The sequence below is a fragment of the Klebsiella michiganensis genome (genome assembly GCF_002925905.1).
Classification (GTDB): Bacteria; Pseudomonadota; Gammaproteobacteria; order Enterobacterales; family Enterobacteriaceae; genus Klebsiella; species Klebsiella michiganensis.
Genome location: NZ_PRDB01000022.1, coordinates 1 through 57,671 on the forward strand (window position 1 = coordinate 1; position 57,671 = coordinate 57,671).

Sequence of the window (57,671 nt, forward strand, 5' to 3'; positions counted from 1 at the left end):
CGCCGCCTGTCACCGGCGGCGCATCCGTTTTGCTATGTAACCGCGTGGGTGCCATATGATTAGCGTTTTCGATATTTTCAAAATCAGCATCGGGCCGTCCAGCTCACATACCGTTGGGCCGATGAAAGCGGGAAAACAGTTTGTTGATACCCTGCAGGAAAAAGGCCTGCTGCATAAAGTGACTCGGCTGGTGGTGGATGTGTATGGTTCCCTCTCATTGACGGGTAAAGGTCACCATACCGATATCGCCATTATTCTTGGTCTGTCAGGGTATCTACCGGATACCGTTGATATCGACGCCATTCCGGGCATTATTCGCGATGTCAACACCATGCATCGTCTGTTTATTGAAGAAGGCCAGCGCGAGATACAGTTCCCGGTGGCGGAATGCATGCGCTTTCACAATGAGTTTCTGCCGCTGCACGAAAACGGGATGAGCATTACGGCGTTTTGCGATGGCAAAATCGTCCACTTCCAGACTTACTATTCCATCGGCGGCGGTTTTATCGTTACGGAAGAAAACTTTGGTAAGAACCTGGAGGCGGAGGTTGATATTCCGTTCCCGTTCTATTCTGCCCGCAACCTGCTGGCGCACTGCCAGAACAACTGCCTGTCGATTTCCGCCGTGATGATGAAAAACGAGACCGCCCGCCACGGCCGGGAGAACGTTGAGCAAAATATGGCGAAAATCTGGGAGACCATGAGAAACGCCATTAACCGGGGGATGAATACGGAAGGTATTTTACCGGGGCCGCTGAAAGTGCCGCGCCGTGCTTCTGCGCTGCACCGCGTGCTGGCGCCGCAGAGCCAGTCGATTACGCCACTGAGCGCGATGGATTGGGTCAATATGTTCGCCATGGCGGTGGGGGAAGAGAACGCGTCGGGCGGGCGAGTGGTAACCGCGCCGACCAACGGCGCCTGCGGCATTGTCCCGGCGGTACTGGCCTATTACGATCGTTTTATCAAAGAGGTGACGCCGGAAATCTATATGCGCTATTTCCTGACGGCGGGCGCAATAGGCATTCTGTACAAGATGAACGCCTCCATTTCCGGGGCAGAGGTCGGTTGCCAGGGCGAAGTGGGCGTGGCCTGCTCGATGGCGTCTGCCGGACTGGCCGAGCTGCTGGGTGGCAGTCCGGAGAAGGTGTGCATCGCCGCGGAGATCGGCATGGAGCATAACCTCGGCCTGACCTGCGATCCGGTGGCCGGCCAGGTGCAGGTGCCGTGCATCGAGCGTAACGCGATTGCGGCAGTGAAGGCGATAAACTCGGCCAGTATGGCGATGTACCGTACCAGCGATCCGAAAGTCTCACTGGATAAAGTTATCGAAACGATGTTTGAGACGGGCAAAGATATGAACGCCAAGTACCGTGAAACCGCCCGGGGCGGTCTGGCGATTAAAGTCGCGGTGTGTGAATCCTGAGCCCCCTAAAAACCGCCTGCCTGAGCCGCAGGCGGTTTTCTCTTCCCAGGTCTTTAAAATCACCTGAATCCTGTTATTTTTTCTCGCCGTCGGACGGCGTAAAAGACCACACCACGCTGTTAGAAGCCGATGAGGTGTACCATTCGTTAATCGTGGCGTCAGCCTCGTTGGTCTGGGCAGCGGCGGGCAATTTCTCTTTTGGCTGATGCGTTTTTTTCCGAATACGGATACGGGAAGGGGTTCCGGCATTGAGCTGCGCCTTAAATGTACGCATGTGCGAGTCAAATAAAATCGACTCCAGCTGGTGCAGCCGATCGAGACCGCGCAAAATACCAATCAGCGTACTGAGGGTAACGGATTCGCCTAATTCAACGCGTTTAATGGTTGCCGCGCCGACCTGAGCGCGTTCGGCCAGCTCAATCTGTGACAGGCCCAGCTGTATACGCGTTTCTTTAATTCTTCGGCACAGTTCAGAAATAATTTCACTGTCGGGCATGGTACTGAAACGCATCTTAATTCCTCTACTGCGTAATAAAACCTGACTAATTATTTAGCAAGCCAATTTATAAATAAAGCGAATAATTTCTCTTTTGCGATAGCGGCGACAATGTTTTTTGCCAATGCCATCAAAGAGTTGGGTAGACGCTCGTTCCTGCAAATCCCGCGGTTTCAGGCGCCGAATAAAGAGACTTCGAATCAATAGCCTGGGGCGATACTCCGTGGCGCAGGGATGAGCCTCCGTCTCTGCCATAATGCAATTACGGCGAATTATGGTTATATATATCCTTTTCTGCGGCCCAGTTTCGCCGCAGCCACTCTTACGGATGATAACGATACGCCATGAATCTTCGTGAAAATATTGTGAGCCAATTCAGCCTGCTGTCGCCCGAACTCCAGCGCGCGGCGGAATTTTCCCTGCAAAATGCCAACCAACTGGTGGTGCAATCAATGCGCGCCTTCGCCGCGGAAGCCGGCGTTAAGCCTGCCACGCTGCTACGCCTGGCGCAGCGTCTGGGCTATAACGGTTGGCGGGAACTGAAAAGCGCATTTATCGACGATCTCGGCTTAGGAAATGATACATATGTATCTAAGGCTGAAAAATTGATCGCCAAAGGAACGCAGCCCGCGCTGTACGAAGAGGTGTTCCTCGCGCATCAGGCCAATCTGGCATTCACTCAGGCAGAGAATCAACACGCTATGCAGCAAGCGGTGACGTTGCTGGATGAAGCGAAGCAGGTTTATATTTGCGGTTTCCGCGCCAGCTTTCCTATCGCCTGGTCGTTGTTTTATGTCTATCGATTGTTCAATCGCCAGGTATCGCTGATTGACGGGCTGGCCAGTAATATCGAAGTCTTCACCCGTGAGATCAACGCGGAAGACTGCCTGCTATTGACCAGCTTTTCTCCCTATTCCCGCGAATCTCTCGACGTTCTCAATGCAGCCAGGCAGGCCGGGGCACGGATTATCGCCATCACCGACTCTCCGGTTTCGCCGCTGGCGCAAACGGCGGACTGCACGTTGCTTTTCTCCCTCAGCAGCCCCTCTTTTTTCCCTTCGATAGTGTCCGGTATGGGCGTCGCCGAGTGTTTGCTGGCGATGCTGGTTGCCCGCCACGGTAGGGAGGCGGTGAATAAAATTGAGAGCGCAGAACGTTATCTGCAACGCTCCGGGGCGTATGTGATGCCCGATAAATCCTGATAAATGATTCATTTGCTTTTATCATAAGAAAATTAAATACATTTGAATCATTATTGAATTGACGAGATTCAAATGGATCCTGCAAGATGCTTTCAACTTACGCGAAAGCGATTTCTAAAGCAGGATAAAAGCATGAGTCAAATCATTCACCGCAGCCTCCGTACCACCCCGGCAGTGGCAGTCAGTGCCCAGGGCGCTTACATCACCGATGCCAGTGGTCAACGCTATCTGGACGCCTGCGGCGGGGCGGCGGTTTCTTGTCTGGGTCATGCCCACCCGGATGTGCTGGCGGCGATGCACCGGCAGATCGATCGGTTGGCCTATGCCCACACCAGCTTTTTCACCAGCGATACGGTGGAACAACTGGCAGAGCAGCTTGTCCGCACCGCGCCCGGTTCCCTGAACTATGCCTATTTCGTCTCCGGCGGATCGGAAGCGGTTGAAACGGCGCTGAAGCTGGCGCGCCAGTATTTTGTGGAGATCGGGCAGCCGGATCGCACGCTATTTATTGCCCGTAAACAAAGCTACCACGGCAATACGCTGGGTGCGCTGGCCGTTGGCGGTAACGAGTGGCGCCGCCGCCAGTTCGCGCCGCTGCTGATGGATGTGGTGCGCGTGTCGGCCTGTAATGAGTACCGTGACCGTGAGGCGGGTGAAAGCCAGCAGCAATATACCGAGCGCTTACTTGGCGAACTCGAAGCGGCAATTCTGGACGCCGGGCCGGAAAAAATTATCGGTTTTATCGCCGAAACGGTGGTTGGCGCAACCACCGGCGCAATGCCGCCTACGCCGGGTTATCTGCAAGGCGTTCGTCGGCTGTGTGATAAATACGGCATTCTGTATATCGCCGATGAGGTGATGTGCGGCATGGGCCGTACCGGCACGTTGCACGCCTTTGAACAGGATGGCGTTGTCCCTGACATCGTGACCATCGCAAAAGGTTTAGGCGGGGGTTATCAGCCCATTGGCGCAGTGCTGGCCAGTGAGCAAATCGTCGCCGCGCTGCAAGCCGGTAGCGGAATGTTCCAGCATGGTCACACCTACATCTGCCACCCGACCGCCGCAGCGGCTGCGCTGGCCGTGCAGCAGGTTATCGAGCGAGATCGTTTGCTCGAGCAGGTGCAGCAGCAGGGCGCGTATTTGCAGCAGGCTCTGCATGATGTGCTCGGCGGATTACCGTATGTCGGTGATACGCGCGGTCGCGGTTTGTTCGCCGGCGTGGAGCTGGTATGCGATAAAGAGCGCAAAACGGCATTCGATCCGCTGCTGAAGCTGCACGCCGCTATCAAAGCGCAGTGTATGGCCCACGGGCTGCTGGTCTATCCGATGGGCGGAACCATTGATGGCCAGCGGGGCGATCATATTCTGATTGCGCCGCCGTTTATTGTCAGCCGGTCAGAACTCGATTTCGTGGTGGATACCCTGCACAAGGTCATCAGCGAAGAGACGCATAAACTGATGAGACGTCAGCCATGAATCGTTTACCTGCGCTGTCAGAACAGCAGTGGAGCGATGAACAACGCCAGCTTGCGGAGGAGATTATCAACGGGCCGCGCGGCGCGCTGCTGCCGCCGTTTGAACCGTTGTTGCGCAGCCCGGAACTGATGGCCCATGCGCAGCGAATGGGGGAGTATCTGCGCTACCGTAGCGCGCTGGGGCAGCGGTTGTCGGAACTGGCCATCCTGCTGACCGCGCGTCACTGGTCGCAGCCGGTTGAGTGGGCCATTCATGCGCCAATAGCGAGGGAAAAAGGGATCCCGGCGCAGGCGGTGCAGGCAATCAATGAATGGCGTCAACCAGAGACGCTGGCGGCTGATGAATGGGTGGTTTACCATTTTTGCCAGCAGCTGCATCAGCATAAAAAAGTCAGCGATGATATCTGGCAACAGGCAATCGGTCTCTGGGGGAAAAGGGCGTTGTCGATCTGATTGGCATCAACGGTTATTACAGCTTTCTTTCAATGATCATGAACGGCGCGCAGACGCCAGTACCCGACACCAGGGATTTTATTCTTCCCGCATAAATAATTCGCACGCCTTCATTTTTGTATCGCGTGCGAATGTAGGGATACTGTTTTTATTCTCAACGCCAATATCAGTTTTAGGGTATTGCGCGAAAACTCCTGTCTGCTGTCTTAATTACGCTGAGGATTATTATGTCTGCATTATTGAAAAAATTAAAGATTACCCTGGCACTGGTTGCCTGTTCGGCGAGTTTTGCCGTCATGGCACAAGATAAATTATTAGTCGGTGTGGATACCGCCTTCGTTCCCTTTGAATTTAAGCAAGGTAATAAATATGTTGGTTTTGATATCGATTTATGGGAAGCCATTGCAAAGAAAATGAATGTCAGCTACGAATTACGCCCTATGGATTTCGGCGGTTTAATTCCTGGGCTGCAATCGCGTAATTTAGATGTGGCAATGGCCGGGATCACCATTACCGATGCCCGCAAACAGGTCGTTGATTTCAGCGACGGTTACTACGATGCGGATCTCTTAATGGCGGTGAAGAGCGGTGATAATTCCATCACCAAATTCAGCGAGCTGGCCGGTAAAAAAGTGGGGCTGAAGCAGGGCACCGCCGCGGCCAGTTTTATGAAATCCAAATATAAAGCCAACTATGTCGAATTCCCCAATATTGATAACGCCTATCTCGACCTGCAGGCAGGCAACCTGGACGCGGTGGTTCACGACTCCCCGAACGTGCTCTACTACGTGAAAACCGCAGGTGGCGGTAAGGTAAAATCGACCGGGGAAACGGACAGCATTCTGCCGCAGAAATACGGTTTTGCCCTGCAGAAAAACAGCAGCCTGACGCCGAAGGTCGATGCCGCGTTAAACGCATTACGCGCGGATGGCACCTACGACAAGATTTATTTCAAATGGTTTAACAAGCAACCTAAATAATCCCCGCCGGGCCGGGTAACCCCGGCCAGAACCGAGAGTAATAGACCGCATTATGAATTTCGAAACGAAATATATATGGGAATCGCTGCCGCTATTATTACAGGGGCTGCAGCTGACAATATTGATCTCTATGGTCGGTTTGGCGGGCGGCTTTATCATCGGTCTGCTGGCAGGAATCTGTCGCGCACTGGGAGGCGGCATCGCGAAAACGTTATCATTAATTTTTGTCGAGCTGATTCGCGGTACGCCAATTATGGTACAGGTGATGTTTATCTATTTTGCCTTGCCAATGATTCTGCCTGTTCGTATCGACCCCATCACGGCCGCGATGGTCACCATTATTATTAACTCCGGCGCGTATATTGCGGAAATTACGCGCGGCGCAATTTTGTCCATCAATAGAGGATTTAAAGAAGCCAGTCTGGCGATGGGATTATCGCAGCGCGCAACGCTATGGCACGTGATTATGCCGCTGGCCCTGCGCCGCATGATCCCGGCGTTGGGCAACCAGTGGATTATCAGCATTAAAGACACCTCGCTGTTCATTGTTATAGGCGTCGCGGAATTAACGCGCCAGGGGCAGGAGATCATCGCCGGGAACTTCCGTGCCCTTGAGGTCTGGACAGCGGTAGCCCTGATTTATCTTGTCGTCACCCTGTGCCTGAGCTTCCTGCTGAAGCAACTGGAGAAAAGGATCCATATTTTATGAGCATGGTTGAATTTAGCGCGGTCGCTAAACATTTCGGTACCACCCAGGTGCTGCACGATATCAATCTGAAAATTGATGCCGGTGAAGTGGTCGTGATTATCGGTCCTTCAGGTTCAGGTAAATCGACGCTGCTGCGTTGTATCAACAAGCTGGAAGAGATCTCCTCCGGCACCTTGCTGGTTGCCGGAATGCACCTGACCGATCCTCACGTCAACGAGTGCGAAATCCGCCGCGAAGCGGGGATGGTATTCCAGCAGTTTCATCTGTTTCCGCATCTGACGGCGCTGGAAAATGTGATGTTTGGGCCTATCCGCGTACGCAAAATGAGTCAAGCGGCAGCCCGTGAACAGGCGCTGGCGCTGCTGGAACGTGTCGGCCTGGGCGAACGGGCCGAGCACTATCCGTCGGAGCTTTCAGGCGGCCAGCAGCAGCGCGTGGCTATCGCCCGCGCGCTGGCGGTGAAACCGAAAATGATGCTGTTTGATGAGCCAACCTCTGCGCTCGATCCGGAGTTGCGCCATGAAGTATTAAAAGTGATGCGTTCACTGGCGGATGAAGGGATGACCATGATTATAGTGACGCACGAGATTGGCTTTGCACGCGATGTGGCCTCTCGATTGATTTTTATCGATGGTGGAACCATTGCTGAAGATGGCCCACCTGATATCCTGCTGAATGCCAGTAGCAATCCGCGCCTGAAAGAATTTTTACAGCACGTTTCCTGAACATAAGTGAATCCATCACATGAAGAAAATCGACATCAGTGGTTCCCCGTTTGAGATTGGCCTGCGCCTTGGCGAGCTTGGCCGTGAAGCATGGCATCAGAAACTGATGCTCACGTCATTGTGGCAAACGGTGATGACCCTGCAGGCATCCCCTGAGACCCGGTTAATGCGCACCGAGGTGCAGCGGCATTATCCGCTCATCTGGCAGGAGCTGGAGGGGTTGGCGCAGGGGCTGGAGGCTACTGTTGATCAGGTCTTTGCCTGGAACTGCCGTGGCGATCTGGTGCGCTCAACGTCGGATGGCTGTACGACGGTGGCCGGGGTAAACGCCGCTGGCGAGCGGATTATCGCGCACAATGAAGACGGTTTTCCTCAGTTACGGGATGAATGCTTGCTGGCTACCATTACCCCGAGTCGCGGACTGAGCTTTACGAGTTTTGCCTATCCGGGGTCGATTTGCGGCCACACCTTTGCGGTAAATGAAAAAGGTATCGTTAACACGGTGAATAACATCCGTGCAGTGCATCGTCCGCAGGGATTACCGCGTCAGATCCTGGCTCGCGCCTCGCTGAATGCGAACACCCTCGACGAGGCCATCACTATACTTACCGGCCAGCCGCGATCCGGGGCGTTTCACCATACGCTCGGGCAGCTGGGCGATGCGCGGCTGTTCAGCGTTGAGGCCACCGGTCAAGGCTGTTCCGTTCTACCCCTGACGACGGTAACCGGGCATGCCAACCATCTGGTGCATGCGGCACTGGCTGGCGTTGAGCAGATCGTTACCGACAGTTCAGCGTCGCGGCAGTTACGCCTCGTGCAGTGGCGGGAAACGCAACCTCCGTTTGACGCCGCGGCGGCAAAAACCATTCTCTCAGATACCCATGACGCAGAACTGCCAATTTACCGGCTGGCTGCCGACGATCCGGATGAGGAGAACACCCTCGCAACGGTAGTTTTCACCCTCGATGCCAACCACGTCAGGTGGCAAATTTTCGACATTAACCGCGACGATGCTAAATTTCAGGGAGAAGTGCGTGGGTGAGATAGCAGGTCGTCAGTCATAAAGGGCAGGGTAGTACCGTTGGCCCGGCGTTCGATAGTACCGTCCGGATACTGCCAGATATCTGCGTCCAGGGAGATGTCCTGAAGCGCGGTGTCCGGAATATTCAGGTTTGCGTCTCTATACGATTCGGGCCATCGCCGTTTCTCATCTGCCTCGTGCGCGCCGAAGCATACTCTCACGGACATACTACGAAAAACAAAATGTCTTGTTCAGTTAAGTATGGCTTTCAGGACATCGCCTGTTAATTAGCCCTTATACCTTAGTTGATGATTTCAAGGTTACTGCTGTTTCTGCTTTTTTATCCTTTCGTATGTCGCCTGCATCTCACTAAAAAATTTATACAACTTTGTCAGAGTTACACATTTTTACGTATTAACTTTTTTTTTGCTGAGCTTAAAAACGCTTGACAAAATCAACGCCAAAGTTAAATTTGAGCGAGTGCTCTAATTTTATGTCATGTATTTAGAATGGTAAAAATGGTTCTTAATGATTTACAAAACACTCTATAACAAGGGGAATAGCGTAATGCCACTTTTTTTCCAGGAAACTCAGTTGAAGAGAGCAAATATGATTACCCTTGCTCTGGCTTTTACTTTCTCTATTTTTTCCGCACCAACCTCAGCAAATGCCTCACCATCAAAAACTTATCGTATCGCTATTTATAGGGGAGATGCCGGGTGCGCGGGGTGTTCAGAAATGGTGGTGAAATCGCTCGTCGGTACTGGCCTGCCGCTGAACATCGCTTATGTGGGTGAAAAAGAAACGCTGAAAGTGAATGAGCAAACGCTTAAAAAATTCGATATCTACATTCAACCCGGCGGCGGTCAGGATATAGCCGGTTCTTATGACGTCATTGGTGATGATGGCGCTGAGGCTATCCGTCAATTTGTGAAAAGCGGCAAAGATTTTAATGGCATTTGCATGGGGGCGTATCTTGCCGATAAAGACTGGATTGGGCTCATTGATGCTCCCCTTGAGTCAGAAGTGGGAAGACCTGGTTCACGCGCCTATGATGAGGGGGATTACACCTTGCAAGTGAAATGGAATAATAAACAGGAACCTTTTTACTATCAGGATGGCCCCTATCTGAATAACACAACCTCAAATGCTGGGTTCCAGGCGATAGCGTATTACGACAATGGGGATGTCGCTATCGCCAGATATAAATATGGGGAAGGGCATGTCATATTATCAGGCCCTCACCCTGAAGCCGATGAAACATGGATAGATGCCCGAGTTGCGGGTAACACCACCGCGGAAAGTAAAATGAAACGCATTTTAAGCTATCTGGGCATAAACAAGCGCTAATTTCTACTGCGGGTTTTTCATGCGCTTCAGAAGGATTTACCAAGGATTTTAAAAGAAATCTCATATATTTCATTAAGAAAAGCGGTTCTTTTTTCTTTTGAATAATCGAGGATCAGCATACTCGAGTATCCATCTATTAATGCATTTATTTGTCTGGCGGATACCGAAGCGTTTATCGAGGAAAACTCGCCCTCATTAATTCCGGAGTCGATGATTTCTTCGAGTATATTGATCCATTGGAGTGATTGATTATGGACCAAATTAGCATAATCACCGTCGCGCGCGGCCATCGGCCAGAGTTCAAGGTAGAGCAGCCAGTGCGCTGATGGCGCATCAGGTAACAGCGTTTTGATATACAGCCTGACCCTGTCAGTTGGGCTCATACTTTCCGAGGCATTAAACGTTGCATGACATTCCTCGATGTCATTATCAAACATATATTTTATGGCCGATTTTTTTAATGCTTCCCAGTTACTATAATAATGATAGATGTGGCTCCTTGAAATATTAAGCTTTTGTGTAAGATCGCGGGTGGAGACATTGTTGAATCCTTTTTCTCTAAAAAGCTGCAGAGCGGCTATCTTTATTAGTTCCGAAAAATTTGTTGCTTTCAAAATTTAACCTTCATAGTGCGTAAAATTATCGTGTCGCAGAAAACGCTCTATCATTGCTCTGCACCTAATCAACAGCCAAATTTACTACACAGTCATGGCCAGAGGCAATGACTGGGTTTTACACAGGACGGTGAACGTTACCATCATGGCGTGGCGGTTTCTTACATCTGCGATTGCTCCCTGAACGATTTCCGAGAGGCGTTCGTAGGTAGAGCAGGGAAGCCAGCCGGGTCAGCGCGGCACAAACCGGCGCACCGTTATGCCATTATACTATCTGTAGCGCTCGTAGGTCACACGCCAGCCTTCACCTTTATCGACAGGCGACAGTTCAAGTTTATTTCCTGTTAAATGAAAAGCGCGCTCCATTTTTTGACCAATTAATCCACTGGCAAGTGCAGAATTCACCGTTAAGATGAAACGCCCGGCAACATCGTCAATTTTAATATCACCATAAAGTGCTTCATAACCGTTTACCGTATAGGCGGAGTCAGGTACTGTTTTGTCCGGATTGCTTGCTTGCGCAGACAAGGTTCCGGCATCGGTGATAATAAGTTGTCCGGTGTAAGGTATCTCTTTCAATTCTTCACCAGTCCCGGTTTCAAATTTGACCATTTTCCACGCGCCAATCAGGGCGGACTGGTTGCTGTCTTTCCCTGATAAGGCACCTTTCTCTGTACAAACCGGCTGGACATTATTGCCATTGGCCATGACGGGTATAACCCGGGTGGCCATAAAAAGAATGACCGCAACCTTGATGTAAAAACGCATATATATTCTCCATTGTTTTATGATTAGAAATCTGAACGGCTGATTATAGGATTTTGATTCCTGTGACCTTTTGAAGATAGCTGAATAGCTTATCCTGATAAGCGATATGACTAATTCTCCTTGTAGCTGATGCGATCATTCGGCTTCGTCCCGAATGGGGTGTGGGAATGCATATTCACTGTTGATTTTTACAATCAGAAAACTGACCAGGGCCAGTATCAGAATGACCCAAGGCAAACCATTGACGCCGGGTCCCTGAAGGATAATTCCTCCGGTAATCCCCCCCAGGGCAATCGCCGCATTCCAGCTCACCACCGTCATGGAGATCGCTACATCAGCACCATCTTCCGCCGCATCGGCAAGTGCGGTATTCAACAGCGTTGCAGCACCACCAAATGTCACACCCCATACAGCGCTACCTACAATAAGAATGGCGGGTGTATAAGAGAACAGCCCCAGGAATAATGAGACGATAGAAAATATAGCCAGCGATGCCAGTACCATTTTACGTAACTGGCTATCAATTATTTTTCCGGTAAAGATAAGACCCGCGAGAGCGGACAGGCCAAAAATTAATAAAATACCGTCAACATGGGCCCCCATACCTGATAATGACGAAAACGGTGCGATATAGGTGTAAAGGATATTGTGTGCAAGCATCCAGGTCAGTACGACCGCGAGGACCGGCCTGACCCCGGGGGTCGCCAGTACTTTCCTGAACGGTATTTTTTGATGTTTTTGCTGCCCCGCAGAGTCCGGAACGCTGATACGGATCCATATCATTAGTAACAGCGAAAGTACTGACATAATACCGAACGTCAGGCGCCAGCCAAGATAATGCCCAAGCCAGGTTCCCAGCGGAACGCCTAGTGAGAGCGCCAGCGGTGTCCCAGCCATGGCTATCGCCATAGCCCGACCCTGATGAAGCGGGTCAACAATTCGGCGTGAAAACCCCGCCAGCAGGCTCCACGCCAGTCCCGCAGCCGCCCCGGCCCCCAAACGCGCTAACAGGGTCAGGTAAACATTTGATGAAAGTGCGGTAATGGTATTAAAAATGAAGCATCCCGCTACGGTCATTAATAAGACATATTTCCGATTCCACGACCGGGTAACGATAGTTAACGGAATAGCGGCAAATAATGACCCGAGGGCGTAGACGGTGACCCACTGGCCTGCGCTAGCCAGCGAAATATTCATTCCCTTACTGATTTCTGGCAATAATCCTGCTGGAATAGTTTCCGTCATGATGCAAATAAATCCGGTCATCGCAAAAGCCATTAATGGCATATAGGGAAATGTGTCTTTCATTTTCTGCATTCTGCAATACCGTTAATGATTAATTAAGCCTGCCAGGTGCGCAGGCTTAGCGCCTAATGGAGTAGGTTGTTAGGCAATTAAAGTGCCATATTCAGTATTGTTTCCGCCACTTCAGCAGTAATTTTTCCATGTTCACCTAATGCGATATGCCCATGTTCTTTTAACTTGCCGATAACGGCTGAAATATCTTCCGCGCCCAGACCATAATCAGAAAGTCGGGTTTTAACGCCCATCAGTTCAAAAAATTCCACGGTGGCATTGATAGCCTCATCGGCCATTTTTTCGCTATCAGACTCAGGAATATTCCAGACACGCGCACCGTACTGAGCCAGCTTTTCTGCTTTTTCCTTTTTGCACAAGCGCCATAGTGCAGGCATAACGATAGCGAGGGTACGGGCGTGGTCGATTCCGTATAATGCAGTAATTTCCTGGCCAATCATGTGAGAGGCCCAGTCAGTTGGGACACCTGCGCTCAACATTCCATTCAGGGCCATCGTCGCAGCCCACATGATGTTAGCTCTGGCGTCGTAGTTTTGGGGATTTTTAAGGGCTACTGGTCCTTCTTCTTTCAGCGTGCTCAGCAGTCCTTCCGCCAGGCGATCCTGCACCTTAGCGTTAACCGGGTAAGTGATGTATTGCTCAAGAACGTGGACAAAGGCATCAACAACCCCGTTTGCGGTTTGTTGTTCAGGCAGCGTGTAAGTCATTTCCGGTTCGAGCACTGAAAATTTCGGCATAACGTAAGGGGAGGTGAAAAAGAGTTTATCCTGGGTGGTCACCCGATTAATCACCGCCGTGTTATTCATCTCTGAACCCGTGGCCGCCAGGGTCAGCACGCATCCAAAAGGGAGAGCTTGTTTCACCACGCCGCCATAACTCTTGACGATCTCCCATGGATCATTTTCGTAGAGGGCTGCGGCGGCAATAAATTTAGTCCCGTCGATCACTGAACCGCCGCCCACGGCCAGAAGAAAATCAATTTTTTCTGCTCTGACAATCTCAACGGCTTTCATCAGGGTTTCATAATGTGGGTTTGCTTCTACACCGCCAAACTCATAAACCAGGGTGTTTGTCAGGGACTCTTTTACGCGTTTCAATATACCGTGTTTTATAACGCTGCCCCCGCCATAGACAATCATGACCTTTTTACCCTGCGGGACTTCTTGTGCTAACGCAGAAATTTGATCGCGACCAAAAAGAATTTTTACCGGATTATGATAGATAAAATCTTGCATAATGATTACCTCATTTTCAGAATTAAAAGCCGTCACTACAACGAGGACATATTCACGTCGTGGAATATAAAGTACCATTTTGAATTTTATTTATTAATCAACATAAATTTCACTTACTTGTGAAATTTATTTGATAATTAATGACAGGCTGGTACGCTGACGTCTCCAGTAGGGACCGAGGAGGAGGAATCGTGTGGATGAATTAAAGGTTTTTTTAACAGTGGCCAGGCTGAAAAGCTTTACCAAAGCCGCAGCTGAAATAGGTGTGACACCCTCAGCCATCAGCCACACGGTGAAATCTCTTGAGGAAAGGCTTGGGATCCGCCTGCTGGCCAGAACCACCCGCAGTATCTCCACTACGGAAGCAGGTGAAAGGCTCATTAACGAAGTTGGCCCGTTAATGGAACAGGTTGATGATGCTATTAGTCGGTTGAGTGAGCTTAGGGAAAAACCCACTGGCGTCATACGCCTCACGGCGGCAGATGATGTTATCCAGTATTTGATCCGTCCTGTATTACCGGACTTTCTGAGTCGCTACCCAGATATTCAGATTGAAATCGGCATTGACTATGGATTTACAGATATTGTTGATCAGCGTTTTGATGCCGGGATTCGTCCGGGCGATGTTCTGAATAATGATATGATTGCCGCAAAAATAAGCCAGAACTGGCGCCAGCTTGTTGTTGCTGCACCAGATTATTTTAAGCGTTATGCTAAGCCCAGGAAGCCGCAGGATCTTTTGAACCACAACTGCATTAACGTCCGCTATTCTGATACGAGTGGATTGTACGCCTGGGAATTCGAGAAAGATGCTCAGAAATTCAGTCTGAAAGTCAAAGGGCAATATATTGCGAACAGCACGATTCATCAGCTCGATGCAGCATTAGACGGGCTGGGGATTGCCTATATTCCCGAGTATGTTGCAGATGGATATATCAAAAGCGGCAAGCTGATTGCTGTTCTGACCGAGTGGTGTCCATATTTTGACGGCTACCATATTTATTATCCTCACCGCCGACAGGATTCTCCTGCGTTTATGGCTTTTCTGCAAGTTTTGCGTGACAGGTACAATAATGGAATAAGATAAATTTATGAGTAAAGGATTATGTCCACGATAAGCACCTGGGTCGATTCCTGGGAGGCGGCCATGAGGGTAGGGAAGCGCCGTCCCGTCAAGTCAGCGTAATGCTCTGCCAGTGTTACAACCAATTAACCAATTCTGATTAGAAAAACTCATCGAGCATCAGAGATTTTGAGACACAACGTGGTTCCCGCCATGTGAAAATCCGGCCAGACCAACATCATTCTGGCGCTCCGAAAGAAGGGATATTCGCCGCCGTGACCAGCCTGAAGCGGGTCGCATAATCTTTGGCCGCTTCGTAGTCGAGGAACATGGCATCGAGCGTGCCAATAAATTTTGAGCTTGATAGGATTTTGATGTTATGCTATGGAAAAGGATTATTTACAGGTCTGGAGGTAATTTATATGACGCCAAAAGAAATACTTTGCCAATGGGTTGACGCATTTAATAATGCAGATGTAGAAACTATTTCAGAATTATATGATGATAATGCAATAAACCATCAGGTAGCCAATGAGCCAGTTATTGGGAAAGAGGCTATAAAGAAAATGTTTGAACAAGATTTTTCTTTTCCAGAAATGGTTTGTATAGTTGAAAACATTTTCGAAGATGGACAATGGGCAATTTTAGAGTGGCGTGCCCCATTAGGTTTGAGGGGTTGCGGTTTTTTTCAAATAGTAAATAATAAAATTATATTTCAAAGAGGCTATTGGGATAAGCTATCTTTCTTAAAACAGCACAATTTACCTATTGAATAAAATTCATATATACCTTATATGAATAGCTTGCAAATTTCTTAAAGTGTGCATTAAGGGAAGCATAATAACTTCCCTTAACCAATCTGTGGATTCTTTACACCATCGTATAATGTGATCCTGCTTTTCCAGGTAGCCCCGGGTGGCCTCAAAATAGGTGAATGTCGATTCCGGTTTTACAAATCGAAGCTGCATCAGGTGGCTCGTCGCGTCGTCGACGTAGATCAGTGCGGTACAGGCGGGTGCACGGTTCTCGAACCAGCGATGGTTGCTTGCAGCCATCAATCTGCATCAGTTCGCCGCAGCAGGCCCGGCGATAGCGTGGCTGCTGAATCTTTGGTGCTCGTTGTTTGCGGGGGATCCAGAGACCGGCTTTGACCATGAGTGAACGGACAGTCTCTTTGGACAGGTGAACATCGTGCAGTTCTGCGAGTTTCACATATGCAAGCGTCGGCCCAAAGTCGGTATAGCGATCTCGGATTATATTGAGCGCGTACTGTGCAAAACCATCAGGCAGCTGGTTATTGCTCAGGGTTCCTCAACGGCGGTTAGCCATACAAAGCGGGCCAGATTCACGGTAACGCGACAGAAGACGCCGGCACTGACGAGCGGAGATACCGTGGCGCTGCGCGGGCATCTGCGTTGTCAGGTGCCGGTCGACAACATGGGTTAACTTCATCCAAAGTAAAAAACTGCGCTGAATGGGCCAGAGCAGAATCCCGGGATGGTTAACTGAGTTCTGATCAAAACCGCATAATCTTGCTGCCTCTACCTTAGTGCGCATAATGTGATCAGGGATTATGTAAAAAACACGCCTGCTAAAATACGGCCGCAGGCGTGTCTTTTGCATAATCCCCATTATGCGCAACTGCATTATCCTGAGAATATTTTTCCTCGGTCAATTTTTTTCGAGGACAGATCGTGGTAGAAAAAATATATAGCACGAATTGCCAACCCTGAAAAAAACACTTTTACATTATTATCAATTTAGCAAAAAGTGCTTTTCTTCCCACTACAGCACATCATTTTTTATTTTTTACCCTCAATTCTGTGGTCATTTATTCATTATTTCCCCACTACAGCACATGTACTTCCCACTACAGCACATCAAAAGCCTATCTGGTTCATAATATTTGACTCTGCCGCCAATGTGGATATATATAACTTATTGAATTAAATCGATTTTAAATTTTTTGTGTTTGTCAATATATTGGCTTGTTTTTTATTTATTGAATTGGTTGTTACTTTTTGATCTACTCCAATTATTGATTTTTGGGGAGTGTTCAGATGTACGCATATGACGCTGACGACCCCCGTTTGAGTGATACGGGGGTAATACCAGACGATGACGGTGCCGCATTTTCTGCCGAGGTAGAACTGGTCATTGAGGGTTTTGATAGTTCTGGATTTCATCTGCGCATCGGTGACTCCTATTATTGTGCAAAAAATTTAGATGATCTGATCGCTGTTTGTATCGATTTTTTTGGTGGTGGTAATGACTATTCTCGTTGATACGATTTCATTCACGTTCCAATTTTCTGCTCTGCGGGATTTGGCCGATTATTATTATCCTCGGCCTGTCGGATTCGGTCCGTGGCCGGTTCTGCCAGAATCTGGTGATAAGGCTCAGTTTCAGGATCTGTGTTGCGCTGCTCTGGAGGACCGTGCTCGGTTTCTGTTCAGCGATTTTTTCGGGATGGCGTTATCGCCTGCTACTGGTAGGGGGCGGCTAGGGTATTACGATCACTGTCGTATCACTGACCTCTCCGGGGCTGTGGAATTCGGGTATCTGGCGTTTGGTGGCAATCGGGACACGGTGCACTGTTATCTGAATGGGCACGCATGCAAAGAATTTTTTGAGAGAAAACAACCAGTTGAGTTGCATCATTTTTTGACTGAGATTCTGGGTGTCTCTCGACTGAACCGGCTCGATCTAGCCTACGACGATTATTCTGGTGTAACCGGTTTTGACTCGGTTATTGCGGCGTATGATGGTGACGCGTTTTACTGCGGGAAAGGCCCCAGACCGAAAATGACTACAATTCAATCGAGAACAGGAAAAATTCTCGGTGGAACAACGATTTACATCGGCTCGCGCCAGTCTCAGGTTTATTGGCGATCCTACGATAAAAACGCCGAGCAAGGGATAGTTAACCCCGTAACGCCGTGGTGGCGACACGAGGCAGAGCTAAAAAAAATTTCCGTCGATTTATTATTAGATATTTCAGCAGCTTATGCTGGATGCAACGATTATGCTCGCACACTGGCTGATTCTGAACCCATTCGTGTTCGCACGAAAATCGAAAAAGCGGAGGCTTCTCTGGATTCTCAGATTCGTTGGGGTCGCCGCCTGATTGGTCGAACTCTGCGTTCGCTAATTGATCTATTCGATGCTCCAACCGCTCTGGCGTTGTTAACTGCCGGGGAGCGCGGCCGACTGTACCTGACGCCCGGCGATATCTCGGTTTATCGAACGGCATTGCAAATTTGATTAACTAAATGAGGTAAGAAAAAAAATGTCTATTTTAATTCGTGGAAAATTTCTCGGTGCTCGCACTCGTGAATTCACTAATTCACAGGGTAATTATTCGTTTTATGAGATCGGAATCGAAAATTCCCGTCCTGATGGCTGGGGCGGCTCGCAATCTGTTCAGACCGCTATCCGAGTCCCTAAAAAATTGATTGACTCTGGAATTCTCAATCGAGTTTCCTCATTGCAGGGGAAAAATGTCGAGATTCCTGTTTGGGTCGATGCATATGTCGGGAAAAACGGCGCGGCGATAAATTTTTTTCTTGAAAGCGATCAAATCACAGAAATTAAATAGGACTATGATCATGGATCCAGCAATATCATTTCTGTGCAAAGTGTTTCTAGCTGTGTTTGCTGTGGCTGCGGTGATAAAATATTATCTGTTGCCGGTGATTTCATGAAAATTATTTTTGATGAGATGGATCTGCGTTCATTAGAGGTGATAGAAATTGCTCGGCAATTACTGTCATTTTTTGATCGTTGTGACAACTGTGATTGTGAGGGTTGCCCTGAATGTAATTTTTTGGGCGTTGTTCAGGTTAGAAATGCCGATGGCACGGAGTTTGGTTGAGTGAGAATCAATAATATTATTGCGTTGAATGCGCTGATGTGCCTGGCAATTACACTGTATATGATTTATAGGGCTCCTATTGAATTTTCTGATCTGCCGTTATTTTTGCTATTAATGTTCTGTGCAGCTCTCATTACTGGGGTTAATCTATTCCTGTCTGGTTATAACCCACTCACTCTAAATCGCAGAGCTAAAAAATGATTGATTACTCTGAATTTTTGCCATTTTATTTTTTTGCGCTGTCCAGCGTTCTGGGTTTGTGGCTGGCGGCGCATTCAATCGGCGTGATTCTGCGCCTCGCGCGATTCGGCTAAAAAACCGAATTATATTTTTAATATCTATGGAGTTATACAAATGAGAAAACTTTTTTCACTGTCCGTTCTGTCTACCGCCATTCTGGCCCCGGCCGCGAGTTTTGCCGCCGAGGGGGATCTCGATCTCTCCACCCTGACCGATTCATTCTCTGTCGGGCCAGTGATTACGGGAGTGCTGGCTATTGCAGCGGTGCTGCTCGGCCTATACGCCGCCATGCGCGGTGCCAAAATCATTCTGGCGCTGGTTCGTGGCGGCTAAAAATAAAAAATAGTTCAGGAGGGGGTATCCCCTCCTTATTGAGGTCATTATGGGCTGGGAAATGATTTTTTTTATCTGGGGTCTGGTTTCGGCGTGGGCGATAATCGTTGGACTGAGAGGATTATGAAAAAAATTGTTTTGGGTTTGGCTGTTTTTTTTATATTCCTGCCAACAATTAGTTATGCATTTTTGCCATTGCTAATCGCAGGCGCCGATTTTGCCGGTGCTGCTGCTTTACGTACTGCAATTTCTCGGGGCGCGGCCCAGCTCGCAGTTAGTGCTGCTGAGAGGCAGGTTTTGGAGAATGCAACAAAAACCGCATTAAATCAGTCAGTTAAGCGGCTGGTTGCAATGTCGCCAAACCCCACACGATTCCAATTGGCTACCGGTGCAATAACCTGGGCAGGCCTTGGTTCTGCTCTGCTCGATCTGGGCGATGAAATTTTTGGTGTTGACCAGAGTGCGGGGGTTTCCTCCGGGGATTCTGCTGATAATGGCCGAAAATTTTATGTTGGTGCCGGCTCAGGCGGAACAAAGCCTTATTTTTCAGGCGATTACCCAGAAAGTCTGATTTATTCAGCGTATCGTTATCAGTCCTCTAACGGCCTTCTGCCCTGTAACAGCGCCAGTGGCTGCTCATATTCGGCCAGTTTTTCTATTCTTAGTTCTAGCACTGGCTCCAGTGGTTCTACCAGTTATCAGATTCAGTACCAAAATTCTTATTTGACGAGTTCAGGTTCTACAGCGACGGTTAATAGAACGGCTAACTATACCGTCCTGTCTAACGCCAATTTTGATTCGTCTATCACGCCGCAATCAGCTGATATTTCGGCTGAACAGGAGGAGACGGCCAAAAACACCCCGCTGAATCCTCAACGGCTGGCCGATGTGGCCAATGCGCTGTTGCTGGATGCCGCCAGCCAGTCAGATTACGCGGGGATTCCGGTGTCCAGTGCTAATCCGCTCGTAACAGCGAATGATTTCTCTGAGGCATTGAGTGCTGTCGGGCGAACACAGCCCACTAACGCCGAGTGGACTACGCCATGGGAGGATCTGGAAACGACCACTGACACCGGCACAGATACAGGGGGAGGGACTGATTCGGGGTCAGGTAGTGAGACGGCTACTGAACCAACGCTCGATAGTCCTCCTGACGGAAAAACTATTTTGTCGCCTCTGCTAAATATATTCCCAGCCGATTGGGGTAATTTTTCGGTTGGTTCACGTGATGCAGTCTGTCCTGTCGGTGAGTTCGAAATATGGGATAAAAATTTCGTTATCGGTTCTCATTGTGGGTTGATTGAACAGAATCGCGAACTGATAAAAATAATTTTTCTGATTGTCTGGGCCTTTTCGGCATTTCGTCGGGTGATGTCCGCATGATGGGGGTTGATTGATATGTTGGCTGCAATCTATGCTGCGCTGGGTTTTTTGCTCCGTTCCGTGGTTATAAAATTTGTTTTTTTGTTTGGGCTTTTTTATATCGTTCAGGAATTCACACCTGTATTGATCGATTTAATTGATGTCAGTCCGTTACCTGTGGCAGAGTTGTTCGCGCAATTACCTGATTCCGTCTGGTTTTGGCTCAATTTGTTTCAGGTTCCTGCGGGTATTTCGATGATGGTGTCTGCAATTATTGCACGTTTTATAATTCGTCCAATTCCGGTTATTGGATAGCGGGGCGGTTATGGCAATTTCTGCATATGTCGGCGTTCCGGGGAGTGGTAAAAGTTTTGAGGTTGTCCGCAGTGTAATAATTCCCGCCGTTGCTCAGGGGCGTAGGGTTGTATCCAATATATATGGCCTGAATGCTGAAAAGATTTATGATTATGTTCGTGATAATTATAAAAACGCTGATATTGGCGAGGTTTTGCTTGTTACAAATGAGCAGGTTCAGGACGAAAATTTTTTCCCCTATAAAAATTCAGATTCAGACGGGGTGAAAACCTATTGCCAGCCGGGGGATTTGATTTGTGTCGATGAGGCATGGCGTATCTGGGCCTCGGACTCTAAAATGCCTAAAAACCATAGATCATTTTTGGCAGAACATCGCCATTTTGTTCACCCTGAAACTGGTGTGACCTGCGATTTAGTTGTTGCGAATCAGTCAATTACTAATCTCCCTCGGTTTATTCGAGACAGAATAGAAACAACATTCAAAATGACTAAATTGAAAATGCTGGGCCTTAACTCCAGTTATCGCGTTGAAATTTATTCAGGTGCAAAACTGATTAAATCTGAGTTAACCAGCAAACGTAATTACAATTTTGATAAAAAAATATTTCCACTTTATCAGTCCTATGATGGTAACGGTCAGGAAAAAACAGTTGATAAGAGGCAGAGTATTTTTTCCTCCGGCCTGCTCTGGTTAGGCATTATTTTTTTTACGGTTGTTGGTATCTCGGGAGTTTGGTTTTTATGGGTTTTTTTTCATGGTGATGGGTTGGGGAAAAATGTTAATGACAAAACGGATTCAGCAGCGTTGACAGTTGATAGTGCTGTTCAGGCTAGAACTAATTCGAATTCTGTTCAGGTATCTGTATCGCGGCCAGCGGTTTCCAGGCAATGGCGTGTTATCGGTGTTATCAGGGATAAGACGGGGCGTTTTGTTGTTTTGTCTGGTGCGGATGGACGTCAGCGGGTCGAACCAGCGGCGGGTTTTACTATTAACGGTTCTGTAATCAGTGGCATTTTAGATGGCGAGGTTGTTACGACATGGTCAGGTTCAGGGGTGCAAAAATGAAAAAAACTATTATCCTTTCGTCAATGCTGCTGTTCCCCTTTTTTGCTGATGCTGCGGGTTCAGGGGTAGATTTCGAACTCAAATCGACACCAGTGCCTGATGCTCTGAGCGTTTTTTATACGCAAATTCTGAAAAAGCCTTTTCGTTTGTCTCCCGATGTCGTGGCAATGACTAACAAAAATATTTCTTTTCACCTGATGCCAGAGCAGGATGCTAGAAAATTTTTTATTGATTACATGGCTGATATCGGCGTTCGATCTAAAACAAAAAATGGTGTCGATTTCTACTATGTTCCCTCTCAATCAGCAGAAAAAACAGTTTTGCCGAAATTCAGTTACACCTATAAACCGCTGTACCGGTCTGTCGATTATCTGGCATCACAGATGCAATCATTAGCCAGTGACGGTGGTCAGTTCTCTGGAGGTGGTGAGAAAACGGCTGCTGACATGTTGGTTTTTTACGGTACAAAATCTGAGATTAGACGTGTTTCTGAGGCGCTGCCATTGGTAGATATTCCGGCTGATGAGGTTCTGGTGTCCGGTTATGTTTATGAGGTCCAGAGTACGTCGAAAACGGGTTCAGGTCTGCAACTGGCTGTTAATTTATTGAATTCAAAACTAAATTTACAGATTGGTGGCAGTTCAGCGAGAGGGTATGACAATTTTCTGAAAATAGGCACCGGCTCTCTGAGTGCATTGGTTGAACTGTTTAACACGGATTCGAGATTTACGACGGTTTCGGCACCGACATTGCGGGCGCGTTCTGGTTCTCAGGCTGAATTTTCGGTTGGTAGTTCAACTCCTACGCTGGGAACTGTTAGTTATCAGGGGCAATCGGCTGTACAGTCTGTGAACTATAAAGACTCTGGGATTATTTTTAAAATTTTGCCGGAGGTTCGTTTTAGTGTGATTGACCTGAATCTGTCTCAGGAATTATCCAATTTTACCACTACTGATAATGGCGTTAACGAGTCACCAACACTGATTAAACGGGCAATTTCTACTGACATTTCACTGAGAGATGGGGATATTATTCTGATTGGTGGTCTGGCCGATAACAAAAATACTGATACTAAGACGGGGTTTTCGTTGTTTCCGTTTTTGACCAGCAAGGGTAGCGATTCAACAAAAACGGATATTGTTATTGTTTTACAGGTGCGAAAAATCCGGTGACGCGCTCACCGCAGCGCGGGCGAGGAGGGCGCGTCACCGGATTTGGAGAACCGTATAATAATTTACGTTTCTGTTTATTGCCTGTATGGCTCAACCAGAACATTATAGATAAAACGCCGGTCAGTGCCAGAATTCATTCTGGTGCTGTCCGGGGTTGGCCGAGCGTAGCGCTGGCAAAACATTTTTATGAGGGGACTAGGCTGTGCAGCAGTTTTCAAAAGTCGAGGTTTTTTCTCTGTCCGCCAAAATCTGCGATCGTTGCGGGCGTCGGGCTGAACTGGCGACCTCTGAATTTCAGGAGTTTCTGTCTGTAGACCGCGTTGCAGGTTATGGATCGGTTTTTGGTGACGGAGAGTGTCTGAGGCTGGATTTGTGTCAGCATTGCACAAAAACACTTTTGGGAGCGTGGATTCAATCAGGCAAAATTGCCTGATTGGGTGAACGACCCTGAGTTAGACGGGCTCAGGAAAACGAATTCATTTTGCGGTAGTTTGCCGCAATCAGGGGCTTTGTTGAATAAATCGAACTTTTGCTGAGTTGAAGGATCAGATCACGCATCTTCCCGACAACGCAGACCGTTCCGTGGCAAAGCAAAAGTTCAAAATCACCAACTGGCCCACCTACAATAAAGCCCTCATCAACCGTGGCTCCATAACTTTCTGGCTGGATGATGAAGCTATTCAGGCCTGGTATGAGTCGGCAACGCCTTCATCACGGGGAAGACCTCAGCGCTATTCTGATCTCGCCATCACCACCGTTCTGGTCATTAAACGCGTGTTCAGGTTGACCCTGCGGGCTGCACAGGGTTTTATTGATTCCATTTTTACACTGATGAATGTTCCGTTGCGCTGCCCGGATTACACCAGTGTCAGCAAGCGCGCAAAGTCGGTTAATGTCAGTTTCAAAACGTTCACCCGGGGTGAAATCGCGCATCTGGTGATTGATTCCACCGGGCTGAAGGTCTTTGGTGAAGGCGAATGGAAAGTCAAAAAACACGGCAAAGAACGCCGTCGTATATGGCGAAAGTTGCATCTGGCAGTTGACAGCAACACACATGAAATCATCTGTGCAGACCTGTCGCTGAACAATGTGACGGACTCAGAAGCCTTCCCGGGTCTTATCCGGCAGACTCACAGAAAAATCAGGGCAGCATCGGCAGACGGCGCTTACGACACCCGGCTCTGTCATGATGAACTGCGGCGTAAGAAAATCAGCGCGCTTATCCCACCCCGAAAAGGCGCGGGTTACTGGCCCGGTGAATATGCAGACCGTAACCGTGCAGTGGCTAATCAGCGAATGACCGGGAGTAATGCGCGGTGGAAATGGACAACAGATTACAACCGTCGCTCGATAGCGGAAACGGCGATGTACCGGGTAAAACAGCTGTTCGGGGGTTCACTGACGCTGCGTGACTACGATGGTCAGGTTGCGGAGGCTATGGCCCTGGTACGAGCGCTGAACAAAATGACGAAAGCAGGTATGCCTGAAAGCGTGCGTATTGCCTGAAAACACAACCCGCTACGGGGGAGACTTACCCGAAATCTGATTTATTCAACAAAGCCGCAATCAGGTTATGAGCCGTCGCGCTACCGCAAAAATTCTACGTCCCATGTCATCGCAGTTCGGAACCGCTCAGCATAAATCGTTCACAAATCCATTATAGTGTGGCGTTGCAAGGAGAAAAAGTGTTTTGCTGTGTCTGTCGACTTTTGTCAAAGCTCAATTGAAATGTCCTTTATCCGGCTCAATTAAAATGTCCACTTTGATCTCAGATTCTCTTTGCTGATAGACTTTCCTTCGACTGAAACAACAGGATGATTGATCTCATGCTTCGATACGAGTTAACGCCGAACAATGCAGGTTTTATACTGTGGGGAGATTCAGAAGCCCTGAATGAATTGCACGAACTCGTTCATTACATCGTGGATGAAAGCCCACTGATTAAAGTTAAAGACGGATTTATGTTATCCCTTGCCTATGATATTCGTAAAGCGCGGGAAGGTAATCGTCGTGTTGAGCAACATCAGTATGATCAACATGATACATATAAGCTTTATGGTGTTGAGATTTTATGGCCTCTGGTCCTGGTTCAGTCCTCAATACTCAGAAACTCAATGGGTTATATTCAGACAGACAAAAACCAGCTGTCTGTCATGTATGCCTTTGAATACCTGATAGAATCAGCATTAACAGAGTCTGACCGAACAACGTCGAATGATATTATGCAAACAGCAAAATATGCATCAGACTCTGATTTTAATTTCATTGAGGATAATATTGACAGCAGGTGCTGCTATTTTATCAGCTTATCTCCGGAGCAAAGAAAAAAGCAGTTAATCAGTATTGTTCGCTCTTTTGATTCATTATGGGGTAAGTATGCCCGTGAAAAGCAGGACATAAAGATGCTGAACGAAATGAATAATACATCATGGGTCTGGCCGGACAATATCAACTGGTGAGCAACAACCGTCCGGTCAGTGAGTACCATCAGCGGGCTCTTTTACCAAAAATATCCTCTGAACGTGACTGAAGCTGTTTGAGTGCTTCGAGCATGTCATCATTATCCAGTGAGCGCTGGGATTTCTTCCCTTCCTGCTTTGGCCGTCGTCGGGAAGGGCCATCACCAGCGGGAATTGACTGAGAGCGCGTGTTATCCCGCTTGCTCTGCACCAGACTGATAAACTCCAGGGTTCGGCCAAGACGCTTGTTATCGACAATCGCGCCCTGGTCGATTTCTGACAGTCGGTCGTAAGTAGAGTAGGGAAGTAACGTACCGTTCAGGCGCAGCTCTTTTCTGCCATCAGGATAGTGATACACATCGATATATTTACCTATTGCACGGCGACTCAGCTCGCTGTCTTCAATCAGGTACAACATTTTATCATATTGTATCGTCAACGATTTTGAGACTTTACGTTTTTCACGAACAGTGAAAATAAGCTCCAAGTCTTCATCATGTTCTACAGCACGGTGTACGTCAAAATCATGTCGCGGTACTTTGCCAAAACGGCGGTTATAGTCAGCCATATAGGCCTCAGCGAAGTCATTTGCAGCCTCCATTGAGCAAATGCCCTGTAACCGCAGTTCTTTTACCAGACGATCCTGTAAAGTCAGGTGAGCACGTTCTACACGCCCTTTGGCGGGGCTGGTTTCTGCACAGATAGTCTGGATGTTCAGTTCATGCATGGCTCGCCCAAACTGAGTATGTCCGTCTCCGCCTGTGGCGTGTTTATTGTTAACACGAAAAACACCAGCTTTATCGCTGTACAGTGCCAGCGGTTTACCATGCTTATCAATATAGCGCCGCGTGGCTTCAAAGTAAGAAAACGTGGACTCCGATTTAACAAACAACAGTTCCATCAGTTTGCTGGTTGCATCATCAACGTAGACCAGCGCTGTGCAGGCCGGGCCACGGCCTTCAAACCAGTCATGATCACAGCCGTCAATCTGTATCAGTTCACCAGTGCAAGGACGCCGGTACCGTGGTTGAGGGATCCTTGCGGCGCGTTGTTTACGGGGGATCCATAAACCAGCCCGGACCATGATGCGCCGGACTGTTTCTTTGCCAAGAAACAGTCCGTGGAGCTCTTCGAGCTTTTCACGCGCGAGAGTTGGACCGAAATCAGCATAACGCGTCTTGATCAGTTCCAGAGCCTCGTCTGCGAGCCCGGGAGGCAACTGACGGTTACCACGCATGCCACATCGTCTGCTGGCCATACCAAGCGGACCGCCTTCACGGTAACGAGCAAGAAGACGGCGGCATTGTCTGTCGCTGATACCAAGGTGCTCGGCCGCACGACGCGTTGTGATGCGACGTTCGATGACGTCCTGTATAATCTTAACCCGGTTGATCTCTTTCAAAGTAAACACTCCTGAGCTTTCTGCGCTCATGATATGCCTCCCGGTAGTTTAAACGGACCAGTGAAGCTTACCATAACGCGGACATCTGAATTGAGCCACAGGCGGACATTACTATTGAGCCCCTACAACTTTGGTGCGCATAATGTATATTATGTTAAATGCCATTAAAGAAGCCGAGTCTGCCGCAATGCGCCCCCATACCCTTACCTTACCCCGCGCTAAGCCGGGATATTCAAATCATTTCCAGTCGCTAAAGAACTAACGCCATCGTGTCATCCACCTGCCGCCGCAAAGCCTGGGAGCGCCTTCCGTCACGCGCAGCTCTCACTCATATCGCGCAGACTCAGGAGTCTGACCCGGTGTGCCTGTTCGATGGCGTCGCTCCCTGCTGCTCTTTGGGCAATAATGAGCGAGGCGAGATTCCAAAGGCTTTGCGGAAGGCGTGGCTGAAATGAGAGAAATCAGAGAAGCCGAAATCCAGCGCCGCCTGGGACACGCTACTGACTCGTCCGCGTTCGAGGGCCTCTCGGCTCGCTCGCAGCCTCTCCTGCCAAATCACGGCCATCGGCGTTTTTTTGTGGCGGGCGAAAGCACGCGTGACGGTGCGAATGGAAACATGGTGCGCCCGAGCCAGGCTCTCAATGTTCAAATCTGGATCGACAAGCTGCCGCCGAATGTAAATCATCATCCTGGCGTACAGATCGCGCTCAGCACTCACGTTATCCAGATCCTGCAATTCCAGACTCAGCACCAGCAGATCCAGCATCGTCTGGGAGAAACGGCCAGAAATATCTGGGTTGTCCAGACACGCGGGCATCGCTGTCGCCTGACGCAGCATTTCACGCAGTGGAATCACGCCGGGCCGACTGTCATCCAGTACCATAGCGGTGAGCGTTTCAATCCTCGGCAAACGACAACTCAGCAGATGCCGCGGGATCCGCACCAGGTGATTATCGCCCCCACCCAGGCTGAAACTGAACGTCTGCGCGGCGTCGTATAACACCAGGCTATCCGCCGCCAGCGCCGCCTTGCGCCCTCCCTGTTCAAGCTGGCCGTACCCGCCTTGCATATAGCCCAGCCACAGATCGTCGTCTGGCCCCTGCCTCAGATAACGTGCGGTGCGTTCCCAGCGGTGCAACGGCGCGGACAACGAACAGATATCCACCATCCCCACCCCGCGTACCGCAAGCCGGGCGTCAAAGTCGACCCCAGCCATGGGCACGCTGGCGGCCGGAATGCAGTGACGCAACACCACGTCGTTCCAATACTCGAAGCGGCGCGACTCGGCAACGCCAATGGTCGAATAGTGGGAGCAGACCGCAGACGGCATGATGCTATTCATAATTGCTCACCTCGCACCTTAATTCCCGCATCAATAACAGACACGGGTTCACAGACAGCAACTATCGTGCCAGCACTCAGATGTCCCTCCAGCTCTCACTCGCATCCGCGCTAAGGCAGAGGAAATATCGCTGACGCTCCGTCGATGCGCCAGGCGTCCCACGTCGCGAATGGCGTCGAAAAAGCGAGAACCGCACTCAAGGTGTGCACATCTGCGCTATGACGGAGCATCACGCTATGGGCCTTTTCAGCCTGCCCGCCCGTTGTCCCTGCCAGCCAAACGACTGTCCTTATGAAACAAGTACGCAGCAAATTTCTCCCTAATATCTGTAACCGTAAGGTCTTCCGGCCACGTTGGTACCGGGAAATAAACAAGAGATATCAGACATGAGGGTAACGTTATGACTGTTAGTGGCACCACATCTCGTATCAGCCTGGTCGCCTGCACACTCTGGCTGGCGACGATCCCGGCCCATGCGGTCGATCTCAACTCACAGGATCTCATTCCGGCTCCTGCCGGTACCGATGCCATTCTGGCGTATTTCACCTACGCCACGCGAGACAGCTTTACCCCCACAGGTGGCGACGAAATTAAGCAAGGCACCGGGCTGGACTCCTTCGTCAGCATCTTTCGTTACGTCCACTATATGGATGTGGGAGGCTTCACGGTCGCGCCGCAGGTGCTGATGCCCTACGGACGTCTTTATAACGGCTCCCTGGGCGGTACCCGCCTCGATTCCGCCAGCGGCCTGGGCGACCCCATTCTGGCCGCCCCGGTCTGGCTGGTGAACAACCCCAGCACCACCTTCGCCCTCGTGCCCTACCTGTACGTCCCTGCCGGTTCCTACGATGCCGGGCGCACGCTCAACGTCGGTGAGAACCGCTGGAAGTTCGATCTGCAGCTTGGCGGCGTGCAGCAGCTTGGTAACGGTTTCGCCACGCAGCTGTCCGCTGATGCGATGTGGTATGGCGACAACGACGATGCCACGGGCATCGGCACCGGCCGCCTCAAACAAGACAACACCTATCAATTTCAGGGCTGGGTAAGCTGGACGCCGCCCGCAGACAACACCTGGACCGTCTCCGCCGGTTACGCCAAATTGTGGGGCGGTAAGCAGCAGATCGACGGCGTCGAGAACGGACAAGCGACGCGTTCGGATCAGGTAAGGCTGGAATTGTCGAAATTCATCACCCCCACGGTGCAAGTGCAGGGCTTGCTCCAACGCGACATCAACGTCGATGGCGGTTTTAAGGAAGATCTCCACACCACCCTGCGCGTGATGAAACTGTTCTGATTGAACAGAGGCCTATACACCCCCTTCCACTCACATGTTACGGAGAAATCCACCATGAGCGAACAGCAGCAAAAGCCGTCTCTCTATGAACGTCTCGGCGGGTATGACGCCGTCTACGCCTTCGCAGGCGAAGTGTTGAAGACCTGTATGAAGCATCCCGACATCGGCCATATCTGGGCGCACGTGTCCGAGTCTTCATTTCAGAAAGAGCATATCAACTTCGTTGATTTCTTGTGCAAGCACTGGGGTGGCAACACCGTCTATCGGGGACGAGATATGGTGACCGCGCACCGCGGCATGGGGCTGACCGAGGTGCACTGGAAAGCCGTATTCGAGTCTATCGACGAGTGTTACGAAAACTTCAATGTGCCGCAGGATATTCGTGAAGAGGTCAACGCTTTCCTGACCCAATTCAAGCCCGCGGTCATCGGCAGTCCTTCGTATCGCGACGTGGTGCTCTCACATCCGGACATGGACGTGACCAAAGGCATGAAAAGTGTCGGTATCCACTGGCCTAAAGCCGATAAGCCGTCTTAACACCTTACGGACACCCGCAGGCTGCGCGGGTGTCCATTTCAGCCAAACGACTGACCCGGATAACCAAGTCAGGATGGCATTCCGGGCTTATGTTCAAGACAGGCGCATGAGCAAACACAGAAAAAAGGAAACAACATGGCTATTCAACGTCCCACTGCTGAACAACTCCAGGAGCTTGCCAGTCGGCTGCATATCAGCCTGACGCCGGCGCAGGCCGAGGAATATCTGGCGGTGATGCAGGCTAACTTCGACGCTTACGATCTGATCGACTCCCTTCCCGACGATATCCCGGAGGTCCGCTATCCGCGCGCCGCCGGCTATCGTCCGACTGGCGAGGACAATCCGCTCAATGCCTGGTATTACAAAACGGAGGTAAAAGGTGCAGCGACTGGCGCGCTGGCCGGGCGGACCATCGCTCTGAAAGACAATGTCTCGCTCGCCGGCGTACCGATGATGAACGGCGCCTCCACGCTCGAAGGTTTCGTCCCATCCTACGACGCGACCGTGGCCACCCGCCTGCTGGATGCCGGGGCGACGATTCTCGGCAAAGCCACCTGCGAGCACTTCTGCCTCTCCGGCGGAAGCCACACTTCCGACCCGGCCCCGGTGCACAATCCCCATCGTCATGGCTATTCCTCCGGCGGTTCGTCCTCCGGCAGCGCCGCACTGGTGGCGGCTGGCGAAGTGGACATGGCGATAGGCTGCGATCAGGGCGGTTCCATCCGTATCCCTTCCGCCTTCTGTGGTACCTACGGCATGAAACCGACCCACGGTCTGGTGCCTTACACGGGCATCATGCCGATTGAGGCGACCATCGACCACGCCGGTCCCATCACCGCCAACGTGCGCGACAACGCACTGATGCTGGAAACCATCGCCGGGAGTGACGGGCTTGACCCGCGTCAGTACGCGCCCGTTGTAGAGAGCTATACCGCCGCCCTCGGAAAAGGTGTGCGCGGCCTGAAAATCGGCATTCTGACCGAGGGATTCCAGTTGCCGAATATGGACCCGCAGGTAGAAACGAAGGTGCGGGACGCCATCGCCCGCCTGCAAGCACTGGGCGCCATTGTTAGCGAAATTTCCGTGCCGGAACACAATCTGGCGGGCGCGCTTTGGTCGCCTATCGGCTGCGAAGGTCTGACCGCCCAGATGATGCACGGCAACGGCATGGGTTTTAACTGGGAAGGCCAGTACGACGTCAGCCTGCTGGACAAACACGCGCAATGGCGCGACAGCGCGGATGCCCTCTCCCCGTCGCTCAAAGTTTGCATGTTCGTCGGCCAGTATGGGCTGGAGCGCTATAACGGTCGCTACTACGCCAGAGCGCAGAATATCGCGCGTCGGGCCCGCGCCGGCTACGACCGGGCCCTGAGCGATTTCGATCTGCTGGTGATGCCTACCGTGCCTGTGCTCGCTCAGCCAATACCAGGCCCGGACTGCTCCATCACCGAATACATCTCGCGCGCTTTCGAAATGATCGGTAACACCGCTGCGCAGGACATCACCGGTCACCCGGCCATGTCTATCCCCTGTGGCATGGTCGACGGACTTCCGGTTGGCATGATGCTGGTAGGACGTCATTACGCTGAAAACACGCTCTATCAGGCCGCCGCCGCTTTCGAAGCCTGCGGTGACTGGCGGACGTTTTAACCTTAACTCTCGGGAAGCCTAAAATGAGCCATAAACACGACCACGACCATACCCAACCCCCGTTGATATCGAGCTACGCGTCCGCGCACTGGAATCCCTGCTGCAGGAAAAAGGCCTGATCGACCCGGCTGCGCTGGATGAGCTGATTGACACCTACGAGCACAAAGTCGGCCCCCGAAACGGCGCACAGGTTGTCGCCAGAGCGTGGAGCGACCCGGAATACAAACGTCGACTGATGGAAAATGCCACTGCCGCTATTGCTGAACTGGGTTTCTCCGGAATACAGGGCGAAGACATGCTGGTCGTGGAGAACACGCCGGACGTGCACAACGTCACCGTTTGTACGCTGTGTTCCTGCTACCCCTGGCCGGTACTGGGTCTGCCGCCGGTGTGGTACAAATCAGCGCCCTATCGTTCGCGTATCGTCATCGACCCGCGCGGCGTTCTCGCCGAGTTCGGGTTACACATACCAGAAAACAAAGAGATTCGCGTCTGGGATAGCAGCGCCGAGCTGCGCTATCTGGTCCTGCCTGAACGTCCGGCAGGCACGGAAGGCTGGAGCGAAGCGCAGTTGAGCGAACTCATCACGCGCGATTCGATGATTGGCACCGGTGTGGTTAGCGCACCATAACGAAAGGAGAAAACCATGAACGGGATACATGATCTGGGGGGGATGCACGGCCTTGTCCCGATCCCTACCGAGGAAAACGAGCCCTATTTCCATCATGAGTGGGAACGCCGGGTATTTCCTCTGTTCGCCTCGTTGTTCGTCGGCGGACACTTTAACGTCGATGAATTTCGCCACGCCATCGAACGTATGGCGCCGACCGAATATTTGCAGTCGAGTTACTACGAGCACTGGCTGCATGCATTCGAAACGCTGCTGCTGGCAAAGGGGGTGATCACCGTTGAAGAACTGTGGGGTGGCGCGAAGCCTGCCCCCTGCAAGCCTGGCACACCTGTGCTGACGCAGGAGATGGTGTCGATGGTAGTCAGCACCGGCGGGTCTGCTCGGGTCAGTCACGATGTTGCGCCCCGCTTCCGGGTGGGCGATTGGGTACGAACGAAAAATTTCAACCCGACCACCCATACCCGCCTGCCACGCTACGCACGCGATAAAGTCGGTCGCATAGAGATCGCTCACGGTGTGTTTATCACGCCAGATACTGCGGCGCACGGGCTGGGCGAACATCCCCAACATGTTTACAGCGTCAGTTTCACCGCGCAGGCGCTGTGGGGAGAGCCGCGCCCTGACAAAGTGTTCATCGATCTGTGGGACGACTATCTGGAGGAAGCATGAATACGGTAGCACAACACGATTACGCCGCCCTCGGGTTACCGCGCGATGAGGAAGGGCCGGTGTTTGATAAGCCCTGGCAGGCAAAAGCGTTCTCCCTGATAGTCCATCTCCACCGGGCCGGGCTGTTCCCGTGGGCAGAATGGGTACAGACATTCAGTAAAGAGATCAACGCGGCGCCGGCGCAACCGGGTGAAAGCGCGAATGATGCCTACTATCGTCAGTGGACGGCGGCGATGGAAAACATGATGACGGCACTCAACCTGACGGTGCCGGATGAAATCAGCCGACGGACGCAGGAGTGGCGCAAGGCGTATCTCAACACGCCCCACGGCCAGCCGATTGTACTGGCGAACGCCAGTTGCCCGCCGGCACATAGCCATCATCACCTTTCGCCGGGCGTGCCGGTCACGGTGAGTCCGGCACTCGCTACCAACAGCAAAATCGATAATGGAGTTACACCATGAGTGATATCACCCTTAATGCCCACACCCCGGCTGCTCCCATTCCTGTCGCGAAACTGCTGCCCTGGGCGCTGTTCACCGCCCTGCTGGCGCTGCTGGCCATCTATTTCGTTGGCGCAGAACAAGGCGCAACGTCGATGTTTTCCGGCACGCAGGTGCATGAATTCTTCCACGACGCACGTCATCTGTTGGGCTTTCCCTGCCACTGAGGAGGCGGAAATGATTGGCAAACTGTTATTTAAAGGGATGATGGCCGGCGTTCTGGCCGGGATGGTGGCATTTGCCTTTGCACACCATTTCGGCGAGCCGCAGGTCGATCGCGCGATTGGCCTGGAAAAAAGCATGTCAGCTCACGCTCACCACCACGGCGCGTCAGCAGACGGCGAAGAAGAAGAGATGTTTAGCCGACAGACCCAGTCCGGGATTGGCCTGATGACCGGCATGGCGCTGTTTGGCGCCGCGCTGGGCGGCGGTCTGGCGCTGGCGTGGGCCTTTAGCTACCAGCGCTTTGGGCCATCGGACCCGCGTGTGCTGGCGTTGTGCCTGGCGCTGGCCGGCTTCCTGGCAATGAGCCTGATGCCAGGTCTGAAATACCCGCCCAATCCGCCCGCAGTCGGCAACCCGGAGACCATCGGCTATCGTACCGGGCTCTATTTCGTCATGATGCTGCTTTCTATCGGCATCGTCATCGCGGCCGCGTGGTTATCACATCAGCTCACGCCGCGCCTCGGCAGAGGGAATGCGATGATGTGGGCAACGCTGTTCGCCGTGGCGCTGATGCTCGTGGTTTGTGCCCTGATGCCGACAGTGAATGAAGTCTCCGACCACTTCCCGGCGGACCTGCTATGGCGTTTCCGCATAAGTTCCTTCGGCACGCATCTGGTGCTCTGGGGCGTCATCGGCGTGGCTTTCGGTGCTTTAGCCGAACGCACGCCGACGACACGCGAACATCGCCCGGCCTTCCGGCGCGGTTAACAACATGAGAGCGTCGCTAACGCTGATTTGTCAGGGAGAAACGGCAGCCTCCAGAGGTTCACACTTTCCCTGTGATGACCCTCTGGAGGCGCGGGAGTGGCAACGGGCGCGCCAGCTACAAAGCAGTGTCGCCCGTTATCACCGCGTCTGGTTCTCCCCGGACGCCGCCGCCAGGCAAACCGCCGCAGCGCTCTCTTTACAGGGTACGCCAGTGACGGAACTGGCGGAGCCCGACTACGGCATCTGGGCCGGTCGGCCAGTGCGTGAGGTGATGATGCAAGACGCCGAAGCGTTCCAGGCCTGGCTGGAGGGTGCCGCTCCCCCGGGCGGAGAGTCACGTGCTCAGCTGCTGGCGCGCTGTGGCAGTTGGCTGGCTAAACACGTCGATATTCGAGGTCGCCACTGTGCCATTGCGCCTGCCGCCGCAATCCGCGCCACGATCGTCGACGTTCTCGGCGCCCCGCTTCACTCATTTGCGCGTATCGACATCCACCCGCTGAGCATCACCGAGTTGCGCAGCGACGGACGGCGCTGGAATTTGTGTTTATTAAAGGGCCACATAAATAGTGAATAGACCACGTTCAGCCAGCGGACGGACGTCTGTCACATTTTTAACCCTTCCATAAATCAGGTCCGACACTCCCCTCGTGTCATTCATATACGCTTTCATCATGGGGATGATATTGAACCAGTGGTTTCAAGATTACGCGAACCACCATTGAGCTGAAGTACCAGCCAGTAATATGGCTACCTGTGGCTGGAGCAGGCCATTATTTGGTCGATAAGCCAGCGGCCTGCCTGGCCTGGCGGATTATCCACACGATACACTGCTGACATCAACATACTGACCCCACCCTGAGGTTCTTCCTCAATGGCCAGACGTACGAGGCGACCACTATCCAGATCGGTCTGCACGGTGTGGAGAGGCATTCCTCCCCAGCCCAGTCCATTAAGCAGGAATGCGCGCTTGGCAAACAGGTCAGCGAGTTTCCATGTTTTGGGAGACATTACGCCAAAATCGCGCCCTTTTGAATGTTCAGAACGATCGGTCAGTACCAGCTGAACATGGTTTGCGAGTTCACTCTGCGGGATTGGGCCTGGATACGCTGCCAGTGGGTGCTCTGCCGCAGCTACCATTGCAAAAGGAATATTCACCAAAGGTTCAGTGATGATTCCGGGGGGCGTCAATGGCAGGAAACCAACAATACCCACCGTGGCTCGTCTATCCAGAACGGGCTGGAAAGTAGCGCCAAGAGCTTCTACGTACACATGAAGCGGTACTGCCGGGAACTGTTGACGAAACTCTTTAGCGACTCCCGCAAGGGCATCAATGGGAAAAAAGACATCCACAACCACAGCCAGTTCGGGTTCCAGTCCGGCCGCCATGCCTTTTGCCTGCGATTTCATGGCATCCACAATAGAAACGGCTTTTCGCGCGCTGACAAGCAATGCCGAGCCTGCAGGTGTCAGCAATGGATAGCGCCCTGAGCGATCGAATAAGGTGACACCTAATTGCAGTTCCAGCCCACGCACAAGCTCACTGGCTGCTGACTGAGCCCGGCCAAGACGACGGGCAGCGGCCGAGAAGCTCCCTTCATCTACAGCAGCAACAAATGTTCGAAGCTGGTCGAGCGATATTCCGTCAAGCATAAACCCTCACCAATGTATCTGAATTCAAGATGGTATCCATAAGATTATAACGGCTGTTCAGATGCATTCGTAGGTGCAATTATGGTGGCGCACTATTTTTTACGTTGACCATAGTCCACTCACCGGAGATTTAATATGACTACTATTCTGCATATCGACTCGAGCATCCTGGGTAGCAACTCTGTCAGCCGCAGCCTGACTGCTGAAATCGTCGCTAAAGAAGTGAAATTAAACCCTGGAGCCACACTTCTGCGACGCGATCTTGTTGCAGATGAATTGCAGCATTTGAGCCCTGCCCATCTGGCTGTGTTTCAGGGAAATACACCGACTTCAGAATCGTTAGCGAACGACATCGCTCTGGGCAGCACCTACATCGATGAGTTGTTCTCAGCGGATATCATTATTATTGGCGTTCCGATGTACAACTTTTCGCTTCCGAGCCAACTCAAGGCATGGCTGGATCGTGTACTTGTCGCGGGAAGGACATTCCACTACACCGCGAATGGTCCGGAAGGTCTGCTTCCAGCAGGTAAAAAAGTGTATATCGCTTCAACTCGCGGTGGCGTTTACAGCGGTACCAGCCCTGTCGCCCATCTTGACCATCAGGAAACGTTGCTTACCGCTGCGCTTAATTTCATCGGACTCTCTGACATCACCATTTTTCGTGCGGAAGGTCTTGCTCTGGGAGATGACGCCAGAGCAACGGCACTTGCCAGGGCGAAGAACGAGGTTGAAACAACGGTTATCTGACCCGTGACCGGGGTTACGTTGAAAAACCGACACAAGGAGTTAAATGTGGAAATAGGCATAAACAGTTTCGCTTCACTTTTACCTGAAAGGAACAATGGGCGTATACCTAATCCGGCGGAACGTCTTGCGGCATTACTGGAGGAAATCACTCTTGCCGACGAGGCTGGTATAGATGTGTTTGGTGTCGGTGAACATCATCGTACTGATTTCGCCGATTCGTCACCTGCTGTCATTCTTGCGGCGGCCGCCGCACGAACGAAAAAAATCAGACTAACCAGCGCGGTATCGGTTCTCAGTACGGTTGATCCGGTGAGGTTGTTTCAGGACTTCTCCACCCTGGATCTGCTCTCGCAGGGCCGTGCCGAAATCACCGTTGGTCGTGGTTCTTTTGCAGAAGCTTATTCGCTATTTGGTCACTCCAGGGATGACTATGACGCTCTATTTACAGAGAAGCTTGAACTTTTGCAGCAACTTGTCAGGGAAACACACATCACATGGTCAGGCCGTTACCGTCCAGCGCTTACGGGCCAGGGCGTCTATCCCCGGCCAATGCAGAATCCGCTGCCGGTTTGGGTAGGTGTTGGCGGGACACCGCACTCCTTCATCCGGGCCGGAGCTGCGGGTCTGCCGCTGATGGTGGCGCTTATCGGGGGCAGACCCGATCGTTTCCGGCCATTAATCGACCTCTACCTGCAGGCCGGTATTCGTGCCGGCTACCATCGCGAACAGCTTAGGGTGGGGCTACATGTTACCGGCTTTGTGGCTGACTCCGCGAAAGCAGCAAAGGACGCGTTTTACCCAGGCTGGCTGCATACTTTCACACAAGTGGGCAAAGAGCGCGGTTGGGGGCCAGTGACGCGTGAGCAATTTGATGCCTCCTGTAGCCCTGATGGAGCATACCTCGTTGGCGATCCGCCAACCGTGATAGCCAAAGCACAGGCAATATCGACATCATTGGGCGGTATTGACCGGCTGTCATTTCAGATGAGTGCTGCCACTGCAGGATCTGAGGCAATGGGTCATTCAATCAAACTTATCGGACACGAAGTGGCTGCGGCCCTTCGTGAAAAAAAGCACACAGCCAGAATTGTATATTGAAGGAAAATCTATCATGACCGATTCTCTTGAGAGCCAGGGCGTGAATCGCGCCATTGCCTACCGTACGAAGGGCCATCGATTAGGCCCCATTACGCGATTACTGAGCCCGGATGATCTGGGAGATGATATCAAGCCGTTCGTTTTTCTTGATTTGTTTGAGTTCTTCCCACCGTATAACCGCGGTTTTATACCTCATTCACATTCAGGTATTGCAACCCTTACGGCCTTCTTTGAAGGTGGTATGACTTACGGGGATACCACAGGAAAACAAGGTTCCATGTCTGATGGTTCTGTGGAGTGGATGCGAGCAGGTAGTGGGGTCTGGCATGCGGGTGAGCCCTTACCGGGGAAAGTCATGCGAGGTTTTCAGCTCTGGGTGGCTTTACCGCCTGAACTGGAACTGGCATCGGCAGAAAGCCTTTATTTCGAAGCTGAAGCTATTATGCACGATGGCCCAGCCCGTATTTTACTGGGACAGTACAATGGCAGGACCAGTCCAGTCCCTTCACCAGCATCAATGACTTATCTGCACGTGCGGCTTTCAGATGGTCAGAAGTGGACTTATCAGCCGCAGGCAGATCATGATATCGCATGGCTGGCAACTAACGCCGGGCAACTGGAGATCGGAAATACCCTGCTCGAACGTGAGCTGGCAATTTTCGCAGAAGGTCATGGGGCTATCAGCATCACGGCTCATGAAGCGGCCGAATTTGTGATCGGATCAGCGGTCAAACACCCTTACCCTCTCATCCGGGAGGCTTCCTCTGTCCATACAAACGCGGCTTCGCTGGCAGAAGGAGAACGAACTATCGCCTCTATTCGCAACAGCCCGGCATTCAGTGCGCTTACATCGCGCTGATAACTCTCATCGATATTCAAAGAAAAATCATGACACGCCGTAGTCATACTCATAAAACTGTCGCCATCACTGGCGGCAGTGCCGCCTGAAAATGTCGTATTTCTGCGGCATGGCATTCACGAAGGTAATATCTCAACCGTAGCCGCTCTGGCGCGAGCTCCCGTCATTGCGGAAACATAGCTGCTGCCGGAATATTTTATCTGGTAGGCCCGATCGATTTTACTTTCAAGAGCCGGGTCCGCGGGTTTTGCGAACCGTACGTCGAATTCCTGTCCGATAGCCACTATCTTACCCGCCCGTTGAGACAGTGCTGCCTGATACCATTTTGAACGGGTACCGCTATAGGCACGGACGAAAAGTCGGTTATCCACCGTCACTTCCCAAATCCATGTTGGCGTGCCGGTGGTATTCATATCGGGACGGTACGGCGCGATTTTCAGGTCGTCCGCCGCATCTATTTTTGCTAAAAGCTCGCGGTTCCAGAGCATAAACCTTTCCTCTTTTCTATACGTTATTTCGTCTATTATAAAGTTGGTAACACTGCGTCGGAGAATATCGAACGGTGTTATGATTTATTTATTAAGGTATTTATTAAAAAATGCCGTGATGTTATCAAACGGAATCTTATCCATGCGATCATATAAATCAACATGGGTGGCATCTTTCACAATCAGAAGCTCTTTAGGCTGATTTGCCGCTTCATATGCCGTTTTAGAGAAATAAAGCGAATGCGCTTTTTCGCCATGAACAAACAGGATTGGGCGCGGAGAGATTTCCTTAATATACGTCATCAGCGGGAAATTCATAAAGGACATCGGCGTTGTCACGGACCATGAGTTTCCTGAGTTGACGGCACGTGGATGATATCCGCGTTTGGTCATATAGTAGTCCGCGTATTCCACGAGGAACTGCGCTTCGCCGCCCTTCAGTTTATTGTAAGCTGGCTGATAAGCCGGTTGACCGTTTGCCGCATCGTCCCAGCGCTGAAGGCTCATCTTCTCAAGCGCCTGCTCGCGTTGCGCCGGCGTTACGCTGTCATTATAGCCCTTTGACATCACGCGGCTCATATCATACATGGTGCTGGCAACAACCGCTTTTACGCGTTTATCCACGGCAACAGCGTTCAGCGCGATACCCCCCATACCACAGATACCGATGACGCCGATACGTTCACGGTCCACATAAGATTGCAGCCCAATAAAATCGACGGCTGCCATAAAGTCTTCGGTATTAATATCGGGTGACGCGATATTGCGCGGTTCCCCACTGCTTTCGCCGGTATAAGACGGATCAAATGCCAGCGTCACAAATCCGCGCTCGGCTAAGGTTTGCGCATAAAGACCTGAGGCCTGCTCTTTTACCGCGCCAAAGGGCCCGGAAATAACCAGTGCCGCAAGCTTCTTGTTTCCGCGATCTTTAGGAAGATACACATCTGCGGCCAGCCTAATGCCGTAACGGTTTTTAAAAGTTACTTTTTGATGATCCACTTTGTCGCTCCTTGGGAAGGTTTTATCCCACGTCTGCACCAGGCGTACTGAAGAATCTGCTGTGCCTGCTGCCGGCTGGGCGACCGCAGATTCTGTGGAAATCATGGCCAGCGCTCCGGCAAGGAGTGCGCCATTAAAAAAGCGGGTTGAAGTTTTTAGCGTCATGATAGTCATACCTTCATTCAAATTGGATGCGGGTTGGGTTGTGGTCAGCGCCTCATTTCGGTATGGCTATTTTGGATGTCGCTAATGAAATCTGTTATTAAAATACTCTGCATTATTTGCCTGATCCTATTAACATGATGCCAAAGCGTATATTTCACTTTTCATAACGGGTAAGTTGACGACGTCGCACAGACTTAACAAATATGAGGCGTGATGGAATGATTTCAGACAAATCGGTTGAGAGACGACTCGGCAAGCTCTCCCGGGATATTGCTCAGCGCACGCCCGGTACCGGTGATTTTCCCACCGCGGTTGAAGGGCTGGAACTCTTCCGGCGCAACGAACCCGCCCCTCCGGTGAGCTGCCTGGTTCCTCCGAGTATCGTCCTGGTGGCTGATGGCGCGAAGATCATGTGGGTTGGCGGTGAAGCTTATGAATATAATACGGAAAAATTCCTGATCACGTCTCTCGACTTGCCAGCCAGTTCGGAAGTGTTACAGGCATCGCCATCACGGCCCTGCGTCGGCGTCGCCTATAAACTTGACCAGCGCGTACTGATGGAATTAATTGCCCAGGGATGCCTGCCGCCAGTCAAAAAACGAGATGCGGGAACGGGGGTCGGTATAGGAACCATGACTGATGTTTTACTGGAGCCTTTCTGCCGCCTGCTTTCACTGCTGGACGAACCCGAAGCCATTCCCGTTCTCGGCCCGCTGATTCAGAGGGAGATACATTACCGACTGTTGATGAGCGATCGATCCGATCGTCTCAGACAGATTGCGGCAGTCGACGGCCATGGCTACCGTATCGGTAAAGCTATCGACTGGTTAAAGACCAATATTGCTTCGCCTCTGCGTGTCGAAGAGCTGGCAAGTCGCGTGCAAATGAGCACGCCCTCCTTCCACCACCATTTCAGACAACTTGCGGGAATGAGTCCGCTCCGCTATCAGAAATGGCTGCGTCTCAATGAAGCAAGGCGACTGATGCTGAATGAGCATTACGATGTCACCACAGCGGCCTATGCTGTCGGCTACGAAAGCTTATCCCATTTCAGCCGGGAATATACGCGGATGTTTGGGGAATCACCCAAGAGGGATATTACTGTGCTGAGAGAGTCTGCCGGTAGGCTTTAGTAAATTCTGCCCTGCTCTGCCTCCCCCGGTGAAATCTATTGTACGTGAAGGCTACAGGAGATGCTAAAGACCTGAACTCAAAATCAGACAGCCCTCGTCGGGCAGCCCGTAAAAAGTCAGCTAACAGATGCCATTGACATATTCACTTATGGATAATATTTGCGCATCACTGACATTATTAATCCAGTAACTTCATTTCCAGAGCCCGACTCATGGCTTGCGTACGACTATTGACTTTGAGCTTGGCGTAGATGTTCTTGATGTGCCATTTCACCGTCTCAGTAGAGATAGTCAGGGAGCGAGCGATTTCTTTGTTCATCTGACCGTCAGCAATGAGCTGTAATATCTGCAGCTCTCGCTCACTGAGCTCCTGGTTAACATCAAGGTTTTCATGCTCAATCCGCTTGCCTTCAGACAGGCTCCCTTTCCCGGGCCAAGGGGCATCCCCTTCGCTGGCTGCCGAAGTTTCGCGTACAAGGACAAGCAGAAGCTGCAATGCATCGCCAGCATCAAGAAAAATACGTTTGAGATGCTGTTGTGCCGCTAATTGCAGGACGGGCTGCAATGCAGCCACGGCCGCCGCGTTTTCGCCACTATTCCACAATGATAATGACCATAGCGTACGAAGACGCGCTGCGGAGAGCCGGTCTCCCCGACGCTCCTGCTCAGTCACGAGTTCGCCCAGCAAAAGGCTGGCTTGTGGCGCCTGACCTGACGCCAGAAGCAGGCGGCTGCGGCTGACATTGGCATGCTGAGCTATTGCGCGTTGACAGGGGTTTTCGGCATCAATTGTGGCACGGGCCGCCAGTTGTTCGAGTTGCCGATGCAGCAGCTCCGCGCCTGGATAATTCGCGCGCTGCAGGCGCACTCTCGCCTGCTCTGCTAACAATAAAGCCTGCGGCCTTTGCCATCCTCGAGACACCGCTAGTCGCTGCGCGTGTTCCAGCAGCCGTTCTGCCTCATGCGGCATATCGTCATTCAAGGCCTGGCGCGCAAGGTAGGTATAGCAGCGACTCAGGGCGTCGGGTGGACCAAACCGATCGATGAATTCGAGTCTGTCTGCTAACAGCGTATTTAATGAGTCCAGGTTCATACGTTCGTAAGCCATTTCCGCCAGCAGCGGCGCAAGCGTCGCGCCGCTGGTCGACTGAGGGCCGGTATAACGCTCAGCCTGGCGCAATGCATTCTCTGCATGCCCCCAGGCGTTCTCCAGGTCACCCTGACCAAGATGGCACTGAGTGATGATAAAAGCGCGATAAACCGAGACAAATAGATTGTCTAGTGGACTTTCCGGGCAAGGCATATGCCGTTGAACCTCAAGAGCGTCGCTATAGCGCTGGTTAACCACGTGGCAGTAGCTCAGAATATTGCATATGAGACCGTCGACCCAGGTGTCTCCGCAGGGCACTTTAGCCAGCAACGGCTCAACAATCGCCAGGCTTTCCGGGATTTTCTCGGCAAAAGCTTCGCAAATTGCGCGCACGACACGTAATTTGAGCCAGGCGTTGGGGGTTATATCATCACGATGATTAACGACCATTTGGTCAAGATTATCAAGTAACTGCCTCGATTCATCGAAGCGAAAATAGTGCGCCAGCGCCCAGGCCAGATTGATTTGCAGGTCAATGCGCGAAGGGTCAGTACTCGCAGGTAAGTGATGCATCCAGGAAACCAGGGTATCTATATCCCCTTCTTCCGCCAGCGACTGCGCGCCCGCGCCATCCTGCCCGGGATTATGGATCGGCTTGCCCGCTGCCAGTGCGTGGCGTACCGCCTCGGACCACAATCTCTGCTCAACGAACCAATGACTGGCTAATTCATGTAAGTGCTTGAGGTTGATATCGTTGTTCTGCTGCAATATCGTTCGCAGGGTTTCCTGCAAAAGAGGATGGTAGCGAAACCAGCAGCCTTGTTCGTCCAGGGCTGACAAAAAAAGATTGTGCCGCTCAATCCATGCCAGTATCGCTTCACTATCATCACGCTCTGTAACCCCGTTACATAACCCGGCATTTAAACGATTAAGAAACGATGTTTTGACGAGAAAATCAAAAACTTCCTGTGGCAATGGGTCAAGTACCACCTCTTTCAGATAACGGGCGATAGCGCGGGTTCCACCACGAATATTGCGCAGCAGATGTTCTGGATCATTGAGCAATTCTGGGGATAACGAAGCGATTTTCATGCCGGCGATCCACCCCTCTGTCGCGGAAAGTAGCCGCTGTACATGCTGATTACTGAGCGGTATGTCAATCGTCTGGCTGAAATAGTTTCTGGTTTCTTCAAGCGTAAATTGCAGGTCTCGATCGTAGATTTCCACCAGCTGGTCCTGTGCCTGAAGCAGGCTCAGAGAGAGACTGGGGTGGAAACGGCTGCCAATGATCAGGTGCAAGGCGGCAGGAGCATGCTTGAGCAAATATCCCAGGGCTTCATATACACCAGCATCATTAATCATATGGAAGTCATCAACGATCAGATACAGGTCGTGCGGACAGTAATGCAGTTGGTTAATCAACCCGGCCAGCAGCTGTTGAGAACTGGAAGGCGTCTGTTCTTCTATGTTGCGCCAAAAGTCGGCGTCCCAATCGCCATAGAGCGGCCGCAATGCTTGCAGCAGATAAGGAATGAACTGCCATACGCCATCATCATCCTCATCGAGGCTAAGCCAGGCAACGCGTTCACCCTGGGCAATCATTTGCTGATACCACTGCGCCAACAGCGTGGTTTTGCCAAATCCAGCACCCGCGCAAACGACGCCCAGACGGCGTCGCTGCATGCGATCGAGGAGGAGCAGAAGCCGTGAGCGCTGTAGCAGCCGTATCGAAGAGCGTGGTGGAACGAATTTGGTCAGGATTAGCGGCAAATCTCTCGTCAGCCGCAATGGCCCGGAGACCAGTGAAGTTGCCTGGCGACTTTTCAAATCCGATGGCTTCATCCGTAGTTATCTACTCGTATTATTTTTTTATCAATTGTACGCCAGAGCCCGGGATGGCATGGAGCCACCCCTCTCGATAGATACATAAAATTTATAAAGTTTGACCTCAAGCATGAAAACCCCCTCCTACCCCCCCATGAAGGTGGCTTCGCACCTCCTCGTCGCACTCGTAGATTCATTGCATCGGCGTGGTTAAGGGGCTTCCAGCCTGTCAAACCCCCGCCTGACGACCTTTACTGAGGAGAATTAAGTGATGCTTAACAAACAGGCTTTACTCCAGGCTTACCGTAAGATGCGCGAAATCCGGACGTTTGAGGAGCGTTTGCATCAGGAAAACACCAGCGGGGATATTCCGGGCTTCATTCACCTTTATACCGGTGAGGAAGCCATTGCGGTGGGGGTCTGCGAAAATCTCACTAACGCTGATTTCATTGGGTCCACGCACCGTGGGCATGGCCACTGTATTGCCAAAGGCTGCGATATTCACGGCATGATGGCTGAAATATTCGGTAAGGACAGCGGATTATGCCGGGGCAAGGGAGGCTCTATGCATATTGCCGATCTGTCGAAAGGTATGCTGGGTGCGAACGCTATCGTGGGTGGCGCCCCTCCGTTAGCCATCGGCGCTGCTCTGACGGCCAAAACCCTCAAGACCGGTAACGTTGGGGTCTCTTTTACCGGTGACGGCGGTTCTAATCAGGGCCTGGTATTTGAAGCCATCAACATGGCAGTGGTGCTGCAACTCCCTGCCATCTTTATTTTCGAGAACAACGGTTATGGCGAAGGAACTGGCCATGACTACGCCGTCGGTGGTCGTGATATCGCCGGGCGCGCCGCGGGCTTCGGTTTACCGGCAGTGACGGTTGATGGCACAGATTTCTTTGCCGTTTACGATGCCACCTCAGAGGCCGTCAAGCGCGCCCGAGAAGGTGGAGGCCCAAGCGTGATTGAGGCCAAAGCTTTCCGCTGGCACGGTCACTTTGAGGGCGATCCGGCGCTTTACCGCGCTGAGGGCGAAGTTCAACGTCTGCGCGAACAACATGATCCGCTGAAGATTTTCACCGCCAGGGTCAAACAACACATCTCCCTTGAGGAACTGGCGGCGATCGACGCGGCGGTTGAAGCACTTGTCGATGATGCTGTATTCAAAGCGCGCGCCGCTGCCTATCCGGCTCCGGAAGACCTGCTTACAGACGTTTACGTCTCATACTGAGGGTGATAACAATGCCTATAAAAACCTATCGAGAAGCGGTCAAGGAAGCCCTGGCCCAGGAAATGGAGCACGACGAACGCGTCGTTCTGATTGGTGAAGACTTGCGCGGCGGTCACGGCGGAAATGCGCCCGAAGAAGCAAGGATAGAGGCCTTTGGAGGTGTGCTCGGAGTCACTAAAGGGCTGTGGACGCAGTTCGGCTCCGACCGGGTGATCGACACCCCCATTACGGAGTCGGCGATCGTCGGCATGGCTGCCGGCGCCGCTGCAACGGGTCTGCGGCCGGTGGCGGAGCTGATGTTTATGGATTTTTTCGGTGTTAGCCATGATGCGCTGTACAACCAGGCGGCAAAGTTTCGCTATATGTTTGGTGGCAAGGCCAAGGCGCCGCTGGTGATGCGGGGCATGATCGGTGCTGGTTTTTCTGCAGCAGCCCAGCATTCGCAGTCACCCTATAATATTTTTGCTACCACACCGGGGCTCAAGGTGGTTGTGCCATCGACGCCTTATGATGTCAAAGGGCTGCTGATCCAGTCGATTCGCGACGACGATCCGGTGGTGTTCTGCGAGCATAAAATGCTCTATGACCTCAAGGGCGAGGTACCGGACGAGATTTATACCCTGCCCCTGGGCGTCGCCAACTATACCCGTGAAGGTGAGGATGTCACCATCATCGCGTTGTCGGCAATGGTACATAAAGCAAACCAGGTCGCCGACAAACTGGCCAGGGAGGGGATCTCGGTGGAGGTGGTCGATCCACGTACAATCTCGCCTCTGGACGAAGAAGGTATTCTGGAATCAGTGGCTTCTACCGGCCGCGTGGTCATTGTCGACGAGTCAGCCGCGCGTTTTGGCTTTGCTCATGATGTCGCAGCGTTGATTGCTTCCCAGGCATTCCATTTCCTCAAAGCGCCTGTTGTTCTGGTGACACCACCACACACCCCGGTACCGTTCTCCCCTGCTCTCGAAAAACTCTGGATCCCTGGCGTTGAACGTATCGAAGCTGCCGTCCGTCAAGTGCTGGAGGATTAAGCTATGAGCGATATCAGGACACTTGAAATGCCGAAGTGGGGCCTTTCAATGGAGGAAGGCGTGCTCGCGCGGTGGGCCATCCAGGAGGGTGACCGCTTCGCCAAAGGGCAGGAAATCTGTGAAATTGAGACCAGCAAAATCGTCAATGTTCTGGAGGCCCCCTTCGCCGGTACGCTACGGCGGATAATCGCCCGGGTGGGAGATACCCTCCCGGTCGGCGCTGTTTTGGCGTTGGTAGCTGACTCTTCGGTAAGCGATGCTGAACTGGATGCCTTTGCCGCCAGTCTGGCCGCGGCGCAGCCAGCAGCGCCTGCCACGCAGACTACCGAGCCTGCTGTAGCGGCCGTCGCGCCCTCCATTGTACCAGCCCCCGCCAATAAGCCTGCGGCATCCATTGGGCAGACCGAGGTACCCACCAGCCTGCAAGGCATAACCGATCCGACTCAGGTGAATGCCACTCCCCATGCGTTACGTCAGTCTGCGCGGTTGGGCGTTGACTTGAAAAAGGTCCAGGGTAGTGGGCGTGGCGAGCGTATCTCTGTCGCTGACCTTGAGAGCGCGATCGTTGCCGCAGGCGGCCGCATCGCCTCTCCGCCGCCGCCCGTTCGTTCCGGCAAAGCGCCGCGATCGCATACCGATGATAGCCAGGTATCGGCAACCCCGTTGGCGCGCCGTCTGGCCAACAAACTGGGGATCAACCTGCACGACTGCCGCAAAAGCGGTTCACTCGGACGGGTGAGCCGTGATGATGTGCTGGCGGCCGCTTTGCTGCTTGATGGGCTACCCCAGGCCGGGGCTCCACAAGCCACGTCAGCGACAGCCTTTGAGACGTTGCCGATGTCCAGTATGCGGCGAGCGATCGCTGGCCGTTTGCAAATGTCCAAGCAACATGCACCCCATTTCCGTTTGACCGTCGATCTCGATCTGGAGCGACTCTTAGCATTGCGTAAGGAAATCAACAGCGAAGTACCCGGCGTCAAGATTTCGGTTAACGATATGCTGGTTAAGGCCTGCGCCATGGCGCTGATAACCGTGCCGGACGTCAACATACAGTTTGATGAGGCTACCCAGAGCATCCGCCGTTTTGCCGATGCCGACATTTCCGTGGCCGTTGCGCTGCCAGACGGGTTAATTACCCCTATCGTACGTTCGGCCAACAGCAGGTCGATAAGCGACATATCAAACGAAGTTCATTCTCTGATAACCAAAGCCCGGGCGGGCATGCTCAAGCCCGAAGAATTCCAGGGCGGCACCTTTAGCGTGTCAAACCTGGGCATGCTCGGAGTACGGCAGTTTGATGCCATCATAAACCCACCCCAGGGCGCGATCCTTGCGATTGGCGCAGGCGAGCCCCGAGCGGTAGTTCGCGATGGACAAATCGTCGTCCGCCATCAACTGACCGTATCGCTGTCCTGCGATCACCGGGTCATCGATGGGGCGTCAGGCGCGGCTTTTCTCCAGGCGCTCAAGCGGCTGGTTGAAACACCGACGCTGTTGTTTATCGAGGAGACGAGCTATGCACGACAAATATGATGTACTGATAATAGGTGGCGGGCCTGGGGGGTATGTCGCCGCCATTCGTGCCGGCCAGCTAGGGCTTCGTACAGCATTGGTGGAAAAGCAGCATTTAGGGGGGATCTGCCTGAACTGGGGATGCATTCCAACCAAGGCGCTGCTGCATGGTGCAGAGGTGGCGCACAGTATTGCGCATGCCGATCGGCTGGGTTTTAGTCTCAGAGAGGTGAGTTTCGATGTGCAGAAACTGGTGCAGTTTAGCCGCGCCGTGTCGCAACAGCTGACCGGAGGTGTCGAGTACCTGCTGAAGAAAAATGGCGTTACTGTCATTACCGGCACCGCCCGGCTACGTGGAAAGGGGCAAGTAACGGTCGCCGATCCCCGAGGGGAAGAGCGAGACTATCGCGCTGGTTATGTGATCCTTGCGACTGGCGCCCGGCCGCGAGCGTTGCCAGGAGTAGAGCCAGATGGTGAGCGAATCTGGACCTATTTTGAGGCCCTGCAGCCTGAGCGCTTACCGGAGTCTCTATTAATCATCGGATCAGGGGCCATCGGAGTCGAGTTCGCCAGCCTTTATAACGATCTTGGCAGTAACGTGACGCTGGTCGAACAAGCCGCGCAGATTCTGCCCGTTGAAGACGCCGAAGTATCCGCTACCGTGCGTAAATCGTTCGAAAAACGCGGTATACACGTCCATAGCCAAACGCTGCTGACGCAGGTACAGCGCACCGATACGGGCGTGCGCTGCACCTTGAAAACCACCGGCGCCGAACAGACCCTTGAAGTCGAACGTGTGCTGTTGGCAGCGGGCGTACAGCCTAATGTGGAAGGCCTGGGGCTGGAAGCGCTGGGAGTCGAGTTGGACCGCGGGTTTATCAAGACGGATGCAGCTTGCCGAACCAACGTATTTGGGCTCTATGCTATCGGCGATGTGGCCGGCCCGCCGTGTCTGGCGCACAAAGCCAGCCACGAAGGCGCGATCTGCGTCGAGACGCTGGCTGGCGTCAAAGGCGTACGCCCTCTTAACCGCGACTATGTGCCCGGTTGTACCTATGCCCGGCCACAGGTTGCCAGCCTGGGCTTGACAGAGGCGAAGGCTCGCGAGACGGGACGGCCAATCAAGATCGGTAAGTTCGCATATCAGGGGAATGGTAAGGCGCTGGCCAGCGGGGAGACGGAGGGTTTTGTAAAGACTGTTTTCGACGCCGAAACCGGCGAACTGCTGGGCGCGCATATGGTTGGTGAGCAGGTCACTGAACAGATCCAGGGTTTTGGTATCGCGCATCATCTGGAGGCCACAGATGAGAGTCTCTTATCGATGATCTTTGCTCATCCAACACTTTCTGAAGCCATGCATGAATCCATCCTTGCCGCCAGTGGTCAGCCGCTGCATCAATAATGACAATATAAACCCGGCATTCAACGCCGGGTTTGTCTGAGGCTTTAAGGCCGTCTGAAAAGGGCAATGCTGCGCCCGGCCAGAACAAAATCAATTGTCTCGGTAATGATGACGCCGTCCGTTTTTTCTTCAGCGGTCGACAGCTCAAGAACCCAGCCGCCTTCGCCAAACTGCGGGATCTGGAACGGAACATCGCCCTCAAAGGGATTGAACAGCATCAGCACGTCATGCCAGATGCCCTCCTCCTGTTCAAGATCGGGTCGGCTGATGGCGAGACCTAACGTCGAACCTTCATCCCATTGTTCAGATTGCTGCAGACCGCCGCCGGCGTTAAACCAGCGTATCTCGAGCCCGTCACGCCAGCTTTCACGGCGTAAAAGCGGTTGCTCCGCACGCAGCGCTATCAGACGCTGGGTGAAATGGCGCAACGCATGGTCCTGATCGGACAGTGCTTCCCAGTTGACCCATGAAATCTCGCTGTCCTGGCAGTAGCCGTTATTATTGCCCTGCTGAGAACGGCCAAACTCATCGCCGGCCAGCAGCATCGGCGTACCGTGGGAGAACAATAACGTGGTCAGGAAATTCCGCTTCTGGCGTTCGCGGACGGCGACGATATCCTGGTTTTCCGTCGGGCCTTCTTCGCCATAATTGCAGGAGCGGTTGTCATTATGCCCGTCGTTATTGTCCTCACCGTTGGCTTCATTATGCTTCTCGTTATACGAAACCAGATCGTTCAACGTGAAGCCGTCATGGGCGGTAATAAAATTGACGCTGGACCACGGACGACGGCCGCGTAAATCGTACAGATCGCCGGAGCCCAGTAAACGGGCGGCAAAGTCATTGGAAACATTATCCCCCTTCCAGTATTCCCGCACCGTATCACGATATTTATCGTTCCACTCGCCCCAGCCAGGCGGAAAACCGCCGACCTGATAACCCCCGGGACCGATATCCCAGGGCTCACCAATCAGTTTAAGCTTCGATAAAACCGGATCCTGGGTTACCGCATCGAAGAACCCGCCTCGCGGATCGAAGCCCTCGGGTTCGCGCCCGAGAATGGTCCCCAGATCAAAACGAAAGCCGTCGACGTGCATGGCTTGAGCCCAGTAACGTAGCGAATCCATGACCATCTGCAGCACCCGGGGATGCGAGGTATTCACCGTGTTCCCCGTCCCGGTATCATTTATGTAATAGCGATGCTGATCCGGCATCGTCCGGTAGTAGGAAAAATTATCAATGCCTTTAAATGAGAGCGTCGGTCCCAGCTCATTGCCTTCCGCGGTGTGGTTGTAAACCACGTCAAGGATCACTTCGATACCGGCATCATGAAATGCGCGCACCATGTCGCGGAAGCCCGCGATACCCGCGGGTCCATAGTAACGGGACGCGGGAGCGAAGAAGCCCAGCGTATTGTAACCCCAGAAGTTTTTTAGCCCTCTGTCGAGCAGATGCCGATCGTCCGGAAACCAGTGTACGGGAAGCAGCTCAACGGAAGTGATGCCCAGGCTCTTGATATAATCGACGGAAGCCTGATGCCCAAGCCCCTCAAATGTGCCGCGCAGCTCCGGGGGAAGCGCCGGATTGCGCTGGGTAAAACCCTTCACATGCGTTTCGTAGATAACCGCATGCGGCCAGGGGACGTCTGGGCGATTTTCCCCCTGCCAGTCGAAGGCATCCGGGTCGACAACCTTGCATTTTGGCGTAAATGGCGCGCTATCGCGGGTATCAAAGCTCAGATCTTTCTCCTCATGGCCCATCTCGTAGCCGAAATGCGCATCGTTCCATTCAATATCGCCTTCCAGCTCCCGCGCGTAGGGATCGATAAGCAATTTATGTGGATTAAAGCGATGGCCGTTTTCCGGATCGTACGGCCCATAAACCCGATAACCGTATAAGGCACCGGGCTGCAGACCGGGTACGTAGCCGTGCCAGATTTCGTGTGTATATTCAGGTAGTTCAAGCCGGGCTATTTCCGTTTTTCCGCAAGGATCGAATAAGCACAGCTCAACCCGCTCAGCGTGCGCTGAAAACAGCGCGAAGTTCACGCCCTTTCCGTCAAAATTAGCCCCCAGCTGCTGGCCGTCCCCGGGCTCTATTGCAAACGTTTCTTTCATTGACACTATTCCTCTCTACTTTTCTTTTCACTAATAAGCGTTACTAACCACCCCGTTGCTGACGCCAGATCGAGCGCCTCTTCGACAAGACGGTTTTCGCCGGTTAACGCATCGCGATAATGTCGTCCTGCCAGATCTTCGGGTATGGCTACCGCAGTGTTGCCCCACAGCCTGGCCGGGGAATCAGCCAACCCGTGCGCCGCGACGTCAAAGGCCAGGCGAGGAACCACCACGATAAGGGCCTCCTCGTCGTTGATGCGCGCGTAGGCGATAAGATTCTCTTCCCTGTCACCGGTGACCTTTAATGGTACCCAGTCACCATAATGGAAGAGCGCGGAATGTCGCTGCCTTAACCAGAGAAACGATGCGGTGACGTACTGCTTCAGCTGCCCGTCTCGCCATGCGTTTTCGTTATCAAATAACTCTGGGCCTTCGCTATCGAGGTTATGCGCCAGGACGGCGAAGTCAGGTTCACGTCGGTTATCCGGATCGACAAGGCTGAAGTTCAGCGCCTCGCTCCCCTGATAAATATCCGGTACGCCGGGCGCGGTCAGTTTGATGACCGTCTGGCTGAGGCTGTTCACCAGGCCGGCACGGATAAAAGGCTGCAGGGCGGTGTGAAAATCGTTGAGAAAGAGCGAATTATCCGCAGCGAACAGCTGTTGCGCATAGTTCAGCACAACGCTTTCATAGCTCTCATTGCTGTCGATCCAGTCGGTTCTTTGCTTGGCCTCGCGCAGCGCTTTTTCCATAAAAGCAAGAAAACGCGTCTCGAGTGCTTTCAGCCCTGCGGTATCGTCGGGCAGCAGCGTTGCAGGCCACACGCCGGCGAGCGCCTGATAGATCATCCACGTATCCGCCGCGTTCGGCGCCGTACCGTCGTTCAAAAAACGCACCTGGGTTTGATTCATCTGACGCCAGCGCGCAAGGTTTTCCGCCCACAGCTGCGGGGCTTCCGTCAGGGTGTAAAGCCGGGCGCGCGCATCTTCCCCGCGTTTAGTATCGTGCGTCGACGTTCCCAGCAGCGCGTCGGGCTGGCGGGCAAGACGAATGCGCATCTCCTGGTGAAAACGAGAGAGAGAAAAAGCGCGAGGAGTAGGATCGGCCCCGACTTCGTTCAATGCCAGGTCGAGGTTATGGCGAAAGAACAGCGTATCCTCGACCGATTTAGCCATCAACGGCCCCGTCAGCTGCTGAAAGCGGGTCCTGAAGAGTGACGCGGTGTCGAGGCTACTTTCGTGCAGATTGCCGGTCAGGATGGCGATAATGACCTCAAGCGCCCTGGCATCGGGTTTGTCTTCCCTGGCGTTCACCTGGTCAACCACCCGGTTTAACAGCGTAATATCGCCTGCGGTCAGCCCTTCGGCGGTGCCGTAGGTACGATAGACCGGGAAGGCCAGCAGCAGTTCACGCAAGGCATGGCGCAGCGCGTCGCTCTCAACCGGCATGCTATTACGCTCCGCCAGTTCGGTGGCCAGCCGCAATAAGGTGGTAAATTCACCCTCAAAATTGCGATCCACCATCAGTCCTTTCGCCTCGCGCAGCGCGGTATGGCGATCTATCGCTCCGCCGAGCGCTTCATCATGAACCTGCTGCAGCTGATCGAGGTTATTGTCATCCACCAGCACTTCCGCCAGCGAAGCGATAAACTCATATCCTGTGGTGCCGGAGACGGGCCAGTCGGCGGGCAGCTGCTCGCCTTTGGCGAGGATTTTTTCCACCGTAATGTAGCACTCTGGCCCGGCTGCCTGGCGCAGGCGCTGCAAATACCCCAGCGGGTCGGCAAGGCCATCAATATGGTCAATGCGCAGACCATCGACGATGCCAGAATGCACCAGTTCAAGGATAAGGCGGTGGGTGTCGTCAAACACCGCCGGGTCTTCAACCCGGACGCCAATCAGGCCGGTAATTTCAAAAAAGCGCCGCCAGGAGAGCTGCCTGGGCGCCTCCCGCCAGGACATCAGCCGCCAGCTTTGCGCCTCGTGCAGCGCCAGAATGGCGTCGCGGTCCGGGGATGTTAGTAGTTGCTCACCTGTCGCCAGGGTTTGAGGATTCAGGGGCCAGGCCTGGTCATAGTAGACGAACGCCGGCTTCCCGGTTTCCGGATCGCGTTTTAGCGCGAGCGCCCCGCTCTCCAGCTCCGCCTCAAAGGTATCCCCCAGAAACGGCAGCGTAACCGGACGCGTCCAGTCAATATCGAAATAATGGGCCCAGGCGCTGTTTTTGCCCTGCTCGATGACGTCCCGCCACCAGCGATTCTCCAGCGAGGTCGCCATATGGTTGGGAACAATATCCAGAATCAGGCCAATTTGCGCGTTTCGCAGCGCCTTCACCATCCGGTCAAACCCTTCGCGGCCCCCGATGGCCGGATCGATCTCGTTAGGATCGGTAATATCATAGCCATGGGTTGACCCGCTGGTTGCCGTAAAAATCGGCGAGGCGTAAAGATGGCTGATACCCAGGTCTTTGAGATATGGCGCGAGCGCCGCCGCGCGATCGAAGGTCATGCCGTTACGGAACTGAATACGATAGGTTGCGGAAGGGATCATGATGAGGCTTCTCCATGTGCAAAACGGACAACAATACTGTTTGGCGATAACGCCTCCTGCCGCTCCGGCCAGCTAAAAATGACCTCGCCCGGTATTTCCGGCATCTCTGCCCGCTCCTCGCCGATATTCAGCGCCACGGAGAGCGTGCCGCCGGAGAATTGCCAGCTCACCGCCAGCGCCTGCGCCGCCACGTGCAGGATCATGCCCTCCACGGCCCCTCCCGCCGCGAGCAGCGGGACAATGTAGCGATGGCGCAGCTGGATAAGGTGGCGCGTAAAGCGCAGCCAGGCTTTCCCCTCCTCGCTTGCCGCCTTCTGCCAGTCGAGCTTAGAACGGATAAAGGTCCGGGGATCGTTCGGGTCAGGGACTGATGCATCGTGTCCCGCGTGCCCGGCAAACTCTTTAGCCCGCCCTTCCCGCACCGCCTTCGCGAGGTCGCCATGAAAATCGGTAAAGAACAGAAAGGGGTTCGTCTCCGCAAACTCTTCGCCCATAAACAGCAAAGGAATGTGGGGCGACAGAAGCAATGCGGCGAGCAGAACGCGCGTTTTCCCGGCGCCGGCAAGAGAAATCAGCCTTTCCCCCTGCGCACGGTTCCCGGTCTGATCGTGATTCTGAATAAAGTCGACAAAAAACTGCGGCGGCTGAGCGGCGCAGGCCACGCCGCGTGGCTTTCCGGTTTGCGCAGAAAGCTCACCCTGGTAGACAAACCCTTCGGCCAGCGCCCTTGCGACATTCTTTGCCGGCTGATGCGCAAAATCCTGATAATAGGCGTGCGTTTCGCCGGTCGCGAAAACGTGGGCGGCGTTATGAAAGTCATCATTCCACTCGGCGGTAAAGAGCGGCGTCTGTCCGTTCTCATCGCGCGGATGGAGGAAAATCACGTTCCGGCTGTCTTCAGTGGTGAGGTGGATGTGGCGGTCGGGAATCGCGGCGCGGATATTTTCGGCTATTTCTATCAGTACGTGCCTGGCGGAGCGATCTTCAATCTGATCGATAGCATCAAAGCGCAGCCCATCGAGCTGGTATTCGGTCAGCCAGAACAGCGGCGCCTCGGTAATATACTGCCGCACGGCCTCGGTTTCATAGGCGATAGCGTTACCCCACGGGGTCATCCGGTCCTGATGAAAAAAGCCCGGCGACAGCAGAGAGAGATAGTTGCCTTCCGGGCCAAAATGGTTCAGTACGATATCGAGAACCACCGATAGCCCTAACCCGTGGGCGGCATCAATAAAGGCGTGAAAATCCTCCGGTGCGCCATACGCTGCGTGCGGCGCATAGAGTAATACACCGTCGTAACCCCAGCCGCGGGAACCGCCAAACTGGGCTACGGGCATGACCTCTATCTGGGTGATCCCCAGCTCCGCCAGATAAGGCAGCTTTTCGATGGCGGCCAGAAAGGTGCCATCCGGCGTAAAGGTGCCCGGATGAAGTTCATATATCACGGTTTCTTCCCACGGACGCCCTTTCCAGCCAGCGTTAACCGGCTGAAAACGGCTGGGGTCGATGACCACCGAAGGGCCGTTAACATCATCGCGTTGCGCGCGAGACGCCGGGTCCGGAATGCGCGTGCCGTCGGCTAAACGGAGCATATATTCATCACCATGCTTTACGCCGGGGACGTCAATCTGGAACCAGCCCTCTCCCGCGGCGTCCATCGGAATATCCCGCCCCGTCAGGCTCAGCGTCATCGTTTTTTGACCTTCGGCCCAGACGCGAAAGCGGACCGTGTCCGCGGCAATGAACTCCGCCCCCCAATGTTTTTTAAATACTCTGGATTCCATTAAATATCCTCAAATGACCTGTGGAAAATGCGGCATGAATATAAGATTAGACCAGGTTTAAACGCGTGCGCTGTTGATGGCGAGGCTGTTATTTTTAAAGACGTTGTCTATGATTAATAAATCGCTTAAAAAACAAGGAATGCTATGCAGATTCGTAAAGGATTAAATTCCGACCTGGCTCGCCTGGAATATTGTGATTTTTCCTTCACCGTCAGCCAGATTGCCACCGGCCCCTTTGTCAATAATGATCTGAAAATTGAAACACTTCCCAGCGCTTATAATAAAACCTATGAACTGGACATCCAGACGCTGGAAAACCACTGCGTTAATCCGGATGCTATATTTTTAATCGCGGAAACCGACGCGGGGCAAGTCGCCGGATTTATCACCGCTTCCTTGATCTGGAACAAATTTATTTCCGTGGATTATATCGCCATTGAGCGCTCACAGCGCAGAACGGGCGCGGCCAACAAGCTCATGGCGGCAGCCCATATATGGGCCCGGAGCATGAGCGCGGCGGGATTAAAGCTGGAAACCCAGAACGTCAACGTTCCCGCCTGCCTTTTCTACCGAAATTATGGCTTTACCCTGGGCGGATACGATCGTTATCTCTACAGCGCGTTACCGGAAAAAGATGAAATTGCGTTGTTCTGGTATTACATGTTGACTTAAAAACCAGGTAAATAATTCCTGGTTTTACGATGTTAATTATTCCTGGTTTACGCTTTTTTTATCGCCCAAACGCAGTCATTGACTAATCTTAAATTTCATTTATTAAGGAGGCCGGTATGACAACAGGAAATAACCCAACGCTACACTATCCACTTCCGCCGTTTGTCGAGCAGCCGCAGCAGCCCCCGGGGCTGGCATCCGAAATGAAGCCCCTTCCCGATCACGGTGAGACCAGCTATACCGGTTCCGGAAAGCTGGCGGGGAAAAAAGCGCTGATTACCGGCGGTGATTCGGGGATTGGTCGGGCTGTCGCGATTGCCTACGCGCGGGAAGGCGCGGATGTCGCTATCGGCTACCTGCCGGAGGAGGAGTCCGACGCGGCTGCCGTTATCGCGCTGATCCAGGCCGAGGGAAGAAAAGCCGTCGCCATTCCCGGCGATATTCGGATTGAGTCATTTTGCGATACCCTGGTTGAAAAGGCGGTCGCTGAGCTGGGCGGGCTGGATATTCTGGTTAACAACGCCGGCAGGCAGCAGTATTGTGAATCCATTGAGACGTTAACGACCGCCGCGTTTGACACCACGTTTAAAACCAACGTTTATGCGCCCTTCTGGATAACCAAAGCCGCGCTTCGTCATCTCTCGCAGGGGGCGGCGATCATTAACACCTCTTCCGTGCAGGCGTTTAAACCCAGCGAGATCCTGCTG

General features: G+C 52.5%; 54 protein-coding genes and 3 pseudogenes (1 of these 57 running past the window's edge). 42 read left to right on the forward strand and 15 right to left on the reverse strand.

Annotated elements, in window-relative coordinates:
• Window positions 1-55 precede the first annotated feature (55 nt).
• Entirely contained in the window at window positions 56-1,423 is a 1,368-nt protein-coding gene (locus CDA56_RS27280) for an L-serine ammonia-lyase (protein WP_049079826.1), read from the forward strand.
• Between the two features lie 73 nt (window positions 1,424-1,496).
• On the opposite strand, the gene CDA56_RS27285 is transcribed toward CDA56_RS27280, so the two are convergent.
• Window positions 1,497-1,934 (reverse strand): helix-turn-helix domain-containing protein, encoded by a 438-nt coding sequence (locus CDA56_RS27285; RefSeq protein ID WP_038423436.1) that lies wholly within the window; start codon window positions 1,932-1,934, stop codon window positions 1,497-1,499.
• 329 nt (window positions 1,935-2,263) lie between these two features.
• On the opposite strand from CDA56_RS27285, the gene CDA56_RS27290 reads away from it, so the two are divergent.
• From CDA56_RS27290 to CDA56_RS27330, 8 genes and pseudogenes are all read left to right on the forward strand, one after another.
• A complete protein-coding gene (locus tag CDA56_RS27290) occupies window positions 2,264-3,121 on the forward strand; it encodes a MurR/RpiR family transcriptional regulator (protein WP_049070604.1) in 858 nt (285 codons plus the stop codon).
• Between the two features lie 132 nt (window positions 3,122-3,253).
• Entirely contained in the window at window positions 3,254-4,597 is a 1,344-nt protein-coding gene (locus CDA56_RS27295; RefSeq protein ID WP_014229371.1) for an aspartate aminotransferase family protein, read from the forward strand.
• Window positions 4,594-5,144 (forward strand): annotated as a pseudogene (locus CDA56_RS27300) (carboxymuconolactone decarboxylase family protein). The gene CDA56_RS27295 and the pseudogene CDA56_RS27300 overlap by 4 nt, the downstream one beginning before the upstream one ends.
• Before the next feature lie 132 nt (window positions 5,145-5,276).
• The gene (gene glnH, locus CDA56_RS27305; RefSeq protein WP_025106348.1) at window positions 5,277-6,029 is read left to right on the forward strand and encodes a glutamine ABC transporter substrate-binding protein GlnH; all 753 of its coding nucleotides are present in this window, start codon (window positions 5,277-5,279) and stop codon (window positions 6,027-6,029) included.
• A 52-nt stretch (window positions 6,030-6,081) separates the two neighbouring features.
• The gene (gene glnP / locus CDA56_RS27310) at window positions 6,082-6,738 is read left to right on the forward strand and encodes a glutamine ABC transporter permease GlnP (RefSeq protein ID WP_025106349.1); all 657 of its coding nucleotides are present in this window, start codon (window positions 6,082-6,084) and stop codon (window positions 6,736-6,738) included.
• A gap of 2 nt (window positions 6,739-6,740) precedes the next feature.
• On the forward strand, window positions 6,741-7,463 hold the full coding sequence (glnQ, locus tag CDA56_RS27315) for a glutamine ABC transporter ATP-binding protein GlnQ (protein WP_025106350.1): 723 nt from the start codon (window positions 6,741-6,743) through the stop codon (window positions 7,461-7,463).
• 19 nt (window positions 7,464-7,482) lie between these two features.
• The gene (locus CDA56_RS27320) at window positions 7,483-8,505 is read left to right on the forward strand and encodes an acyl-CoA--6-aminopenicillanic acid acyl-transferase (RefSeq protein ID WP_025106351.1); all 1,023 of its coding nucleotides are present in this window, start codon (window positions 7,483-7,485) and stop codon (window positions 8,503-8,505) included.
• A 546-nt stretch (window positions 8,506-9,051) separates the two neighbouring features.
• On the forward strand, window positions 9,052-9,834 hold the full coding sequence (locus CDA56_RS27330) for a hypothetical protein (protein ID WP_103814410.1): 783 nt from the start codon (window positions 9,052-9,054) through the stop codon (window positions 9,832-9,834).
• A gap of 26 nt (window positions 9,835-9,860) precedes the next feature.
• Here CDA56_RS27330 and CDA56_RS27335 read toward each other — a convergent pair whose 3' ends face one another.
• The 4 genes from CDA56_RS27335 to CDA56_RS27350 all read right to left on the reverse strand — a co-directional run bounded on the left by CDA56_RS27335 (window position 9,861) and on the right by CDA56_RS27350 (window position 13,768).
• Window positions 9,861-10,448 (reverse strand): TetR/AcrR family transcriptional regulator, encoded by a 588-nt coding sequence (locus CDA56_RS27335; protein ID WP_025106354.1) that lies wholly within the window; start codon window positions 10,446-10,448, stop codon window positions 9,861-9,863.
• 270 nt (window positions 10,449-10,718) lie between these two features.
• Window positions 10,719-11,216 (reverse strand): lipocalin-like domain-containing protein, encoded by a 498-nt coding sequence (locus CDA56_RS27340; protein ID WP_196547451.1) that lies wholly within the window; start codon window positions 11,214-11,216, stop codon window positions 10,719-10,721.
• A gap of 135 nt (window positions 11,217-11,351) precedes the next feature.
• A complete protein-coding gene (locus CDA56_RS27345; protein ID WP_025106356.1) occupies window positions 11,352-12,533 on the reverse strand; it encodes an MFS transporter in 1,182 nt (393 codons plus the stop codon).
• A 77-nt stretch (window positions 12,534-12,610) separates the two neighbouring features.
• Window positions 12,611-13,768: an iron-containing alcohol dehydrogenase gene (locus CDA56_RS27350; protein WP_025106357.1), complete on the reverse strand. Its 1,158-nt coding sequence runs from the start codon at window positions 13,766-13,768 to the stop codon at window positions 12,611-12,613.
• Between the two features lie 193 nt (window positions 13,769-13,961).
• Between CDA56_RS27350 and CDA56_RS27355 the strand changes: the two genes are divergently transcribed.
• Window positions 13,962-14,855 carry a LysR family transcriptional regulator gene (locus CDA56_RS27355; protein WP_025106358.1) on the forward strand — a complete coding sequence of 298 codons (894 nt, stop codon included), beginning with the start codon at window positions 13,962-13,964 and terminating at the stop codon, window positions 14,853-14,855.
• 398 nt (window positions 14,856-15,253) lie between these two features.
• Entirely contained in the window at window positions 15,254-15,607 is a 354-nt protein-coding gene (locus CDA56_RS27365; RefSeq protein ID WP_038423437.1) for a nuclear transport factor 2 family protein, read from the forward strand.
• A gap of 120 nt (window positions 15,608-15,727) precedes the next feature.
• Here CDA56_RS27365 and CDA56_RS31395 read toward each other — a convergent pair.
• Window positions 15,728-16,314 (reverse strand): annotated as a pseudogene (locus tag CDA56_RS31395) (transposase family protein); the annotation flags it as partial.
• Window positions 16,315-16,891: 577 nt separating this feature from the next.
• On the opposite strand from CDA56_RS31395, the gene CDA56_RS30785 reads away from it, so the two are divergent.
• From CDA56_RS30785 to CDA56_RS27420, 12 genes are all read left to right on the forward strand, one after another.
• A complete protein-coding gene (locus tag CDA56_RS30785) occupies window positions 16,892-17,116 on the forward strand; it encodes a hypothetical protein (protein WP_133163262.1) in 225 nt (74 codons plus the stop codon).
• Complete coding sequence (locus CDA56_RS27375) at window positions 17,100-18,095, forward strand: replication initiation factor domain-containing protein (RefSeq protein ID WP_103814412.1); 996 nt, start codon at window positions 17,100-17,102, stop codon at window positions 18,093-18,095. The genes CDA56_RS30785 and CDA56_RS27375 overlap by 17 nt, the downstream gene beginning before the upstream one ends.
• Window positions 18,096-18,120: 25 nt before the next feature.
• Window positions 18,121-18,429: a DNA-binding protein gene (locus CDA56_RS27380; protein WP_038435317.1), complete on the forward strand. Its 309-nt coding sequence runs from the start codon at window positions 18,121-18,123 to the stop codon at window positions 18,427-18,429.
• Window positions 18,430-18,531: 102 nt separating this feature from the next.
• Complete coding sequence (locus tag CDA56_RS31010; protein WP_153255412.1) at window positions 18,532-18,705, forward strand: hypothetical protein; 174 nt, start codon at window positions 18,532-18,534, stop codon at window positions 18,703-18,705.
• 354 nt (window positions 18,706-19,059) lie between these two features.
• A complete protein-coding gene (locus CDA56_RS27385) occupies window positions 19,060-19,278 on the forward strand; it encodes a hypothetical protein (protein WP_227632924.1) in 219 nt (72 codons plus the stop codon).
• A gap of 123 nt (window positions 19,279-19,401) precedes the next feature.
• Window positions 19,402-20,661, forward strand: coding sequence for a hypothetical protein (locus tag CDA56_RS27390; protein ID WP_103814416.1), 1,260 nt, complete (start codon window positions 19,402-19,404; stop codon window positions 20,659-20,661).
• Between the two features lie 15 nt (window positions 20,662-20,676).
• Complete coding sequence (locus CDA56_RS27395; protein ID WP_104011463.1) at window positions 20,677-20,955, forward strand: DUF2523 family protein; 279 nt, start codon at window positions 20,677-20,679, stop codon at window positions 20,953-20,955.
• Window positions 20,956-20,965: 10 nt separating this feature from the next.
• Window positions 20,966-22,021 (forward strand): zonular occludens toxin family protein, encoded by a 1,056-nt coding sequence (locus CDA56_RS27400; protein ID WP_103814418.1) that lies wholly within the window; start codon window positions 20,966-20,968, stop codon window positions 22,019-22,021.
• The gene (locus CDA56_RS27405) at window positions 22,018-23,193 is read left to right on the forward strand and encodes a type II secretion system protein GspD (RefSeq protein WP_165795111.1); all 1,176 of its coding nucleotides are present in this window, start codon (window positions 22,018-22,020) and stop codon (window positions 23,191-23,193) included. The genes CDA56_RS27400 and CDA56_RS27405 overlap by 4 nt, the downstream gene beginning before the upstream one ends.
• A 202-nt stretch (window positions 23,194-23,395) precedes the next feature.
• Complete coding sequence (locus CDA56_RS27410) at window positions 23,396-23,626, forward strand: hypothetical protein (protein ID WP_103814422.1); 231 nt, start codon at window positions 23,396-23,398, stop codon at window positions 23,624-23,626.
• Between the two features lie 104 nt (window positions 23,627-23,730).
• Complete coding sequence (locus CDA56_RS27415; protein ID WP_023279773.1) at window positions 23,731-24,699, forward strand: IS5 family transposase; 969 nt, start codon at window positions 23,731-23,733, stop codon at window positions 24,697-24,699.
• A gap of 320 nt (window positions 24,700-25,019) precedes the next feature.
• Window positions 25,020-25,652: a DUF6904 family protein gene (locus tag CDA56_RS27420; protein ID WP_004883463.1), complete on the forward strand. Its 633-nt coding sequence runs from the start codon at window positions 25,020-25,022 to the stop codon at window positions 25,650-25,652.
• A 28-nt stretch (window positions 25,653-25,680) separates the two neighbouring features.
• Here the strand turns inward: CDA56_RS27420 and CDA56_RS27425 are convergent, their stop codons facing one another.
• Window positions 25,681-27,084, reverse strand: a complete 1,404-nt coding sequence (locus CDA56_RS27425; RefSeq protein WP_004883460.1) for an ISNCY-like element ISKpn21 family transposase — start codon at window positions 27,082-27,084, stop codon at window positions 25,681-25,683.
• 313 nt (window positions 27,085-27,397) lie between these two features.
• On the reverse strand, window positions 27,398-28,396 hold the full coding sequence (locus tag CDA56_RS27430; protein WP_014838485.1) for a helix-turn-helix transcriptional regulator: 999 nt from the start codon (window positions 28,394-28,396) through the stop codon (window positions 27,398-27,400).
• Between the two features lie 400 nt (window positions 28,397-28,796).
• On the opposite strand from CDA56_RS27430, the gene CDA56_RS27435 reads away from it, so the two are divergent.
• The 9 genes and pseudogenes from CDA56_RS27435 (at window position 28,797) to CDA56_RS27475 (ending at window position 35,187) form a co-directional block, all read left to right on the forward strand.
• Window positions 28,797-29,690: a transporter gene (locus CDA56_RS27435; RefSeq protein WP_103814511.1), complete on the forward strand. Its 894-nt coding sequence runs from the start codon at window positions 28,797-28,799 to the stop codon at window positions 29,688-29,690.
• Window positions 29,691-30,227 (forward strand): group I truncated hemoglobin, encoded by a 537-nt coding sequence (locus tag CDA56_RS27440; protein ID WP_224237130.1) that lies wholly within the window; start codon window positions 29,691-29,693, stop codon window positions 30,225-30,227.
• A gap of 135 nt (window positions 30,228-30,362) precedes the next feature.
• Window positions 30,363-31,877, forward strand: a complete 1,515-nt coding sequence (locus CDA56_RS27445; protein ID WP_049083579.1) for an amidase — start codon at window positions 30,363-30,365, stop codon at window positions 31,875-31,877.
• Between the two features lie 23 nt (window positions 31,878-31,900).
• A pseudogene (gene nthA / locus CDA56_RS27450) lies at window positions 31,901-32,508 on the forward strand (nitrile hydratase subunit alpha).
• A 15-nt stretch (window positions 32,509-32,523) separates the two neighbouring features.
• A complete protein-coding gene (gene nthB, locus CDA56_RS27455) occupies window positions 32,524-33,177 on the forward strand; it encodes a nitrile hydratase subunit beta (protein WP_103814509.1) in 654 nt (217 codons plus the stop codon).
• A complete protein-coding gene (locus CDA56_RS27460; RefSeq protein ID WP_049083582.1) occupies window positions 33,174-33,641 on the forward strand; it encodes a nitrile hydratase accessory protein in 468 nt (155 codons plus the stop codon). Before nthB ends, CDA56_RS27460 begins: the two co-directional genes overlap by 4 nt.
• Window positions 33,638-33,847: a CbtB domain-containing protein gene (locus tag CDA56_RS27465; RefSeq protein ID WP_004850884.1), complete on the forward strand. Its 210-nt coding sequence runs from the start codon at window positions 33,638-33,640 to the stop codon at window positions 33,845-33,847. The genes CDA56_RS27460 and CDA56_RS27465 overlap by 4 nt, the downstream gene beginning before the upstream one ends.
• Before the next feature lie 10 nt (window positions 33,848-33,857).
• Window positions 33,858-34,613 carry a CbtA family protein gene (locus CDA56_RS27470; protein ID WP_046877571.1) on the forward strand — a complete coding sequence of 252 codons (756 nt, stop codon included), beginning with the start codon at window positions 33,858-33,860 and terminating at the stop codon, window positions 34,611-34,613.
• Window positions 34,614-34,617: 4 nt separating this feature from the next.
• Window positions 34,618-35,187: a histidine phosphatase family protein gene (locus tag CDA56_RS27475; protein WP_064378000.1), complete on the forward strand. Its 570-nt coding sequence runs from the start codon at window positions 34,618-34,620 to the stop codon at window positions 35,185-35,187.
• A 173-nt stretch (window positions 35,188-35,360) separates the two neighbouring features.
• On the opposite strand, the gene CDA56_RS27485 is transcribed toward CDA56_RS27475, so the two are convergent.
• Window positions 35,361-36,263, reverse strand: coding sequence for a LysR family transcriptional regulator (locus CDA56_RS27485; RefSeq protein ID WP_102802878.1), 903 nt, complete (start codon window positions 36,261-36,263; stop codon window positions 35,361-35,363).
• A gap of 135 nt (window positions 36,264-36,398) precedes the next feature.
• Between CDA56_RS27485 and CDA56_RS27490 the strand changes: the two genes are divergently transcribed.
• Genes CDA56_RS27490 through CDA56_RS27500 form a run of 3 tightly spaced genes read left to right on the forward strand, consistent with a single transcriptional unit; the run spans window position 36,399 to window position 38,970 of the window.
• Window positions 36,399-37,013, forward strand: a complete 615-nt coding sequence (locus tag CDA56_RS27490; protein ID WP_025108354.1) for an FMN-dependent NADH-azoreductase — start codon at window positions 36,399-36,401, stop codon at window positions 37,011-37,013.
• A gap of 45 nt (window positions 37,014-37,058) precedes the next feature.
• The gene (locus CDA56_RS27495; RefSeq protein ID WP_102802877.1) at window positions 37,059-38,111 is read left to right on the forward strand and encodes an LLM class flavin-dependent oxidoreductase; all 1,053 of its coding nucleotides are present in this window, start codon (window positions 37,059-37,061) and stop codon (window positions 38,109-38,111) included.
• Window positions 38,112-38,124: 13 nt separating this feature from the next.
• Window positions 38,125-38,970 carry a pirin family protein gene (locus CDA56_RS27500; protein WP_025108356.1) on the forward strand — a complete coding sequence of 282 codons (846 nt, stop codon included), beginning with the start codon at window positions 38,125-38,127 and terminating at the stop codon, window positions 38,968-38,970.
• 116 nt (window positions 38,971-39,086) lie between these two features.
• On the opposite strand, the gene CDA56_RS27505 is transcribed toward CDA56_RS27500, so the two are convergent.
• Together CDA56_RS27505 and CDA56_RS27510 are read right to left on the reverse strand one after the other, a co-directional pair.
• A complete protein-coding gene (locus tag CDA56_RS27505; protein WP_025108357.1) occupies window positions 39,087-39,458 on the reverse strand; it encodes a DUF2255 family protein in 372 nt (123 codons plus the stop codon).
• 84 nt (window positions 39,459-39,542) lie between these two features.
• A complete protein-coding gene (locus CDA56_RS27510; RefSeq protein ID WP_165795116.1) occupies window positions 39,543-40,631 on the reverse strand; it encodes an alpha/beta hydrolase in 1,089 nt (362 codons plus the stop codon).
• A 209-nt stretch (window positions 40,632-40,840) separates the two neighbouring features.
• Between CDA56_RS27510 and CDA56_RS27515 the strand changes: the two genes are divergently transcribed.
• Window positions 40,841-41,755 carry an AraC family transcriptional regulator gene (locus CDA56_RS27515; protein ID WP_047723904.1) on the forward strand — a complete coding sequence of 305 codons (915 nt, stop codon included), beginning with the start codon at window positions 40,841-40,843 and terminating at the stop codon, window positions 41,753-41,755.
• 178 nt (window positions 41,756-41,933) lie between these two features.
• On the opposite strand, the gene CDA56_RS27520 is transcribed toward CDA56_RS27515, so the two are convergent.
• Window positions 41,934-44,687, reverse strand: coding sequence for a winged helix-turn-helix domain-containing protein (locus CDA56_RS27520; protein ID WP_064374973.1), 2,754 nt, complete (start codon window positions 44,685-44,687; stop codon window positions 41,934-41,936).
• Between the two features lie 253 nt (window positions 44,688-44,940).
• Here CDA56_RS27520 and CDA56_RS27525 point away from each other — a divergent pair, with 253 nt between their 5' ends.
• From CDA56_RS27525 to lpdA, 4 genes are read left to right on the forward strand one after another with little or no spacing between them, the layout of a single operon-like run.
• On the forward strand, window positions 44,941-45,900 hold the full coding sequence (locus CDA56_RS27525; RefSeq protein WP_162557587.1) for a thiamine pyrophosphate-dependent dehydrogenase E1 component subunit alpha: 960 nt from the start codon (window positions 44,941-44,943) through the stop codon (window positions 45,898-45,900).
• Window positions 45,901-45,911: 11 nt separating this feature from the next.
• Window positions 45,912-46,931, forward strand: a complete 1,020-nt coding sequence (locus CDA56_RS27530) for an alpha-ketoacid dehydrogenase subunit beta (protein ID WP_014229353.1) — start codon at window positions 45,912-45,914, stop codon at window positions 46,929-46,931.
• 3 nt (window positions 46,932-46,934) lie between these two features.
• The gene (locus CDA56_RS27535) at window positions 46,935-48,464 is read left to right on the forward strand and encodes a 2-oxo acid dehydrogenase subunit E2 (protein WP_102802876.1); all 1,530 of its coding nucleotides are present in this window, start codon (window positions 46,935-46,937) and stop codon (window positions 48,462-48,464) included.
• The gene (gene lpdA, locus CDA56_RS27540; protein ID WP_064357459.1) at window positions 48,448-49,845 is read left to right on the forward strand and encodes a dihydrolipoyl dehydrogenase; all 1,398 of its coding nucleotides are present in this window, start codon (window positions 48,448-48,450) and stop codon (window positions 49,843-49,845) included. The genes CDA56_RS27535 and lpdA overlap by 17 nt, the downstream gene beginning before the upstream one ends.
• A gap of 44 nt (window positions 49,846-49,889) precedes the next feature.
• On the opposite strand, the gene glgX is transcribed toward lpdA, so the two are convergent.
• The 3 genes from glgX to treZ are packed head-to-tail and all read right to left on the reverse strand — an operon-like array spanning window position 49,890 to window position 56,292.
• Entirely contained in the window at window positions 49,890-51,959 is a 2,070-nt protein-coding gene (gene glgX, locus CDA56_RS27545; protein WP_102802875.1) for a glycogen debranching protein GlgX, read from the reverse strand.
• Window positions 51,960-51,964: 5 nt separating this feature from the next.
• Window positions 51,965-54,508: a malto-oligosyltrehalose synthase gene (gene treY, locus CDA56_RS27550; RefSeq protein WP_102802874.1), complete on the reverse strand. Its 2,544-nt coding sequence runs from the start codon at window positions 54,506-54,508 to the stop codon at window positions 51,965-51,967.
• Entirely contained in the window at window positions 54,505-56,292 is a 1,788-nt protein-coding gene (treZ, locus tag CDA56_RS27555) for a malto-oligosyltrehalose trehalohydrolase (RefSeq protein WP_102802873.1), read from the reverse strand. The genes treY and treZ overlap by 4 nt, the downstream gene beginning before the upstream one ends.
• 144 nt (window positions 56,293-56,436) lie before the next feature.
• Between treZ and CDA56_RS27560 the strand changes: the two genes are divergently transcribed.
• A complete protein-coding gene (locus CDA56_RS27560; RefSeq protein WP_025108366.1) occupies window positions 56,437-56,964 on the forward strand; it encodes a GNAT family N-acetyltransferase in 528 nt (175 codons plus the stop codon).
• A 116-nt stretch (window positions 56,965-57,080) separates the two neighbouring features.
• Window positions 57,081-57,671, forward strand: partial view of an SDR family oxidoreductase gene (locus CDA56_RS27565; protein ID WP_102802872.1) — the 5' portion only. The gene runs 294 nt beyond the window's last position; only the first 591 of its 885 coding nucleotides appear in the window; the start codon lies at window positions 57,081-57,083; its stop codon lies beyond the right edge, outside the window.

Bases quoted from the DNA above. Each gene is read 5' to 3' on its own strand.
- CDA56_RS27280 (WP_049079826.1), top strand. From the start codon at position 56: ATGATTAGCGTTTTCGATATTTTCAAAATCAGCATCGGGCCGTCCAGC.
- CDA56_RS27285 (WP_038423436.1), bottom strand. From the start codon at position 1,934: ATGCGTTTCAGTACCATGCCCGACAGTGAAATTATTTCTGAACTGTGC.
- CDA56_RS27290 (WP_049070604.1), top strand. From the start codon at position 2,264: ATGAATCTTCGTGAAAATATTGTGAGCCAATTCAGCCTGCTGTCGCCC.
- CDA56_RS27295 (WP_014229371.1), top strand. From the start codon at position 3,254: ATGAGTCAAATCATTCACCGCAGCCTCCGTACCACCCCGGCAGTGGCA.
- glnH (WP_025106348.1), top strand. From the start codon at position 5,277: ATGTCTGCATTATTGAAAAAATTAAAGATTACCCTGGCACTGGTTGCC.
- glnP (WP_025106349.1), top strand. From the start codon at position 6,082: ATGAATTTCGAAACGAAATATATATGGGAATCGCTGCCGCTATTATTA.
- glnQ (WP_025106350.1), top strand. From the start codon at position 6,741: ATGGTTGAATTTAGCGCGGTCGCTAAACATTTCGGTACCACCCAGGTG.
- CDA56_RS27320 (WP_025106351.1), top strand. From the start codon at position 7,483: ATGAAGAAAATCGACATCAGTGGTTCCCCGTTTGAGATTGGCCTGCGC.
- CDA56_RS27330 (WP_103814410.1), top strand. From the start codon at position 9,052: ATGCCACTTTTTTTCCAGGAAACTCAGTTGAAGAGAGCAAATATGATT.
- CDA56_RS27340 (WP_196547451.1), bottom strand. From the start codon at position 11,216: ATGCGTTTTTACATCAAGGTTGCGGTCATTCTTTTTATGGCCACCCGG.
- CDA56_RS27345 (WP_025106356.1), bottom strand. From the start codon at position 12,533: ATGCAGAAAATGAAAGACACATTTCCCTATATGCCATTAATGGCTTTT.
- CDA56_RS27350 (WP_025106357.1), bottom strand. From the start codon at position 13,768: ATGCAAGATTTTATCTATCATAATCCGGTAAAAATTCTTTTTGGTCGC.
- CDA56_RS27365 (WP_038423437.1), top strand. From the start codon at position 15,254: ATGACGCCAAAAGAAATACTTTGCCAATGGGTTGACGCATTTAATAAT.
- CDA56_RS30785 (WP_133163262.1), top strand. From the start codon at position 16,892: ATGTACGCATATGACGCTGACGACCCCCGTTTGAGTGATACGGGGGTA.
- CDA56_RS27375 (WP_103814412.1), top strand. From the start codon at position 17,100: ATGACTATTCTCGTTGATACGATTTCATTCACGTTCCAATTTTCTGCT.
- CDA56_RS27380 (WP_038435317.1), top strand. From the start codon at position 18,121: ATGTCTATTTTAATTCGTGGAAAATTTCTCGGTGCTCGCACTCGTGAA.
- CDA56_RS31010 (WP_153255412.1), top strand. From the start codon at position 18,532: ATGAAAATTATTTTTGATGAGATGGATCTGCGTTCATTAGAGGTGATA.
- CDA56_RS27385 (WP_227632924.1), top strand. From the start codon at position 19,060: ATGAGAAAACTTTTTTCACTGTCCGTTCTGTCTACCGCCATTCTGGCC.
- CDA56_RS27390 (WP_103814416.1), top strand. From the start codon at position 19,402: ATGAAAAAAATTGTTTTGGGTTTGGCTGTTTTTTTTATATTCCTGCCA.
- CDA56_RS27395 (WP_104011463.1), top strand. From the start codon at position 20,677: ATGTTGGCTGCAATCTATGCTGCGCTGGGTTTTTTGCTCCGTTCCGTG.
- CDA56_RS27400 (WP_103814418.1), top strand. From the start codon at position 20,966: ATGGCAATTTCTGCATATGTCGGCGTTCCGGGGAGTGGTAAAAGTTTT.
- CDA56_RS27405 (WP_165795111.1), top strand. From the start codon at position 22,018: ATGAAAAAAACTATTATCCTTTCGTCAATGCTGCTGTTCCCCTTTTTT.
- CDA56_RS27420 (WP_004883463.1), top strand. From the start codon at position 25,020: ATGCTTCGATACGAGTTAACGCCGAACAATGCAGGTTTTATACTGTGG.
- CDA56_RS27425 (WP_004883460.1), bottom strand. From the start codon at position 27,084: ATGAGCGCAGAAAGCTCAGGAGTGTTTACTTTGAAAGAGATCAACCGG.
- CDA56_RS27430 (WP_014838485.1), bottom strand. From the start codon at position 28,396: ATGAATAGCATCATGCCGTCTGCGGTCTGCTCCCACTATTCGACCATT.
- CDA56_RS27435 (WP_103814511.1), top strand. From the start codon at position 28,797: ATGACTGTTAGTGGCACCACATCTCGTATCAGCCTGGTCGCCTGCACA.
- CDA56_RS27445 (WP_049083579.1), top strand. From the start codon at position 30,363: ATGGCTATTCAACGTCCCACTGCTGAACAACTCCAGGAGCTTGCCAGT.
- nthB (WP_103814509.1), top strand. From the start codon at position 32,524: ATGAACGGGATACATGATCTGGGGGGGATGCACGGCCTTGTCCCGATC.
- CDA56_RS27460 (WP_049083582.1), top strand. From the start codon at position 33,174: ATGAATACGGTAGCACAACACGATTACGCCGCCCTCGGGTTACCGCGC.
- CDA56_RS27465 (WP_004850884.1), top strand. From the start codon at position 33,638: ATGAGTGATATCACCCTTAATGCCCACACCCCGGCTGCTCCCATTCCT.
- CDA56_RS27470 (WP_046877571.1), top strand. From the start codon at position 33,858: ATGATTGGCAAACTGTTATTTAAAGGGATGATGGCCGGCGTTCTGGCC.
- CDA56_RS27475 (WP_064378000.1), top strand. From the start codon at position 34,618: ATGAGAGCGTCGCTAACGCTGATTTGTCAGGGAGAAACGGCAGCCTCC.
- CDA56_RS27485 (WP_102802878.1), bottom strand. From the start codon at position 36,263: ATGCTTGACGGAATATCGCTCGACCAGCTTCGAACATTTGTTGCTGCT.
- CDA56_RS27490 (WP_025108354.1), top strand. From the start codon at position 36,399: ATGACTACTATTCTGCATATCGACTCGAGCATCCTGGGTAGCAACTCT.
- CDA56_RS27500 (WP_025108356.1), top strand. From the start codon at position 38,125: ATGACCGATTCTCTTGAGAGCCAGGGCGTGAATCGCGCCATTGCCTAC.
- CDA56_RS27505 (WP_025108357.1), bottom strand. From the start codon at position 39,458: ATGCTCTGGAACCGCGAGCTTTTAGCAAAAATAGATGCGGCGGACGAC.
- CDA56_RS27510 (WP_165795116.1), bottom strand. From the start codon at position 40,631: ATGACTATCATGACGCTAAAAACTTCAACCCGCTTTTTTAATGGCGCA.
- CDA56_RS27515 (WP_047723904.1), top strand. From the start codon at position 40,841: ATGATTTCAGACAAATCGGTTGAGAGACGACTCGGCAAGCTCTCCCGG.
- CDA56_RS27520 (WP_064374973.1), bottom strand. From the start codon at position 44,687: ATGAAGCCATCGGATTTGAAAAGTCGCCAGGCAACTTCACTGGTCTCC.
- CDA56_RS27525 (WP_162557587.1), top strand. From the start codon at position 44,941: ATGCTTAACAAACAGGCTTTACTCCAGGCTTACCGTAAGATGCGCGAA.
- CDA56_RS27530 (WP_014229353.1), top strand. From the start codon at position 45,912: ATGCCTATAAAAACCTATCGAGAAGCGGTCAAGGAAGCCCTGGCCCAG.
- CDA56_RS27535 (WP_102802876.1), top strand. From the start codon at position 46,935: ATGAGCGATATCAGGACACTTGAAATGCCGAAGTGGGGCCTTTCAATG.
- lpdA (WP_064357459.1), top strand. From the start codon at position 48,448: ATGCACGACAAATATGATGTACTGATAATAGGTGGCGGGCCTGGGGGG.
- glgX (WP_102802875.1), bottom strand. From the start codon at position 51,959: ATGAAAGAAACGTTTGCAATAGAGCCCGGGGACGGCCAGCAGCTGGGG.
- treY (WP_102802874.1), bottom strand. From the start codon at position 54,508: ATGATCCCTTCCGCAACCTATCGTATTCAGTTCCGTAACGGCATGACC.
- treZ (WP_102802873.1), bottom strand. From the start codon at position 56,292: ATGGAATCCAGAGTATTTAAAAAACATTGGGGGGCGGAGTTCATTGCC.
- CDA56_RS27560 (WP_025108366.1), top strand. From the start codon at position 56,437: ATGCAGATTCGTAAAGGATTAAATTCCGACCTGGCTCGCCTGGAATAT.